Here is a 55,899-nt window from a genome sequence, read left to right on the forward strand (position 1 = left end):
CGACGAATTGCATTGGCTCGACCAATACCATGCGCGCGTGCTGGCCGAGATCGGACCGATGCTCGACGGCGAGACGCTCGCCTGGCTGGAAAAAGCAACCGCGCCGCTGCCGCACGACGCCAAGATCTGAAGTCTATCCGACGAACTGCCGCGCCAGGATCAACACCGCCGCGCCAGCCAAAAACATCACCATCAGGCCGCCGCGCAGCGAGACTAGGCCGGCAACGATGAGCGCCGCCCATTCGGCCGGCCCGGCGCCAAGCGCGGCTGGCGCCACCAGTGTGGTCAGCACCGCCGCCGGCACGGCGTTCAGCCCGGCCTCGACGCGTGGGTGGATGTTGTCGAAGCGCGAGATGACCAAGTGGCCGCCGATGCGGGTGAGATAGGTGGCGACCGCGCCGGCGATGATGATCCAGAAGGTCGCGCTCATGGCCGCGCCTCCACGCCACTATGGTGCGGCGGCAGGATGACGGCTAGCAGCACGCCGGCAATCGCACCGATGGAAACGTGCCATGGCGACCCCACCGTCTTGTAGGCGATGATCGAGGCGACGGCACTGGCGATGACCACCGGCAGCCACAGCGGCCGCTTGCGAAAGCCCATGACCAGGCCGAGGAAATAGATCGGCAGCAGGAAATCGATGCCCAGCGCATGGGTGTCTGGGATAAGCTTGCCGAACACCGCGCCGAGCGCGCTTTCGATCACCCAGAACACATAGACCGGCAAGCCGAGCCCCATATACCAGGCGAAGCCGACCGTCTCGCCGGATTGCGCCTTGGCCTCGGCCACCGCGAATTGCGGATCGGTGAGCACGAAAAAACCCATGGCCTGCTGGATGACAGGCCAATGCGCGATGCGCCGGCCGATGCCGGCGGAATAGAGCACGTGGCGGAAATTGACGGCGAAGATCGACAGCACGATCAGCCATGGCGCGACGTGTTGGCCGAACAGCTCAATGCCAACCATCTGGCTGGCGCCGCCGAAGATCAGGGCGCTCATCAGAAAAGCCTCGAGCACGGAAAATCCGTTGTCGACGGCAACCGCCCCGAACAGCAGCGCAAACGGCGCCGACGCGACGACGACCGGCATCGAGAGCCGCACACCGTTCCAGAAATCGCTGGCTGCGGAATTTTCGGTTAAGGTCTCTGCCGACATGTCACATTCCTGAGTCGCGCTGATATGTAGGTTCGGGCGGCTGAAAAGTCAGACGAATTCGTTTGAGCCAACAGATCAGCGAAACTGATGTCACGAGTCGCCAAAGCACTGAGGGATTGCGAGATGATCGTTTATGATTTCACCGGCAGGCATGCGGTCGTCACCGGGGCCGGCGGCGGCATGGGCGAGGCGATTGCGCTTGCGCTGCTCGAAGCCGGCGCATCGGTCACCGCCATCGACCTCAAGGCCTGTCCGGCCTCCCTGTCCTCCCACGGCGACAGACTGACCTTTGCCCAGGGCGACCTCACCGACGCTGCTTTTGTCGAACAGGTCGTGAGCACGGCGGGGCGTGAGCGCGGCGGCATCGACTATCTCGCCAATGTCGCCGGCGTGCTCTGGTTCGGCCGCGACAGATCTGCACTGGAGATGGATCTCGATATCTGGGACCAGGTTTTCGCCATCAACCTGAAATCCTTCGTGCACACAGCGCGCTCCGTCGTTCCCGTCATGCGCGCGGGCGGGCGCGGCGGCGCCATGGTCCATTTCTCGACCATCCAGTGGTATCGCGGCGATCCGAAACCGCAGGACGCCTACCAGGCATCGAAGGCCGGCGTCTGCGCGCTTTCGAAGTCGCTGGCCATGCAACTTGCCGGCGACGGCATCCGTTCGAACGCGATCTGCCCGGGTATGGCGCTCACCCCCTTGCAGGCGCGCTGGGATACCGAGGAGAAGCGTGCCGCCGTCGCTGATTACACACCGCTCGGCCGGATCGGCACACCACAGGATATGGCCAATGCAGCACTTTTCCTGCTCTCGGATGCAGCAAACTACATCACCGGAATTGAGCTCGCCGTCGACGGTGGGCTTTTGATGCGGATGTAGCCGGAATATCGGCTTCCTGACGCGCGGAAACTAACGGCCCGACACCTTGCCCTGGATCGCCCTGCCCCAGTCGAGCAACGGCTTGGCGCGCAGGGTGAAATCGACGAGTTCGTCGACCAGTGCCGGTCCATGGATTCCCGCCGGATCGATCGCGTGGCGGACGGCGAAATGGCGGTTGCGGATGGCAGCCACAAGGTCGGCCTCGGTGACATGCTCGAAACCGCGTGGCGTGCGCTTCATGCGGTCTTCGGTGTCGAGTTCGAGGCCGTTTTTCTTCAGTGCCGCAAGCAGGGCGCGGAATTCGGCGGGCCGGGTCGCGATGGCCTTGCGCATCGCCAGCAGCAGCTCCGGGCTTGGTTGCCACCAGGCAATGCCGGCAAAGCAGCGCTCAAGCCCGATATGCACGAAGAACACGCCCTGCTCCATCTTGGTGCCGTCAGGCGACAAGATCGCCGACAGATGCCGGTTGTAAGGCCGCTTGTCCTTGGCGAAACGCACATCGCGGTTGATGCGGAACAGCGACTTCTTGCGATCGCCGCGCAGGCCGAGCCCTGCCGCTGCGAAGCGCTCCGTCAGCGTCTCGACCAGATCGCCGAAGGGGTCGCGCAATTCGCGTTCGAAGAGGTCGCGGTTCTCCAGAAACCACTCCCGGCTTTGATGAAAATCCAGCGCCTTCAGAAAAGGGATGGCTTTTGGACCGAAGCCGTTGAACGTGCCAGCCATCACGCCTTGCCGACCCGTTGCAACCAAGTGTCCTCGTCGATGACTTCGACGCCGAGTTCACTGGCAAGTTTCAGTTTGGAGCCTGCACCAGGCCCGGCCACCAACAGATCGGTCTTCGCGGAAACCGAACCCGCCACCTTGGCGCCGAGCCGTTCGGCCATCGCCTTGGCTTCGGAACGTGTCATCTTTTCCAAGGAACCGGTGAAGACGATCGTCTTGCCGGCAACCTCACTGTCGACTGAGACGGTGACGATATACGGCTTCGGCTTGACCTGCGCGAGCAGCGCGTCAAGCACGTCGTCATTGCGTTCATTGCCGAAGAAATCGCGCAACGCATCGATGACCGTGTCGCCAATGCCGTTGACCGATGGGAAGACGCTGTGTGGATCGGCGGCCGCCGCCGTCTCCTTGCCGACGCGGATCAACTCCTCGATTGTCGAGAACGTCCGGGCAAGCACGGCGGCAGTCGTTTCGCCGATGTGACGAATGCCTAGCGCGAAGATGAAGCGGTCGAGTTCCGGCTCACGGCGCGAATCGATCGCAGCGAAGAGCTTGTCGAGGCCTTCGTAGTTGCGGTCCTCGACACTGCGCACATTCTTGCGCGTCTTGCCCGATGCGGCCTCGCGCTGCCTGGCCTGCTCCTCGCGCCGCTCGGCCAGCGCCTTGGTGACGGCCGGACGGCGGTCCCTGAGCGTGAAGATATCGGCGGCCGTCTTGATCAATCCGGCGTTGAAGAACGTATCGATGTTCTCGGCGCCCAGGCCCTCGATATCCATGGCGCCGCGTGACACGAAGTGGCGCAATTTTTCCACGGCCTGCGCGGCGCAGATCAGTTCGCCGGTGCAGCGTCGACGCGAATCTTCCTTACCGGTCTTCTCGTTGATCTCACGCGTCGCCGGCGAGCCGCAGACCGGACAAATGTGCGGGAATTCGTACGGCACGGCATCGGCCGGACGCTTGTCGATGACGACGCTGACGATCTGCGGAATGACGTCGCCTGCCCGCTGGATCACCACCGTGTCGCCGATGCGCACGTCGATGCCGTCTCGGATCGGTTGGCCGGTGCTGTCGAGGCCCTTGATGTAGTCCTCATTGTGCAGCGTCACGTTTTCAACCACGACGCCGCCAACCGTGACTGGCGCCAGCCGTGCAACCGGCGCCAGCGTGCCGGTGCGGCCGACCTGGATGTCGATCTTCTGCACGGTCGTCGACGCCTGTTCGGCCGGAAATTTGTGGGCGATGGCCCAGCGCGGTTCGCCGGTGACGAAACCCCATCTGCGCTGCAATTCCAGCTGGTCGACCTTGTAGACGACGCCGTCGATGTCATAGCCAAGCGATGAGCGCTGAGCCTCGATGAGGCGGTACTGCGCGACCAAATCCTCGACCGACCTCGCCCGCACCATCAGCGGGCTGATCTGGAATCCCCAATCCCTGAATTTCTGCACGGATTCGTACTGGGTCGGCGCCGGATCTTCTGTCGTGTAGCCCCAGGCATAGGCGAAGAACCTGAGATTGCGGCTGGCGGTGACCGAGGCATCCTTCTGGCGCAGCGAGCCGGCAGCCGTGTTGCGCGGATTGACATAGTCCTGGCCGCCAACCGCCGCCGAGCGCGCCTTCAGCGCCTCGAACTCCGCATAGGTCATGTAGACCTCGCCGCGTATCTCGATCGTCTCGGGCCAGCCCGAGCCTTTCAGCTTCGCCGGGATGTCGGCGATCGTCTTGAGGTTGGCGGTGATGTCTTCACCGACAGCGCCGTCGCCGCGGGTTGCGCCCTGCACGAACACGCCGCGTTCATAGCGCAGCGACGCCGACAGCCCGTCGATCTTCGGCTCAGCCGTGAAGGCGATGTCGAGATCCTTGTCGCGGTCGAAAAACCGCCGGCCGCGCTCGAGGAAATCGGTGACGTCCTCGTCGGTATAGGCCTTGGCGAGGCTGAGCATCGGCACCGCATGGCGCACCTTGGCAAAGCCTTCCGCCGGCGCAGCACCAACGCGGCGCGACGGCGAGTCCTCGCGCACCAGATCGGGGAAGCGCTCTTCGATGGCAAGGTTGCGCCGCCGCAGCGCGTCGTATTCGGCGTCGGTGATCGTCGGCGCATCCTCGGCATGATAGCGGCGATCATGGCCGGCGATTTCCTCGGCCAGCCGCTGGAGCTCATCCGCGGCTTCGCTTTCGCTCAACGATTCGACTGGTTTTTCAGACATGCGCTGCGATCCTCGAATTCTAGCGAGCCACTATAAATCAGGTTTTGCCGCGAGGGAGATAGCCTGTGGAAAAATCATTCCTGAACAGCAGGATGCAGCCATCTGCTGACTCAGATTCCACGCATGGAGAATCCAGCACCCAGGATGTGTCGAGATTCAGGTCAGGCTGAGTCGAGAATGGCGGCTTCCGAGAACCGGAGCGGAGCGTACTTGAAGTACGTGAGCACCGGAAGCGCAGGAAGCCGCCCTTCGCAGACCGGCCTCACCTGAATATCGGCACAGCCTAGGCTGCCGCAATGTTCTCGCGCAACAGCCGCTCGGCTGCCGCACGGGCCTCGTCGGTGATGGTGGCTCCGGCCAGCATGCGGGCGATCTCTTCCTGCCGCGCCGCGCGGTCCATCTCGGCAATGCCGGTGGCGACCCGGTCGCTGCCGCCGGATTTGGAGATCAGGAAATGCGTTGCCGCGCGCGCTGCGACTTGTGGTGCATGTGTGACCGAAAGCACCTGCACGCGCTTCGACAGCCGCGCCAGCCGCTGGCCGATCGCGTCGGCAACGGCGCCGCCCACCCCGGTGTCGATTTCGTCGAAGACCAGGGTTGGTGCCGAGCCGCGGTCGGCAAGCGCCACCTTCAGCGCCAGAAGGAAGCGCGAAAGCTCGCCGCCGGACGCCACCTTCATCATCGGCCCGGGCCGTGTGCCGGGATTGGTGCGCACCCAGAACTCGACCTGGTCGATGCCCTCTTCCATGCGGTTGTCGACGTCGCTCGTCATCTCGACAATGAATTCGGCCCGTTCGAGCTTCAACGCCGGCAGTTCGGCCATCACCGCCTTGGTCAGTCCGACCGCCGACGCATGGCGAAGCGACGACAATTGTGCGGCGGAAATATCGTAGGCCTCGCGCGCTGCAGCGGCCTGCTTTTCCAGCGCGTGCAGGCGCTCCTCGCCGGCGTCGAGATCGGCAAGGTCGGCGACCATCGTGTCGCGCAGTTGCGCCAGATCGTCGACCGCCACTGCGTGTTTGCGCGAGGCGGCGCGCAACGAAAACAGCCGCTCTTCGGCCTTCTCCAGCCGTTGCGGATCATATTCGGTGGCGCGAAGGGCTGCTTCAACGCCCGACTGCGCCCCATCGAGCGACAGCATCGCCTCGTCGAGCGATTTGACGACGTCCTCGAGCAAGCCGGGCGCCTCGGTCACCTTGCGCTGCAGCCTTCTCAATAGGCTGGCCAGTTGCGGCAAAGGCGAGGACGGCCCCGAGAGCACATCCTGCGCATCGTGGATTTCCGAGGCGACCTTTTCCACCCGCATCATCGAGGCGCGCAGTTCGGCAAGGTCGCTCTCTTCGCCGGGCTGCGGATCGAGTTTGGTCAATTCGGCGACCGCGGCGCGCAGATAGTCCGCCTCGCGCGCTGCCGCCTCGACCTTTGCCCGGTGACGCGTAAATTCCTGCTCGCAGCCGCGCCAGTAGCGCCACGCTTCGCCGGTCGCGCGCACGGCGCCGAGATGACCGCCAAAACTGTCCAAAAGTTCGCGATGCGCGCCTGGATCGACCAGCGCGCGCTCGTCATGCTGGCCGTGGATCTCGACCAGCGCACGGCCGACGTCGCGCATCAGCGTAACGCTGGACGGCTGGTCGTTGACGAAGACGCGCGTGCGGCCGTCCGCCGTCTGCACGCGGCGCAAAATGATGTCGCCATCGTCCTCTATGGCGTTGTCGACCAGCAGCATGCGGGCGGGATGGTTGCGCGGCACGTCGAAGACGGCGATAACCTGGCCCTGCGCCGCGCCATGGCGCACCAGCGAGGCGTCGCCACGCGCGCCAAGCGCCAACGACAAGGCATCAAGCAGGATGGATTTGCCGGCGCCGGTTTCGCCGGTCAGCACCGAAAGGCCGGGCTGGAAGTCGATATCCAGCTTCTCGATCAGGACGATATCGCGGATCGACAGTCTGGAAAGCATCAGAACCCGGACCTATTGCCTGTCGCCCAAAAGCGGACCCGGAGTTGGGACAACGACATGCACAAAAACAAAACGCGGCGCGCGATCCGTTGGAATCGCAGCGCCGCACTATCTTTTTGTTTTAGCATCGGATCAATCCGAAAAAGCGCTGAACACGCTTCGGACCAATCGTCTCCGGTCAAGCGCCGGTGATCAGCTTCCCAGCCTTGGATATCCACGATCCGGCATTCTCGCGCGGCGCAAGCCCATTGCTCTGCAGGAGCTTGTAGGAATCCTTGTACCATGGGCTGTCGGGATAGTTGGTGCCAAGCACTGCGGCGGCCGTCTGGGCTTCAGAGGTCAGGCCCATCGCATAATAGCTTTCGGTAAGACGCGCGAGCGCCTCCTCGACATGGCGCGTGTTGGAATAGTTTTCCACCACATTACGGAACCGCTTGACGGCGGCGATGTACTCGCGGCGTTCGAGATAATAGCGACCGATCTGCATCTCCTTGCCGGCCAGCTGGTCGGTGGCAAAACGGATCTTCTCCTTGGCGTCGTCGACATATTCCGACGTCGGCCAGCGTGTCACCAGATCCTGCATTGTCTGCACGGTCTGGCGCGCTTCCTTCTGGTCCTGGGTAACGTCCTTGATCTGCCGGTAGTAGCTCAACCCGATAATGTACTGGGCGTAAGCCGCATCATCGGTCGACGGATAAAGCGTCAGATAACGCTTGGCCGCGCTGATCGCCTCGTCATAGCTGCCCTGCCGATAGTCGGCAAAGGCGCCCATCACCATCGATTTGCGGGCGAATTCCGAATAGGGATGCTGGCGGTCGACCGCATCGAACTTGCGGCTCGCCTCTTGCAGACGCCCGGCGTTCAGATTGGCGAGACCCTGGTTGTAGAGAACGTCGGCCGGCTCCGTCTGGTCGACATAGGTCGACAGATCGACATCTTTCTCGGACGACATGCAGGCCGACAGGAAGAGCGATGGAACAACCACCGAAAGCGCCAGGAAAACAGCCCGATGCGGCGCTTTCAATTGACCAACTCGCTTGAAGAACATGATTGGATTCCGCCCTTTCGGCGTCATTTTTCAGTCGACGGCAGCAGCCATAAACCATAATCGCCTTGCCCGGCAACGCTATCTCCGGCCAATCGCACATTTTTGTGGCGGTTTGACGTTACCTCAAAAGCAATATGATTTCACCCATTGGTGATGCATTCATGCAACACCGATCGGTCGCAACAAAAGCCTGAAAATCGTTAAAAATCAGATCACCCAGGGCGCAAAGACAGGCCCGGTGACGGCGATCATCTCGGCGGTGCGGCCGCGCTCGCGGCGTGTCGTCTCGACGACCTCGAATGCCGAACGGTCGGACAGCAGGCGCCTGAGCGCCGCAGCGTTCATTCTGTGGCCGCCGCGATAGGAACGGAAGCAGCCGATGAAGCGGGCGCCGGCCAACGCCAAATCGCCCATGGCGTCCATCGTCTTGTGACGAGCGAACTCATTGGGATAGCGCAGGCCGCCAATGTTGATCACCCGGTTGTCGTCGCCGATCACCAGCGAGTTTTCCAGCGAGGAGCCGAGCGCATAGCCGGCCGCCCACAGGCGCTCGACGTCCTTCATGAAACCGAAGGTACGGGCCCGCGCAATATCGCGGCGGAAAATGTCGGGGTTGATGTCGGATGCAAAGAGCTGGCGGCCGATCGCCGGGCTTTCGAAATCGATCTCGATCTCGAAGCGCGTCCCGCTATAGGGCCTGAATTCCGCCCAGGAGGCGCCGTTCTCGATGCGAACCGGCTTGACCACCCTGATGTAGCGGCGCTTGACCGGCAGCGTCTCGATGCCGGCCTGGTCTATGGCCTCCACGAACGCCACGGCACTGCCGTCGAGGATCGGAACCTCGCGGCCATCGATCTCGATGATGATATTGTCGATGCCAAGCCCGAACAGCGTCGCCATCAGATGTTCGACGGTGGCGATATGCTCACCCGAGGGATCGCCGAGCATGGTGCACAGGTCAGTGGCGCCGACTTCGGAAACGAGTGCGCGAAACTCACGGCCCTCGCCGCCATTCGAAAGCTGGAAGACGACACCCGTATCGGGATCTGCCGGCAGAAAATTGACGGTAACGGGCTTGCCGCTGTGAACGCCGGTACCCGTCAGCGTCGCACGCGATTTAAGTGTCGTCTGATAGTCTTGCAAGACAAACCCCATAGCCCAAACTGCCTACGGCCGCTTCATCAGCCCCAAGGGCTCGCGGCTCTTGATCTACGGCAGGCTGGGCCAACTCCCCGAATCCCGGCACACCGAACCTAGTCGAGCGAAGATAGTGGTCCGGTAGAAAGTCTCCAAATCACGGTTTCTTACTCTCTGTAACCGCCACCAGAATGCCAGCGGTTCGGTAAGCCGCTGTTTTACAATCATTTTAAGCGTTAACAGGCAAACAGTGTCCTGCTTGCCTGTTAACAATTGTTACGGACCGTTAACAGGTCAATTGGCCTGACGGCGCAGAAATGCCGGGATCTCCAGCTGATCGTCTTCCTGCATTGTCCTGGTCTGCGGCGCAAGGCGGCCCTGATCGTCCAACTGACCGCGGCGCGGTGCGTAGAGCTGCGGGTCCTGACTGGCAAGGCGGCGCATTTCGGGTGCCGCCTGACGCAGTTTCGGTTCACGCGGCTGTGCCGGCTGCAACCGGGCAGGCTCCTCTTCGCGCCGCGTCAGGCCGTTGGTCAGCCGCTTGAGCAGCCCCATCGGTCCGCTGTTCTCGTGGTCGGCCGGACGGCTCTTAGCTTCCACCTCAGCCTTCACCACCGGCGGAAAATCCTCGACGCGCGGCATGCGCTGGGGTGCCGCGGCAACCGGCTGCGGCATTTCACGCTGCGGCGCCGGCTGCATGACCTGCTGGACCATTGGCTGCGGTTGGGCCGGCGGCGCCTGGAAGATCTTGCTCTGCGGCCGGAAGTCGTCGGCCTGGGCAACCGGCACTGGGCGAGCCTGCGCCATCGCCGCTGCATTGGCCTCGGCAAGCTGGATGGCCTCGGCGACCGGGTCGGCCGCGCGCGGCTCATAGATCGCCTGCTGGACGGGCGGACGGCTGTCCGTGACCGGCACAGCCGGGCGGGCGGCCGGCTTCTGCGGCGCCGTGCGAATGGAGATCGGCGCGGAAGCGATATCAGCCGCCGATTTGTCGATGCCGGTGGCGACCACCGAAACCCGGATCACGCCTTCGAGTTCTTCGTCGAACGTAGCGCCGAGAATGATGTTGGCGTCCTGATCGACCTCTTCGCGGATGCGCGTTGCGGCTTCGTCGACCTCGAACAGGGTCAGGTCGCGGCCACCGGTGATCGAGATCAGCAGGCCCTTGGCGCCCTTCATCGAGGTCTCGTCGAGCAGCGGGTTGGCGATCGCGGCCTCGGCGGCAGCCATCGCACGGCCCTCGCCCGAAGCTTCGCCGGTGCCCATCATCGCCTTGCCCATCTCGCGCATGACCGAACGGACGTCGGCGAAGTCGAGGTTGATCAGGCCTTCCTTGACCATCAGGTCGGTGATGCAGGCGACCCCGGAATAGAGCACCTGGTCGGCCATGGCGAAGGCATCGGCGAAGGTGGTCTTGTCATTGGCCAGCCGGAACAGGTTCTGGTTGGGGATGACGATCAGCGTATCGACGCATTTTTGCAGCTCCTCGATGCCGAGGTCTGCCGTCTTCATGCGGCGCTGGCCTTCGAAATGGAACGGCTTGGTGACGACGCCGACGGTGAGGATGCCCTTTTCGCGAGCAGCGCGGGCAACGACCGGAGCTGCACCCGTGCCGGTGCCGCCGCCCATGCCGGCGGTGACGAAGCACATATGGGTGTTGGAGAGATGATCGATGATCTCGTCGATGCATTCCTCGGCCGCCGCGCGCCCGACTTCAGGCTGCGACCCGGCGCCGAGGCCCTCGGTGACATGCGCGCCGAGCTGGATCAGCCGATCGGCCTTCGACATGGTCAGTGCCTGCGCGTCGGTGTTGGCGACGACGAACTCGACACCGCGCAAGCCGGCGGTGATCATGTTGTTGACGGCGTTGCCGCCACCGCCGCCGACACCGAACACGGTGATGCGTGGCTTGAGCTCGGTGATGTCCGGCTTTTGCAGATTGATGGTCATTGTCTCCGTCCTTTGCCTTTCCCGCCGCTTCGCCGCCGCGGCCGCCTATGGGGCTGTCCCCGTCAATTTTAGAAACTGTCTCTCAACCACTGACTCATTCGATGCAGTTTTCCGCCCGTACCAGTCATCCTGAGGCCGGAAATTCCTTTCGCAGGGCGGCTCTCGAAGCTCGCCATCTGCGGATAGATCAGAAGCCCGACCGGGGTCGAGAAAGCCGGCCCTTTGGCGGCTTCGGGCAGGCCTGCCACGCCGAGCGGGCGGCCGATGCGTACATTGCGTCCCAGAATGCGGCGCGCCGCCTCCGGCAGGCCGGCAAGCTGGCTGGCGCCGCCAGTGAGCACGACGCGCTTGCCGACGGCATTGCCATAGCCCGACTTGTTCAGCCGGTCGCGCAACAGTTCCAGCGTCTCGTCGATGCGGGCGCGGATGATGCGCGTCATCACCGAACGCGGTATTTGCAACGGCACGTCGCCATCCTCGCCGATCGGCTGGATCGAAACCAGGTCGCGGTCATCGGCACTGCCGGGCAGCGCCGAGCCGTGCATCACTTTCAGCCGCTCGGCGGCATCGAGAGAGGTCGACAGGCCCTTGGCCATGTCCAGCGTCACGTGATTGCCGCCGATGGCAATGGCGTCGGCATGAACGAACTTGCCTTCCGAAAACACCGAGATCGTCGTGGTGCCGCCACCCATGTCGATGCAGGCCGCGCCCATTTCGAGTTCGTCGTCGACCAGTGCTGCAAGCCCGCTGGCATAGGGCGTCGCCACCATGCGCTCGACCGACAGATGCGAGCGGTTGATGCAGAGCTCCAGATTGCGCAAGGGGGCCGCGTCACCGGTCAGCACATGCATGTCGACGCCAAGCTGGTCGCCGACCATGCCGCGCGGATCGCGCACGCCGCGCTCGGCATCCAGCGAAAAACCGACGGGAAGCGAATGGATCACCTCGCGCTCGGTCCTCAGCGCCTGCTTGGCGCCGGCGGCGAGCACGCGCTTGATGTCGGCCTCGTCGGCCTCGTGGCCGCCAAGGTTGATGGTGGCCGAAAAGGTTTCGCTCTTCAGCCGGCCGGCCGTCATGTTGACGATGAGGGAATCGACCGTCAGCCCCGCCATGCGCTCGGCAGCGTCGACGGCAAGGCGGATGGCGTGCTCGGCCCGGTCGAGATCGACGACGACCCCCGATTTCACGCCTTGCGATTTCTGGTGGCCGATGCCGATCACCTGGACGCGGTGCGAACGCCCGCGCAACAGATTGCCGTCATCGCGCGGCTTGAGCTTCGCCACCATGCAGCAAACCTTGCTCGAGCCGACGTCCAGCACCGTTAGCGTGCCGGACCGGCGCGAGGAGGCATCGCTGTTGCCGCCAAGCCAGCTCATATCTTCGTCTCCGGCTTGCGCTTCAGGCTTTGCGGCTTTTCATTCAGCGCGGCTTCACGCTGCGTCGCCGCTTCCGGCGTCAACTCGACGACCAGGCGGTCGGACAGGCGCATGTCGACGGCGGCGATGTCGCGCGTCAGAAGCCCGTTGTCGTGGTCCATCCTGACGAGATCGGCGATCGCCTGATCTTCGTCATCCTCGGGAAGCTTGACCGTGATGCCGTTTTCCAGCTTCAGGTCCCAACGCCGTTCGCCGATGCGGATGTAGCCTTTGACCCGCGCCGCAAGCTCGGGATATTTTTTGATCTTGGCCAGAAAGTCCGGCGCCTTCGCCGGCGCGCCGGTGCCGATGATCAGCGGCAGCAATGCCTGCTTGCCACCCGAGAACGGCGCAATCACGGCGCCGGACCGTTCGATGACGGAGAGATCACTGCCTTGCTGCCAGAGCGCGAACGGCTCGCGCTCCTCGACGCGCACCTCCAGCGTGTGCGGATAGACTTTGCGCACCGCCGCAACCTCGACCCAGGGCAGCGTGCCAATGCGCTCGCGCGCGGCCTCTGCGTCGAAACCGATCAGCGACGTCCAGCCGTCAAGTTCCAGCCTGTCCAGAATGTCGATCTCGGATGTTTCGCGATTGCCGACCACCTTGATCTGGTCGACGGCAAAACCGGTGCGGGCAGTGATGCTCTGGACGATCTCGTCAGTATCGCCCGAGAGATAGGCGCCGTAAGCGCAGCTGGAGGCGATGAGCACGGCCGACATGACGGTGGCACAGAAACGCGGCGCCTGAACTTCACCGCCACCCAGGCGCGCCAGCACCCGCACCGGCCGGCGAAGCAGGCGCGGCAGCACGAAATGGTCGAACGACAACGGCATGCCGAACAGCGCCGGCCCGGCCGCGCCTGTCTTGCCCTGTCCCCACTTCAACGCAGACACGAAGCGTCCTCCACCATCCAACTCAACAAATCGCCGAACGAGTGTCCCGCTTGCGCGGCGATTTCCGGCACCAAAGACGTCGGCGTCATACCTGGCTGGGTGTTGACCTCGAGCCAGACAACCTCGCCGTTTTCGGAGTGACGGTCATCGTAACGGAAGTCCGACCGGGAAACGCCCCGGCAGCCGATAGCTAGGTGAGCCTTGAGCGCCAGTGTCTGTATTTTTTGGTAAATATTCGGTGAAATTTTTGCCGGGCATTCGTGTTTTGATCCGCCCGCGACGTATTTTGAATCATAGTCGTAGAAGGAATGACCGGTCGGGATGATTTCGCAGACGCCAAGCGCCACATCGCCCATCACCGCGCAGGTCAGCTCGCGTCCGTGGATGTAGCGCTCGACCATGACCGTGTCGCCATACTTCCATTCGGACGAGCCGATGACCTGCGGCGGATGCGACTGACCTTCATGCACGATAACGACGCCGAAGCTCGACCCCTCATTGACCGGCTTGACCACATAGGGCGGCTTCATCGGATGCTTGTTCTGGATGGCGAAGCGATTGGCCACCTTCGATTCCGCTATCGGAACGCCGGCAGCCTTGGCGATCTTCTTGGCCTGCTCCTTGTTCATGGCAAGCGCCGAAGCGAGCACGCCGGAATGGGTGTAGGGAATGGCGAGATATTCGAGAATGCCCTGAATGGTGCCATCCTCGCCGAAAGGACCGTGCAGCGCGTTGAAAACAGCATCGGGCTTGAGTTCGGCAAGCACAGATCCGACGTCGCGCGAAACATCGACGCGGGTGACCTGGTAGCCTTCAGTCTCGAGCGCATCGGCACACGCATTCCCCGAGGACAGAGACACGGGCCGCTCGGACGAGAATCCTCCCAGCAGAACAGCCACATGCTTACTTTTCATTTCCCGTCATCCCCTAATACGGCGGGCCCGCAACACTGTTTTCGCGACATTGAGTCCGAGTCTTCCGGCAGGTTGCCCCCCAGACGGAAAACGCGAGTAACGCGTCGCAACGACTCAAATCAGGAAACGCTTGAGGGCAGAGAATCAGAGAGTTGATTCGCTGGCAAGTGCTTACGATTCCGAGAGATTCACTTTCCGTGAAAACGACCGCGAAAAGCGCGTTGTTGAGTCTTCGCTGCAACGGTCGCGCGGGTATTTCAGGGGGCTTGAAGTTAAAGCATTACGCGAACTTCAGCTCGGGCTAAGGTGCATTGAGATTCAGGTCAGGCCGAGCCGAAAGCGATGGCTTTCGAGAACCGGAGCGGAGCGGACGTTCGGGTCCGTGAGCACCGGAAGCACCGAAAGCCGTCGTTTGCAGGCCGGCATCACCTGAATATCAATGCGGCTTAAAGCAACTGTCCGAGAAACTCCTGCACCTCATGGCCAGGCCGGAAGTTGCCGATGCGCTTGATCTCCCACTGCAGCCGGATGCCGGATTTTTCGAGCACCCGGGCGCGCACCGTCTCCCCCAGATATTCGAGGTCGTAGCCGGTCGCGGTTCCAGTGTTGATCATGAAGTTGCAATGCATCGGCGACATCTGCGCGCCGCCGATCATCAGCCCGCGGCAGCCGGCCTTGTCGATCTCTTTCCAGGCCGACGTGCCGTCCGGATTCTTGAAGGTCGAGCCGCCGGTCTTCTCGCGGATCGGCTGCACGGTTTCGCGGTGGTTCTGCACGGCATCCATCGCCGCCTTGATCGCCGCCTTGTCTTCCAGCGCCCCTTCGAACACGGCTGACGTGAAGATCAGCCCGGACGGCGCGGAGGAGTGACGGTAGGCGTAGCCCATGTCGGCATTGCTCAGCGTATGAAAACTGCCCTTGCGGTCGAGCGCCCGCACCTCGACGACGCGCTCGCGCGTCTCGACGCCGTTGGCGCCGGCGTTCATCCGCAGCGCGCCACCGATGGCGCCGGGAATGCCGTGGTAGAAATGAAAGCCGCCAATGCCCGCCTCATAGGCAAGTGCGGCGACGCGCTTGTCGGGTGTTGCAGCGCCAGCCCTGATCGTCGTCGGTCCGATGATCTCGGCTTCGCCAAAGCCCTTGGCCGAAAGCCGGATGACAAAACCCGGAATGCCACCGTCGCGCACCAGAAGGTTCGAGCCGACGCCGACGATGGTCAGTGGAATGTCTTCGGGAACCGCTTTCAGGAACGCGGCGAGATCGTCCTCGTCGGCGGGCTGGAAAAGAGCCTCGGCAAGTCCGCCGGCGCGGAACCAGGTGATCTTGTCCATCTCGGCATTGGGCGTGATGCGGCCGCGCAGGCCGGCCAGCCGGTCGCCAAGTCCGTCGATCAAGGCCTGGCCGCGCATCATGAGACGGTTCCGCCAAGGTCCTTGGGCAGCGCATAGGCCCATTGGGTGATGTTGCCGGCGCCAAGGAAGACGACGAAATCGCCGGGCTTGGCCAGCTCGCGGATCACGGGCGCAATCGCAGCGGGACCTTCGATGTAGCGCGCGTCGCGATGGCCGCCGGAGCGGATGCGCGACACCAGCGCCTCGGAGGTCACCCCGTCGATCGGCTCTTCGCCGGCCGCATAGACCGGCGCCACCATCACCGTGTCGGCATCATTGAAGCAGACGGAAAACTCGTCGAACAGATCATGCAGCCGGGTGAAGCGGTGCGGCTGGGCAATGGCGATGACGCGGCCGTCAGTGGCGCTGCGCGCCGCCTTCAGCACCGCCGTGATCTCGACCGGATGATGACCATAATCGTCGAACACCTCGACGCCGTTCCATGAACCTGTGTGTGTAAAGCGCCGCTTGACGCCGGCAAAGGACGACAGGCCCTTCTTGATCGCCTCGGGCGACAGGCCGAGTTCATGCGCGACCGCGATCGCCGCCGTCGCGTTGGAGACGTTGTGGTGGCCGGGCATCGGCAGGCGCAGGCCGGCAATCGTAATCTGGCCGCGGCCCTTGCGGTCGCGGATCACCACGTCGAATTCCGAGATGGCACCCGCCATGCGGTGGTTGGTGAAGCGCACATCGGCCTGCGCGTTCTCGCCATAGGTGATGACGCGGCGATCCTCGATGCGGCTGACCAGCGCCTGTACCTCCGGGTGGTCGGTGCACATTACGCCGAAGCCGTAGAACGGCACGTTCTCGACGAACTGGCGAAACGCCTCTCGCACCTTGTCGAAACTGCCATAGTGATCGAGATGCTCGGGGTCGATGTTGGTGACGACCGCAATCTCGGCCGGCAGCTTCAGGAAAGTGCCGTCGCTCTCATCGGCCTCGACCACCATCCATTCGCCGTCGCCCATGCGGGCATTGGTGCCGTAGGCATTGATGATGCCGCCATTGATCACCGTCGGGTCGAGCCCGCCGGCTTCCAGCAGCGTCGCCACCATTGAGGTCGTCGTCGTCTTGCCATGCGTGCCGCCGATGGCGACAGCCTGACGGAAGCGCATCAATTCGGCCAGCATTTCGGCGCGGCGCACGATCGGCAGCAGCTTTTCACGCGCTGCCTTCAGTTCCGGATTGGATTTCTTGATCGCGGTCGACACGACCACCACTTCGGCTTCACCGATGTTCTCGGCCTTGTGGCCGACGAAGCACTCGATGCCCTTGTCGCGCAGCCGCTGCACATTGGCGCTGTCGGCCTGGTCGGAGCCTTGCACCTTGTAGCCGAGATTGTGCAGCACCTCGGCGATGCCGCTCATGCCGATGCCGCCAATGCCTATGAAATGCACAAGGCCGATCGTCTGCGGCATCTTCATGCGTGCGTCCCCTTCCTGAATTCCGAAACGGTTTTCCTGGACGCAATAGCCTCTGTCAGATCGGCGAGCAACCGCGCCGCGTCCGGTTTTCCAGCCGATCTGGCTGCCGCCGCCATGGCAGTCAGCCGGTCCGGATCCTGCATCAACCCGCCGATCAAGGCAGCGATGCGCTCGGGCGACAACGTCGACTGCGGGTGCACTTCGGCCCCGCCTGCCGCGGCAAGCGCCGCGGCATTCGCCGCTTGGTCATGATCGAGCGCATGCGGGTACGGCACCAGCAGCGCCGGCCGGCCAATGACGGCGATTTCCGACACGGTGGACGCACCCGAGCGCGACATCACCAGCTGCGCTGCCGCCATGCGCGCCGCCATGTCGGTGAAGAACGGCGACACTTGCACGTCGACGCCAAGCGCCGCATAGGCCGTCTTCACCCGCCCCACATCGTCGGCGCGGGCCTGTTGGGTAATCACCAGCCGCTTGCGCAGCGCTTCCGGCAGCAGCGCAATAGCCGCCGGCACTGCGTCGGAAAAGAACTGCGCGCCCTGGCTGCCGCCGAACACCAGCAGCCGGAACGGCTCTTCTCCGGCCGATGCCGCGTAGGGCATCTTTGCCGCTTCCATGACTTGCGGCCGGACCGGATTGCCCGTCGTCACCGTCTTGGCGCCTGCCGCACTTGCATCTTCCGGCAGGAAGCCGCCGGCGATCGCATCGACACGACCCGCCAGTGCCCGGTTGGCCCGGCCCATCACCGCGTTCTGCTCGTGGATCAGCGTCGGCACTTTGCGCCTTGTCGCCGCATAGAGCGGCGGCAGCGTCGGATAGCCGCCGAAACCGACAACGGCGTCGGGCTTGATCCTGCCGATGATGGCTGAGGCCTGCCGCACCCCACGCCAGATCTTCCAGAAGGCGGCGAGCACCGCCACCGGGTTCTTCGAACCCATAGTCGCCGACTGGATCGGATGGACGGCTGCCGCCGGGAAATGGCCGGCAAAGCGCTCGGCGCGGTCATCGGTGGCCAGATGTACCTTCCAGCCGCGCTCGTTCAGCTCGTGTGCCAGCGCCTCGGCCGGGAAGAGATGCCCGCCCGTGCCGCCAGCCGCCAGAAGGATCACACCCCTCGACATCTCACTCCGCCGGCATGGCGCGTTGCGACAGGGCAAAGCCCATCTGCTTGCGCTTTTCCGGCCGCCTGCGCGTCAGCGCCAGCACCATGCCCATCGAGATGGCGATGGCGATCTGCGACGAGCCGCCATAGGAGATGAACGGCAGCGTCATGCCCTTGGCCGGCATCAGCTGTAAATTGACGGCCATGTTGATGACCGACTGCAGGCCGAAGACGGTGACCAGGCCGCCGACGGCATAGCGGGTGAAATCGTCCTGCTCCTTCAGTGCGGTGCTCAGGCCGCGCAGCACGATGAAGGCGAAGATCGACATGATGAAGAAGCACATGATCAGTCCGAATTCCTCGCCGGCGACCGAAAAGACGAAGTCGGCGTGGCTGTCCGGGATGACCCGCTTGACCGTGCCCTCGCCCGGTCCGACGCCGAACCAGCCGCCATTGATCAGCGCCTCGCGGCCCATGTCGACCTGGAACGTGTCGCCTTCGCCGGTGACGAACTTGTCGATGCGGGCGGCGACGTGCGGAAACACCGAATAGGCGGCGAACACGCCGCCTAGGCCGGCAGCACCGAGCGCGATGATCCACATCCATGGCAGACCGGCCATGAAGAACATCACACCCCATGTGCCGAGCACCAGCATAGTCTGGCCGAGATCGGGCTGCGCCACCAAGAGCGAGATGACCAACGCCAACAGCAGCATGGCGAACAGATTGCCCGGAATGTCGGGCTGGCGCTTATGTTCGGCGAACAGCCAGGCGCACATGATGACGAAGGCAGGCTTGAGGAATTCGGAGGGCTGAATCGACAGGCCGGCCAACGACACCCAGCGCCGCGCGCCTTTCACCTCGACGCCGACATAGAGAACCACCACCATCAGCACCAGCATGATGCACAGCATGACCAGCGCCATGCGCCGGATCTGCCGTGACTCGAGGAAGGAGACGGCCAGCATCACTCCCAGTGCCGGCACGGTGAAGATGATCTGCCTGGTGGCGAAGTGGAAGCTGTCGAGGCCGATGCGTTCGGCCACCGCCGGGCTCGCCGCGAAGGACAGCACGATGCCGAGCCCCATCAGCGACAGGAACGCCGCCAGGAACCAGCGATCGATCGTCCACCACCAGGTCGCTACCGGACTTTTGTCGAGACGGCTTTGCATTATCGTGCCCCTCCGATGGGTTTCACGCCCTCGATAGCATTCGCAGCTTGCCTGAAGGCTTCGCCGCGCACTTCGAAATTCTTGAACTGGTCGAAACTGGCGCAGGCAGGCGACAGCAGCACCACCACCTCGCCGCTGTCGTCATTTGCCGCATCGCGCGCCGCGTGCTCGACCGCGGCGGCAAGCGTACCCGATATTTCATAGGGCACCGCTTCGCCCAGGGTCGCCGAGAAAGCAGGCGCCGCCTCGCCGATCAGATAGGCCCTGGCAATACGCGGGAAGAAGCCGCGCAAGGGCTCGATGCCGCCCTCCTTGGGCAGGCCGCCGGCAATCCAGTAGATGCGCGGAAAGCTCGACAAGGCCGGTGCCGCCGCATCGGCATTGGTCGCCTTGGAATCGTTGACGAACAGCACATGGTCCTTGCGGCCGACCTGCTCCATCCGGTGCGCCAGTCCGGGAAAGCTCTCCAGCCCGGCCTGGATCTCACCGAGATCCAGCCCGACCTTGAGACAGGCAGCGACGGCGGCCAGCGCGTTCTGCGCATTGTGCTGGCCGCGCAGCGAGCCGATGCCTTCGAGAAAGGCAACGCGGCTGTAGCGGCCGTGCACGGCCTCCATCAGATTGGAGCCGTCGGCGAAGTAGCCGTCGGTCAGCGGCAGACGCTTGGAAATGCGGATCACCTGCTTGCCCGCCCGCTCCAGCCGGTCGGCGATCTGGGCGCACCAGGAATCGTCGATGCCGACGATGGCCGTTTCGCTGCCGGCCACCAGCCGCTCCTTGATCGCGGCGTAGTGCTGCATGGTGCCGTGCCGGTCGAGATGGTCGGGCGTCAGATTGAGCAGGATGCCGGCCGTCGGGTTGATCGAGGGCGCGAGATCGATCTGGTAGGAGGAGCACTCCACCACATAGTGCCGATCAGGCTGCGGCGGATCGAGCGTCATGATGGCACGGCCGATATTGCCGCCCATCTGCGTGTCGCGCCCGGCCGATTTGAGAATATGCGAGGTCAGCGCCGTCGTCGTCGACTTGCCGTTGGTGCCGGTGATGGCGATGAAGGGTGCTGTCGGCGCACGGGCTATGCGCTCGCGGCAGAACAGCTCGATGTCGCCGATCACCTCGACGCCGGCGCCACGCGCCAACTCGACCGTCCAGTGCGGCTTCGGATGCGTCAGCGGCACGCCCGGCGACAGCACAAAGGCCGAGAACCCCGCCCAGTCGGCGCCGCGCAGGTCGGCGGTCGCAATGCCGAGCGCCGCCGCCTTGCCGACGCTGTCGGGATTGTCGTCCCAGGCAAGAACGTCGGCCCCGCCCTCGATCAGCGCGCGCGCGGTGGCGATCCCCGAGCCGCCAAGCCCGAAGAGCGAAACACGCTTGCCTGCGAAGGATGCGGCGGGGATCAAGCGGGCTCCTATCTCAATTTGAGGGTCGACAGGCCGACCAGTGCCAGGATCACGGCGATGATCCAGAAGCGGATCACCACCTGGCTTTCGGTCCAGCCGAGCTTTTCGAAATGATGGTGGATCGGCGCCATCAGGAACACGCGCTTGCCGGTCATCTTGAAGTAGCCGACCTGGATGATGACCGACAGGATTTCGACGACAAACAATCCGCCGACGATGACCAGAACGATCTCGTGCTTGGTCGCCACCGCAACCGTGCCGATCAGCCCGCCCATCGCCAGCGAACCGGTGTCGCCCATGAAGATCGCCGCAGGCGGTGCATTGAACCACAGGAAGCCGAGGCCGGCGCCGATCACCGCGCCAAGCACCACCGCCAGTTCGCCGGTGCCGGGGACGAAATGAATCTGCAGATATTCGGCGAACACCGCATTGCCGGAGAGGTAGGCGATGACGCCGAAGGATGCCGCGGCAATCATGATCGGCACGATCGCCAGCCCGTCGAGACCATCGGTCAGGTTCACCGCATTGCCGGCGCCGACGATGACGAAGCACGAGAACGGAACGAAGAACCAGCCGAGATTGACGATGAATTCCTTGGCGAAGGGAAAGGTCAGCGACGACGAGAACGGCGCCTGGCCATTGTGCATGATCACCCAGGCGGCAATGCCGGCGATGACGAATTCCAGCGCCAGCCGTGCCTTGCCGGAAAAGCCGAGATGCGACTGCTTCGTCACCTTGAGATAGTCGTCGTAGAAACCGATCGAGCCGAAACCCAACGTCACCAGCAGCACCACCCAGACATAGATGCTGGAAAGGTTCGCCCACAACAGCGACGAGCCGACGATGCCGCACAGGATCATCAGCCCGCCCATGGTCGGCGTACCGGCCTTCTTGAAGTGGGTTTGCGGCCCGTCGGCACGGATCGGCTGGCCCTTGCCTTGCCGCAGCCTGAGCGAATTGATGATGGTCGGTCCAAAAATGAAGACGATCAGCGCAGAGGTGATGAGCGCCCCGCCGGTGCGGAAGGTGATGTAGCGGAAGACGTTGAAGACAGAGACCTTGTCCGCAAAATCAACGAGCAATGTAAACATGCTATTCCGTCCCCCGGACCCGACCCCTAGGTCTGTTTGCTGGTTGTGGCTTCCGCCGGAAATTTGCCGAGCAGCGCGTCGACCAGCTTTGAAAAACCGATGCCCTTCGACGATTTGATCATGACCACGTCGCCAGCTTTCAATGCCGACAGCAGCACCGGCTTCAGATCCTCGGCGCCGGCGCGATACTCCGTCTTGATGTCGTCGGGCAAGATGTCGGCCAGCGCCTGCATTTCCGGCCCGCCGAGAAAGACCGTCCGCGTCTCGGTGCCGACGATCAGGTCGGCAAGCGCTGCATGCAGCTTTGCTGAGTGGTCGCCGAGCTCCAGCATATCGCCGAGCACGGCGATGCGCCGGCCCTCGCCCGATACCGGCGTCGCATTGAGCAGCGCCATCGCCGCATCCATCGACGCCGGATTGGCATTGTAGCTCTCGTCGATCAGCGTGATCGGCCCCTTGGGGTGGCGCAGCACATGCCGCTTGCCGCGGCCGCGTTCCGCCGACAAGTCTGCGAGCGCCAGGGCCACCTTGGCAAGGTCGGCGCCAACCAGATGCGCCGCACCGAGCACCGCCAGCACATTCTGTACCATGTGGCGGCCGGGCGCGCCGATGCTGGCGGCAACCTCGTGGCCATCGATCCTGACGATGATGTCGGAATGGTCGGCATGCAGCACGCATTTGGTGAGCTTGAAGGTCGAGCGGGCGTTTTCGCCAAAGCCGAAGACGTGCTCGACGCCGGCGGCATGCGCCATCTTGTCCATCAGCTTCCAGCGCGCATCGTCACGATTGAGCAATGCTGCGCCGCCGGGCTCGATGCCTTCGAAAATCTCGGCCTTGGCCTTGGCGATCTCGTCCAGATTTTTGAAGAAACCGAGATGGGCGGCCGCGATCAGCGTGACGATGGCGACATGCGGCCGGACCATCTTGACGAGCGGCCGGATTTCGCCCGGATGGTTCATGCCGATCTCGAACACGGCATAGCCGCAATCCTCGGGCATCCGCGCCAGCGTCAGCGGCACGCCCCAGTGGTTGTTGAACGACTGCGCCGACGCATGGACCTTGCCAACGGCGGACAGCACATGGCGGAGCGCTTCCTTGGTGGTGGTTTTGCCGGCGGAGCCGGTCACGGCGATAATTTTGGCGTTCGAACGCGCGCGGGCCGCAACGCCGAGCTTTTCCAGCGCCGCCAGCACATCCTCCACGACGATCATCGGCGCCGTCAGCCGCCCGAGCGACGGCAATTTGCCTTCGGCCACGACCAGCACGCCGGCGCCGGCCTTGATCGCCGAGGTCGCGAAATCATGGCCATCCATCGCTTCGCCCTTGATGGCGAAGAAGGCATCACCCGGCTGCAGGCTGCGGCTGTCGATCGAAATGCCCGATATGCCTTCCGGCATCGGGCCGAGCGGCCGTCCGTCCATGGCGGCGACCAGCGCATCGGCGGTCCACAGGAAACTCATGCGGCGCGCTCCCGCAGTGCGGCGCGCACTTCCTCATGATCGGAGAAATGAAACGTCTCGGCGCCGATGGTCTGGCCTTCCTCATGGCCCTTGCCGGCAACGATCAGCGTGTCGCCAGCGTGCAGCATGGCCACTGCGTCGTGGATGGCCTTGCGCCGGTCGCCGATCTCGATGGCGCCGGGCGCGGCGGCGAGGATCGCGGCGCGGATCGTTTCCGGCACTTCCGAACGCGGATTGTCATCGGTGACGATGACGACATCGGCTAGCCTTGTGGCGATCTCGCCCATGATTGGCCTTTTGCCGCGGTCGCGGTCGCCGCCGCAGCCGAACACGACGATGACGCGGCCGGTGGTGAACGGCCGCACCGAGGCGAGTACGTTTTCCAGCGCATCCGGCTTGTGCGCATAGTCGACATAGACCGGCGCGCCGTTGGCGGTCGTGCCGACAAGGTCGAGCCGGCCCGGCGCACCCTTCAGTTTTTCCAATGCCATCAAGGCTTTGGCGGCAGGCGTTCCAGTCGAAATGGCGAGGCCGGCCGAAACCAGCGCATTGGAAATCTGGAAATCGCCGGCCAGCGGCAGATCGACCTCATACAAAACGCCATCGGCTTCGACCTCGGCACGCTGACGGTGCCGCTCGTGCTCGACCCGCTTCAGCCGCAGGAAATCGCCGTGCCGGCCGACCGTCAGCACGGTCAGGCCCGCCGCGCGTGCCGCACGCACCGTCGGCTCCGACCACGGGTCGTCGGCGAAGATCACGGCCGGCGCCCCTTTGGGCAGCAGCGTATCGAACAGCCGCAGTTTGGCGCGATGATAGTCCTCGACCGTCGGATGATAGTCCATGTGGTCACGGCCGAGATTGGTGAACCCGCCGGCGGCGAGCCTCACCCCGTCGAGGCGGCGCTGGTCGAGACCATGGCTGGAGGCTTCCATCGAGGCGTGGGTGACGCCGGCATCGGCCAATTCGCTCAGCAACCGGTGTAAGGCTATCGGGTCGGGCGTGGTCAGCGAGCCATATTCGTTGCGGCCCGGCGCCACCACGCCGGTGGTGCCGATCGAAGCCGCGGCAAAGCCGGCCTGCTCCCATATCTGCCTGGTGAAGGCGGCGACCGAGGTCTTGCCGCTGGTACCGGTCACCGCGACCATGGTTTGCGGTTGCCGACCAAAGAAGCGGGCAGCGCTCAATGCCAGTGCAAGGCGTGGATCATCGACCGAAAGAACCGGAACCGGCAGGCCGGCAACGGCACTGCCCGTGCCCGCCACAATGGCCACAGCACCCCGTCTGGCGGCATCGGCCGCGTAGGCCACCCCATCCGCCTTGGTTCCCGCGAGCGCGAAAAAGACCACGCCCGGTCTTGCCTGGCGCGAATCCGACGTAATCCCGGTAACCTCCATGTCGGGGGAAGCTGTTCCCTCGATAGGCAGGATACCGGCTAGATCTTTCAGCTGCATCGAGTTCCGTTCATTGCAACAAAATAGCGCGCAGTTGCCGGCGCGCCCCAAGAATCACTGATAGGACACCAGCGTTGCACCATTTTCATGGCTGAAATCTGGCTTCACGCCAAGCATCGAAGCCGAACGGCGGATGATGTTCGCAACAATTGGTGCTGCATTCGAGCCGGCGGTGGCGCCCATGCCGGGTTTTTCCGGCTTCGGCTCGTCGATAATCGACAAAACGATGTATTGCGGATCGTCCATCGGGAAGGAAGCGACGAAGGCGTTGAAACGCACCGTCGACGAGTAGCGGCCGTTGATGACCTTCTCGGCCGTACCGGTCTTGCCGCCGACGCGATAGCCCGGAACCCTGGCGTTCTTGCCCGAACCCTTCTCGGCGTTGAGCGAGTAGAGATAGCGCATGCCTTCAACGGTCTTTTCGTTGACCACTTTCTTGGCCACCGTCATCGCCTGCTCTTGCGTGCGCGGCAGGAATGTCGGCTCGATCAGATAGCCGCCATTCATCAGCGCGGCGCAACCGACCGCCGTCTGCAGCGGCGTCGTCGACACGCCGTGACCAAAGGCGATGGTGATCGAGTTGACCTTCTTCCACACCTTGGGTTCGGTGGGGCGGGCGACTTCCGGCAGTTCGGTCTGCATCTTCTCGAGGATGCCCATGCGATGCAGGAATTCGCGGTGGCCCTCGATGCCCACCACGTCGGCTTCCCGGGCCGAGCCGATGTTGGAGGAATAGATGAACACCTCCGGCACACTCAGCACCCGGTTCTTGCCGTGGAAGTCATGGATGGTCTGGTGGCCGATCTGGATCGGATGCGAGGCATCGAACCGGCTCTCCATCGTCACCTTGCCGGAATCGAGCGCCATGGCGGTGGTGAAACTCTTGAACGTCGAGCCCATTTCGTAGAGGCCGGCCGACATGCGGTTCAGCCGGTCCTTGTCCTGCGCATTGTAGGGATTGTTGGGGTCGAAATCCGGCACTGAGGCCATCGCCACCACTTCGCCGGTCTTGACGTTGAGCACCACGGCGCCGGCGGCGATGGCATGATATTTTTCCATGCCGTTGGCGATCTCGTCGCGCACGATGTGCTGAACACGCAGGTCGACCGAAAGCTGCACCGGCTTCAAATCCTTGGCTATCGCCAGGCCCGACGCCTGAAGGTCGCTCAGGCCCTGCTCGTCAATGTACTTCTCCATGCCGGAGATGCCCTGATTGTCGATGTTGGTGAGGCCGACAATGTAGGACGAGGTTTCGCCGGCCGGATAGAACCGGCGCTTTTCGGTGCGGAAGCCAAAGCCGGGAATGCCGAGCTGCATGATGTCGGCCTGCTGCTTGGGCGTCAGCTGCCGCTGCAGCCAGACGAAGCCGGCGCCGCTCTTCAGCTTGTGGTAGGTCTGCTCGTAGTCGATCTCGGGAAGCACCGTCGACAACTTCTCGATAGCTTCGTCGGCATCGACGATGCGGCGCGGCTCGGCAAACAGCGACGCCGTCTTGATGTCCGTCGCCAGCACTTCGCCGTTGCGGTCGACGATGTCGGGCCGCGACGCCGTCACCCGGCTCTGCGGACCGCCGGACATGTCGGGGTTCTGGAAGCCGAGATAGACCAGCCGCCCGGCGATGGTCGAATAGATGCCGAAGAACACTGCCATCGTCATCACGATGCGGGTCTTGGCCTTGCCGCCGGTCGCCTTGCGGGCGCCGTCGACGACGATCGAGCCGTCTTCGCCCGATTTTGCGCGACGCTTCAGCAATCTGCCCATCGTTGGCAATTTGACGATCATTGGACGATGCCTCCGGTCACCACCGGGTCCTTGCCCAAAGGCCCCTTGCCGGAATTGTCGGCCATGCCGCCCAGCCGCTGGGACGAAAGGTCCTCGATGTTGACCGGTTTCGCCGGCAGATCGTCGAGCCCGACGATCTGGCGTGCATTGACCGGCTCGAGCGCGAGCTGCGATTTGTAGAGTTCAGCGAGTTTCTGCAGGCGCGACGGCTGGGTGAGCAGGCTCCAGTCGGCCTTCAAGAGGTCGATCGTATCCTCCTCGTAGCGGATCTGCGCCTCGATCTTCTGCACCGACGCCAATTGTTCCTCGGCCTCGCGCTTGGTCTTGTAGGTCAGGGCCGCGGCCGAAACCATGACGGCGATAAGGACTATGTCGCTGGTACGAAACACGTGCTCACCTCTCTCTCGGCCGATCGATGCCGGGAAGCTTTGGAAGGCCGAAAATCGAAAAATCACCGGCGCGCGCCGGCGCCTCGGTGCGGATCGCAGCGCGCAGTCTTGCCGAGCGCGCCCGCGGATTGGCTGCTGTCTCGGTGTCGCCAGGCGTCACGCCGCCGCCGGCCTTGCCGAAGGTCGCCAGGCGCGTATGCGCTTCGGGCATGTGCCGCGAGCCGGTCGCGGCATCGGCGCGGTCGGCAATGAAGCGCTTGACGATGCGATCTTCCAGTGAATGGAACGTCACCACGACAAGCCGCCCGCCCGGCTTCAGCACGCGCTCGGCCGCAAACAGGGCCTTGGCCAATTCGCCGAGTTCATCATTGACGAAAATGCGCAACGCCTGGAAGACGCGGGTTGCCGGATGGATCTTGTCCTTGGGCGCACGGCCAATATGCGTTTCGATGGCGTCGGCGAGGTCGAGCGTGCGCTCGAACGGATGTTTTTCGCGGCGGCTCTCGATCATGCGGGCGATGCGGCCGGCATGGCGCTCTTCGCCGAGGAAGCCGAAGATGCGGGCAAGGTCGCCCATCTTGAAGGAGTTGACGACATCGGCCGCACTGAGGCCCGCCTGCGCCATGCGCATGTCGAGCGGCCCGTCGGTGCGGAATGAAAAGCCGCGCTCCGCCTGGTCGATCTGCATCGAGGAGACGCCGATGTCGAGCACCACGCCGTCGGCGCTTTCGACCTGCTCGTCCAGCGTCGAGAACGGCGCCTGGACAAGCTTGAGCCTGCCGCCCGACTGCTGTTCGAGGGCGCGTCCTGCCGCAATGGCATCCGGATCGCGATCGATGGCGACGACCGAAGCGCCGGTTGCGAGGATCGCCCTGGTGTAGCCGCCGGCGCCGAACGTGCCGTCGACGATCAAATCGCCGGTTTTTGGCGCGAGCGCCTCCAGCACTTCGGCAAGGAGGACCGGAATGTGACGGGTCGGTCCGCCAACGGCGCTGATATCATCGCCGTGACCCGCCATCATTCCGGCCGCTCCCCAGGCTTCGTCCCCTGCCGAAGCTGCAAAAGCCGCGCGCGTGCCTGCGCCCCATAGGCGGCAAGCTGTTTCGGTTCCCAGATCTGAAAGAAATTGCCGCGGCCGACAAAGGCCACTTCCGCCGAAATGCCGGTGTGCTCGCGGATGAAATCGCTCATCGTGATGCGGCCGTCCTGGTCGAGCTTCAGGAACGTTCCGTCGCCATGGCAGAAGAACGACATGTCGTCCGCCGTCTGCAAAAAAGGGTCTTCCAGCGCGATGCGCTGCTCGTAGCGGTCGAGCAGGTCGAGACCGCCGACATCCATCGCCGGAACATCCAGACAGCGCAGCGCATAGAGCTCCGAATAGCCGCGTTTCTGCACGACCGCGCGGAAATGCGCCGGAACGGAGACCCGCCCCTTCGCATCGATCCTGTTCACTGCGCTTGACAGAAACCGGTCCATTACGCGTTACAGCCGCTTCCGCCGCCGCACCCCTTTCCATCTTGTCGTCCGCGCCGCCGCTGCGCGTCCCCTGCCGAACATTCGCTTCATTCCCAAAGGCGAAACCCCGCAAACGCACAGCCGCCGCGGCTGCCCGATTGGCGTACGCTTCACCCTGACGCGGAACGAAGGCTTTGGTATCGAAATGGGATATCATGGGGCACTATGGGCGTCAACGGGAACAGGCTTCACAAACGCACGCGCCACAACCGGTGAGAGCAGCTTTGACGGCACTCCCTTCTTTATCGTCCATTAAGCCTAACGAAGGGTTTAGAGCCGTCTGGCCCAACCGGAGGCGGCTTGCCGCAAGCCGTAGCCTGACGCTAGGGTCGGCCGCATTTCTCGACCAAGAAACAAGGTTTGAAAATCGATGTCCGAAACCGCCAGGTCACGCGCTGCGGCCCTTCCTCATCTGCGTCGCGACAGACTGGCAAAGGGCGACCCGATTCCGCTGCCCTTGACCATGGCCGCGATTTTTCACGCTCCCGGTGACGCCACCGGCTTTGATCAGTATGGCCGCTTCTCGAACCCGACCTGGGATGCGGTCGAGCACATGCTGGCGCATCTGGAAGATGCGCCATGCGTTGCCTTCCCCTCGGGGATGGCTGCGATCTCGGCGGTGTTTTTTGGGCTGCTCAAGGCCGGCGACCGCATCCTTCTGCCTTCGGATGGTTATCACACCACCAGGGCGCTGGCGGAGCGCTTCCTTAAATCGTTCGGTGTCAGCTACGACGTCAGGCCGACATCGAACTTCCTGGACGGTGGTTTCGATGGCTATCGCCTCGCCTTCGTCGAAACCCCCGCCAATCCCGGCCTGGACATCTGCGACATCGCGGCTGTCACCCAGGCCGCTCATAGCGCAGGCGCGCTGCTCGTCGTCGACAACACGACGATGACGCCGTTCGGCCAGCGCCCGCTCGATCTCGGCGCCGATATCGTCATTGCCGCCGACACCAAGGCGCCCAACGGCCATTCCGACGTGCTGTTCGGCCATGTCGCCAGCCGCAATGCCGATATCATCGCTGCCGTGACCGACTGGCGGGAGACTTCCGGCGCCATTCCCGGACCGTTCGAAGCGTGGCTGGTGCATCGCGGCCTCGAAACGCTGGATGTGCGTTTCGACCGCATGTGTTCTTCCGCCGAAGTGATTGCGCGGCGGCTGAAAGACCATCCTGGGGTCAGCGGCCTGCGCTACCCCGGCCTCGAAGGCGATCCTTCGCACAACCTTGCCCGTGCCCAGATGGAACGCTTCGGCTTTCTCATCTCCTTCGTGCTGGCTTCGGAGAACAAGGCTGAGGATTTCATCAACAATTGCGCGCTGATGCAGGCCGCCACATCCTTTGGCGGCGTCCACACCTCGGCTGAACGGCGATCGAAAAGAGGCGATGCCGTCGCGCCCGGCTTCGTGCGCCTGTCGGTCGGCTGCGAGCCGGTGGAGGAACTGTGGCAGGCAATCGAGGCATCGCTCGACAAGCTCGGCGTCTGAGTGGAGCCGTCACGAATTCAGGTCGTCAGCCTCGATCTTGCGCCGGCCATGCAGGACGCGCAGGATTTCAATGGCGCCGTCAGCGATGCGGTAGAACGTAAGATATTCCCCCAGGACCAGGTGGCGGATACCTGGAGCAATGTCTTCGCGCGGCGCACCGGAGAACGGATGCAAAGCCAACAAGCGCCATCGCGCTTCAAAAGCATCCACCAGGCGAACCGCAGCAAATGGATTGTCGGCCGCGACATAGTCGCCAATAGCTTCAAGGTCGACTTCCGCCTGAGGAAGCAGGCGGTATTTCACTCATGGAAGCCTTTAGCCTCGGCCATTCTTAGATATTTCGCGCGCAACCGCTTCATGATTGGTTGCCCGTCCAGCGCCGGCCCGCCGTCGATTCCCTCCTGCACCAGCTTGCGCAATTCTTCCAGCGTGTAGCCATGCAGGTCGCGCCGGTCCTTCCATTGCCGCAAAGCGTCGCGGATCACTTCGCTTGCCGAGGCATATTCCCCCGCAGCCACCACATCGTCGACCGCCGCCGCCAGTTCCGGCGACAGCGTGATGCTGCGCTTGTCGACATGGCCCATGACGGCCCTCCTGATGCTATCTATTCGAGCAAGGTACGATTTAATCGCACCAATTTCAACAAAAGCTGCCACCTCTGTCCCAAGTTGATTCAGTTTCTGAGGCGGCTGAATCAACAGTCGCGCCCGAAGACGCAACCTGCTGATATCAGCCGATTTCACTGCAATATCGTGGAAAGAATTGCCAGCTGGCCTGTAAGCCGGGTTCTGTATGGCCCTCGCCCCTTGCGGTGCGAGAACGTGGCGGCCATTCATCTTGGGCGCATGTTGCCATGCGCCTCACGCAACCTACCCGAACGGTGAGCCGGAAACAGCCCTCGAGGGTCTCCCCTCGCACCGTCCCTATTCGGTCTTGCTCCCGGTGGGGTTTACCGTGCCGCTCCTGTTGCCAGTCGCGCGGTGGGCTCTTACCCCACCCTTTCACCCTTGCCCCGATAAATCGTGGCGGTTTGCTTTCTGTGGCACTTTCCCTGGGGTCGCCCCCGCCGGCCATTAACCGGCACCGTGTCTCCATGGAGCCCGGACTTTCCTCACCCGCAGCCTTTCGACTTCGCGGGTGCGGCCGCCCGGCCAGCTGGCAAGGCGTATAAAGAGGTTCAGGCTCGAAAACGCAAACGAAAAAGCCGGCGGTCAGCGCCGGCTCTCGTTTGCCGGGCAATCAGAGCGCGGCCATCTGCACCTTGACCTTGCCGCAATAGGCGGCCGACACCGGGTTCATCCGCTTGGCGGCATGGCCGGCATTGTATTTCAGGATGGTGCCGCAGGTCGTGCCGCCACCAAGATCCTGCGCCATGGCGAGGTACTTCATGCCGTATTTGATGTTGGTGTCCGGATCGAACAGGCCCTTGACCGAGCCGTTGTACCCCATCATCCGCGCCGTTGCCGGCTTGATCTGCATCAGGCCGATCTCGCCGGCGCTGCCGACCAGATTCGGGCGATAATTGCTTTCGACGGTGATGACCGCCTTGGCGAGCGACACCGGCACACCATAGCTGGCGGCATACCGGGCGACGATCGCCGAGTATTGCCCACCGCCGGCCATCTGCGAAATCGACATCGACATCGCTGCGTTCTGCGGCCCGATCGACGCCGTTGTCGTCATATCGACGGCCTTCCTGTTGCGCTTCATATGCCGCCTGGAGCCTGACTTCTTGGTTTTTACGGCGGCCTTTTCCACTTTTGCTGTAGCGGTTCTCTTCACCTTTTCACCATGGCCCGCTTTCGGCGTGACGGTTTTGCCGGATGCTACAATGAAACCCTGGTCTGCCCTCTGGCTCAATGGCGCGCCATTGGCAGCACCGATGGCAAAAGTCATTACGCCGGCAGCAACAGCTGCCGTTAAAACGGTCAATTTCTGCATGTGGTCCTGTTCTGTCTGAACCGCGCGAAGATCTTCACGCAGCAACGCCTAATCAATATCGAAACATCCGGGGGGATAGATGTCCAATAACTTGCACAAGCTGCCTTTGACGGTCGAATTGGCGCCAAACAAGGCGGGGCAAGTCACTTTGAGTGACAGGTTGTAATTTAACGGTCTGGAACAGACTATGTGGACAAAATTGTCCTTGCGGAAGCCAGCAGCCTTTCCAGCGTGCGGATTGTCGAGCCGTCGGCCACACCATCGACCAAGCGCGGTCGGAAATGGCGTTGAAAAGCCTCGACGACGATTTCGGTCTGCCGGTCGAAAGCGCCTGTTATCTCCACGCCATAGCCGTAGAGCGCCAGCATCGATTGCAACGCTTCGACCTCGGCGCCCGCATCGCCGGCCGTCAGCACGGCCCCGCGCCTGATCGGCGCCGCCGTGACCATATGGCCGACACCAGCGGCGAAGAGGACCTGCCACGGGAATTTCTCGCCCGGATCGATCTTGCGGCCCGGCGCCACGTCGGAATGGGCCAGTACCCGTTGGGCCGGGATGGCATGGCGCCGGATGATCCCCTTGCACAGGCCGATCACCGCTTTGACTTGCCTCCGGGGAAAACCGGGATAGCCAAGCGTATGCCCTGGATTGACGATCTCGATGCCGACCGAACAGGAGTTGATGTCGGCGCGTCCGAACCACGAACCCTTGCCGGCATGCCAGGCACGATCGCTCTCGCGCACCATCTGCACGATGCGGCCATCCTCGTGGACGAGATAGTGCGAGGAGACCTCGCTGGCCGGATCGCACAGCCATGCTTCGGCGCCAGCGCCTGTCGCCATGCCGGTGTAGTGCAGCACGATCATGTCGGGCCTGAGCGTCTCGCGCCGCGGGCCGAAATTCGGCGATACCCTTACCTCGGCGCTCGGCTCGTCGGGCAGGAAGCCGCTCATGCGTGCCTGAGGCCCCGCTCGATCATCTCATAGGCCGTGTTGATCGCCGCCAGCCTGGTCGTGGCGATCTTGATGAACTCCTGCGGCAGGCCGCGCGCGATCAACCGGTCCGGATGATTGTCGGAAACCAGCTTGCGATAGCGCTTCCTGACTTCCTCGAACGTCTTTCCCCGCTCGATGCCGAGCACCACATAGGGATCGGCGGCGCCAAGATTGACGTGCCGCGCCAGGATGCTTTCGTAATGCGCCTCGTCGATTTTGAAAATCTCCGCGATCCGGTGCAGGAACAGGCCTTCGTGCTCGTGGATCAGGCCGTCGGCCTTGGCGATGTGGAACAACCCGTCGAGTATGTCCTCCAGCATCATGCAGTTCGCATGGCCCGAGCCACACAGCTGCGCCATGCGCTCGGCATAGGTCTCGAACCCGGCGACATCGCGCTTGGCCAGATCGTAGAGCCGCGCCACGTTGCGCGTCTGCTCTCTCGGCACCTCGAATATTTCCTGGAAGGCGCGCACCTCGTCCTGGGTGACGATGCCATCGGCCTTGGCCATCTTGGCCGACAGCGCAATCATCGCCACCGAGAAGGCAACGCGCCGGCGCAGATCCGCATCGCCGGAGAAAACCGTGCGCACGGCTTCGACCACTTCGGCGACGCCCGAAGTGGCTGAAGAGGAAACGCGGGTGATGAACTCGCCGAGACGATCCCAAATCGACATGAAGGCTTATTAGGGCCGCCGGCCACCGCTATCAAGCGAAGACAGTGCCGCAGGCGCCGCCAACCGGTTCACGAAGAGGTCACCAACTCGGCAGCAGCCGCGCTGCGCCGCCAGGCATCACAAGGAAAGGCCGGCATAAAGCCGGCCTCCCTACTCGTCAGAACTCAACTCGTCACGCTACTACTGCGCAGGGGCAGCAGGAGCCGGTGTTGCCGGAGCCGGTTCAGCAGGCTTCGTTGCATCCGGAGCAGCTGGCTGCAGCGGCTGGTCGGCGGCCGGCGGGTTGGTGCTCTGGGTGGTGGTGTTGTCCGTGCCGCTATCGCTGCATGCGGCTACGCCGAGCAGCGCAAGGGCGGAAATCGACGCGAGAATGAGCTTTTTCATAACATCTCTCCTTCAGTACACGCTCACATTGCCGTGAGCGGTCGTAGGGAAAATGCGCCAGTACGCCATGAGTTTCGTAACGTTGCGTGTCCGCATGTAACATCCAGCGCTTGACCGTTGCCGCCCAAGCCATTGCGAACTAACAGATGGCATCGATGAAAATGCCGGGGGCTACCGTATGAGCGCACAATGGGATTTCTGGATCGACCGCGGCGGCACCTTCACCGATGTCATTGGCCGCGATCCGCAAGGCGGCCTGCATCCCAAAAAACTTCTGTCGGAAAATCCCGAAGCCTATGCCGACGCCGCCATCCAGGGCATTCGTGACCTGCTCGGGCTGAAATCCGGCGCTCCCATCCCCCCGGGCCTGATCGGCGACGTCAAGATGGGCACCACGGTGGCCACTAATGCGCTGCTGGAGCGCAAGGGCGACCGCGTGCTGCTGCTCATCACCAAGGGATTTCGCGATGCGCTGAAGATCGCCTATCAGGCGCGGCCCGACATCTTCGCCAAGGAGATCATCCTCCCCGAGCAGCTCTATGAGCGCGTCATCGAGATCAACGAGCGGGTGCGCGCCGACGGCTGCGTCGAACAGTTGCTCGACATCGCCGCCTGTCGACCGGCGATCGAGCAGGCCAAGGCCGACGGCATCGATGCGGTGGCCATCGTCTTCATGCATGCATGGAAATATCCCGACCACGAAAAGGCGGTGGCAAGGGTCTGCCGAAAACTTGGGTTCGGCCAGATCTCGGTCAGCCACGAGGTCTCGCCATTGATCAAACTGGTCGGCCGCGGCGACACCACCGTGGTCGACGCCTATCTGTCGCCGATCCTGTCGCGTTATGTGCAAAGGGTGGCGGGGGAAATCGGTCCGTCCCCTCACCTGATGTTCATGATGTCGTCAGGCGGTCTCACCGCCGCCGATATGTTCCAGGGCAAGGACGCGTTGCTGTCCGGACCGGCCGGCGGCGTCGTCGGCATGGTCGAGACGGCAAAACGCGCCGGCTTCGAAAAAGTCATCGGCTTCGACATGGGCGGCACCTCGACCGACGTCGCGCATTACGACGGCGACTATGAACGCGCCTTCGACACCGAGGTCGCCGGCGTGCGCATCCGCGCGCCGATGATGCGCATTCACACCGTCGCCGCCGGCGGCGGTTCGATCCTGCACTACGAGGCCGGGCGTTTCCGCGCCGGCCCGGACTCGGCCGGCGCCAATCCCGGCCCCGCCGCCTACCGACGCGGCGGCCCGCTGGCTGTCACCGACGCCAATGTCATGCTCGGCAAGCTGCAGCCGGATTTCTTCCCGGCCATTTTCGGACCCGGACAGAACGAAGCTCTCGACGTCGAGACGGTGCGTGCAAAGTTCACGGCGCTTGCCACCGAGATCGGCGATGGCCGAACACCCGAGGCCGTCGCCGAGGGCTTCATCACCATCGCCGTCGAGAACATGGCCAACGCCATCAAGAAGATTTCCGTGCAGCGCGGCTATGACGTAACCGAATATCTGCTGAACTGTTTTGGTGGCGCGGGCGGCCAGCATGCTTGCCTGGTTGCCGATGCGCTCGGCATGGAAGCCGTGTTGATCCACCCCTTCTCCGGCCTGCTTTCGGCCTATGGCATCGGCCTGTCATCGGTGTTTGCCTCGCGCCAGCAGGCGCTACTGAAGCCCCTTGCCGAAGAGTCCAGAACCGAAATCGGCAGCCTCATTGCCACCTTGAGGAAAGCGGTCATCGCCGAGCTCGCGGCGCAAGGCATCGCCGAGGATGCGGTTGCCGCGAAACCGGTGCTGCACATCCGCTATGACGGCACCGACACGACACTGCCGGTGAATTTCGAGGAAGCCTCGATTTTCCAGGCCAGGCGCGATTTCGAAACCGCCCACAAGGCGCAGTTCGGCTTCATCTATGACGACAAGCCGATGATCATCGAGACCGTCGGCGTCGAAGGCACCGACACCGGCGGCACCGGCCGCGACGAAAGCGATTCAGTTCTTGAGGACATCGTCGCAAGTCCTTCCAAGAGTCGGAAAATCTTTGCCGATGGCATCTGGCACGATGCCGGCATCTTCCTCCGTGAAGCGCTCAAGCCGGGCAACAAGATCGCCGGCCCTGCCCTGATCATCGAGCCAAACCAGACCATCGTCGTCGAGCCCGGCTGGCAGGCCGAGATCACCGCCAAGAACCATGTGCTCCTGCGCCGCATCGAAGAGAAGCAGCGCCAGGCGGCACTCGGCACCAAGGCCGATCCGGTAATGCTGGAAGTCTTCAACAACCTCTTCATGTCGATCGCCGAGCAGATGGGCGTGACGCTGCAGAACACCGCCTATTCGGTGAACATCAAGGAACGGCTGGATTTCTCCTGCGCCGTCTTTGACCGGACCGGTGCGCTGGTTGCCAATGCGCCGCATATGCCGGTGCATCTCGGCTCGATGGACCGCTCGGTCGAGACCATCATCCGGTTGAACTCGGGCGACATCCACCCCGGCGACGTCTTTGCCCTCAACGCACCCTACAATGGCGGCACGCATCTGCCCGACATTACCGCGGTGACGCCTGTATTTTCCCTCCCCCTCGAGGGGAGGGTGGCCGCGAAGCGGCCGGGTGGGGTCCTCTCAGAAGGAACCACAGGAACGTCTAGCACTGCCGCAGCGACTCCCTCCGCCGCCTTCGGCGGCACCTCCCCCTCAAGGGGGGAGGAGATACTCTTCTACGTTGCCTCACGCGGCCACCATGCCGATATCGGCGGCACCGCGCCCGGCTCGATGACGCCGCTGGCCACCACGGTCGACGAAGAAGGCGTGTTGTTCGACAATTTCCGCATCGTCGATCGCGGAAAATTCCGCGAGGCGGAACTGCACACGCTGCTCACCGATCATCGCTGGCCGGCGCGCAATCCGCACCAGAACATCGCCGACCTCAAGGCGCAGATCGCCGCCAATGAAAAAGGCGTCGCCGAATTGCGCAAGATGGTCGCGCATTTCGGTCTCGGCGTGGTCGAAGCCTATATGGGCCATGTCCAGGACAATGCCGCCGAAAGCGTGCGCCGCGTGCTGGAGCGGTTGCCGGATTCGTCGCAATACGAATACCCGACCGACACCGGCCAGGTCATCAAGGTGAAGATGTCAGTCGACCGGCAAAAGCGCGAGGCAACGGTCGACTTCACCGGCACATCGCCGGTGATGAAGAACAATTTCAACGCGCCGGAGCCGGTTGCCCGCGCAGCCGTGCTCTATGTCTTCCGCGTCATGGTCGAGGACATGATCCCGATGAATGCCGGCTGTTTGCGGCCCATCAACATCATCATCCCAGACGGTTGCATGCTGAAGCCGGCCTATCCAGCCGCGGTCGTCGCCGGCAATGTCGAGACTTCACAGCATGTCACCAACGCGCTGTTCGGCGCCATGGGCGCGATGGCCAACGCGCAAGGCACGATGAACAACCTCACCTTCGGCAACAAGCAGTACCAGTATTACGAGACGATCTGCTCAGGCTCGCCGGCCGGACAGATGAACTCCGGCCGTGGTTTTGCCGGCACCTCCGGCGTCCACACCCATATGACCAACTCACGTCTCACCGATCCGGAAGTGCTGGAACTGCGTTTTCCCGTCCTGCTTGAGGATTTCCACATCCGCGAGGGCTCCGGCGGAAAGGGTAGATGGAGCGCCGGTGACGGCACCAAACGCACCATCCGCTTCCTCGAAAAGATGGAATGCGCCATCCTGTCCTCGCATCGCAACCGCCCGCCGCAAGGCATGGACGGCGGCGGTGATGGCGAGGTTGGCTCGACCAAGGTCCGCCGCAAGAATGGTCAGGTCGACATGCTGAAGGCCTGTGACCAAACGGTGCTTGAGGCTGGCGATGCCATCATCCTGACGACACCGACGCCTGGCGGTTTTGGTCGGCCATGACGGGTGCTTGCTAGACGCCTGTCGGCGGGGCAATGGTGCGGCAGGTCAGGAGGCGGGTCGATGAGCGAAAGCGAACACGAAGAGGCGACGCATGTCGCATCGATCGAACTGTTCTTCGACCTTGTCTTCGTTTTCGTCATCACCCAGTTCACGCAGCTTGTCGAAGAAGCCCACTCGCTGGGCGATATTCTTCTGGTATTGTTGGTGCTGGTGCCGGTTTGGTGGATGTACGCGGCCTTCAGCTGGCTGACCAACAATGCCGGTGAGAGTACGCTGCTGCGCCTGATCCTGATCGCCGCGATGGCAGGGTTTCTGGTGATGGCAATCGCCATCCCCGATGTCTTCGGCGACGGCGCTCTTGTTTTCGGCTTCTCCTACCTCTTTGTCGTCATCCTGCATCTGTTTGGCTTTGCCTGGCGCGGTCGCCATGGCGCGGCGCGCGCCATCCTGGCCACCATGCCGATCAACCTCGGCGCATCCGCGCTGCTGATCGGCGTTGCCCTGGTGGACAAGCCCTGGAAGTGGCCGTTGCTTGTCGCCACGACGCTCATCTTTGTCGTCCAGATCGTCCGCATGATCACCACGCACGAGCAGCGTTTTGCTCTCAGTGGCGGCCATTTCGCCGAGCGGCACCGCCTGATCGTCATCATCGCGCTTGGCGAGTCGATCGTGGCCGTCGCGGTGGGCACCGGCGGCAACGCCCACCTCACCGAAATCAGTGGGCTTTCAGGTCTGGCGCTGGCCCTGGCGCTGGTCGCGGCACTGTGGTGGAGCTATTTCGACCGCGAAGACCAGCGCGCGGAAGACCATTTCGTCAATGCCGCGCCCGACATGCGCACCCGCATGGCGCTTCTCGGCTACTGGGGCGGCCACCTCGTCTTGCTGTTCGGCATCATTCTGGTTTCGGCCGGCATCAGGGAATTGCTCGACACAGGCCATGACGCCTCGTCGCATGCTCCGTGGCTGCTCAGTGCCGGCATCTCGGTGTTCATGTTTGGCGAGATGCTCTTTCGGGCAATGCTCGGCATTCGCCCCCTGCTGAACAAGCTTGTCGCCGCGGTGGTTGCGCTAGCGCTTGGCCTGATCGGCTCGGCATGGCCGCCAATGGTCTTTCTTGCCATTGCCACCGCGCTCGTCATCGGTGTCGCAGCGGCCGAACGGCGATTCCAGGTGCGATAGCACCTATCGCATTTGCATTGCCGCTGCCATTGTCATGCACCTGTCATCAGCCGGCGCTACCCGCTTGCGCCAAAGCAAATGGGGAATCAGCGGCATGACGGACGTTTCCGGAGAACTGGTTTTTCGCCGCGGCAAGGAAGTTGGAAAAGCCGTCTACCAGAACCGCCCGCTGTCGAAGGCCGGCCTCTCCGAACGGCTTTTTGCCTTGCTGTTTTCCGGCCTCGTCTATCCGCAGATCTGGGAAGATCCCGATGTCGACATGGACGCCATGCAGCTTGGCAAGGGGCACCGCGTCGTCACCATCGCCTCCGGCGGCTGCAACATCCTCGCCTATCTCACGCGGTCACCGGAACGGATCGATGCCGTCGATCTCAACGCCGCCCACATCGCGTTGAACCGCATGAAGCTCGAGGCGGTGCGTCATCTGCCGTCGCAATGCGACCTGTTCCGTTTCTTCGGCGCCGCTGACACCCGTCACAATTCGGAAGCCTACGACCGCTTCATCGCCCCGCATCTCGACCCGGTCAGTCGTCACTATTGGGAACACCGCAGCTGGCGCGGCCGTCGCCGCATCGCCGTCTTCGACCGCAATTTCTACCAGACTGGCCTGCTCGGCCTGTTCATCGCCATGGGCCACCGCACGGCCAAATTCTTCGGCGCCGACCCCGCCGGCATCATGGAAGCCAAAAGCATCGCCGACCAGCGCCGCTTCTTCAACGAGGAACTGGCCCCGGTCTTCGAAAAGCCGCTGCTGAAATGGGCGACGTCCCGCAAGGCCTCGCTGTTCGGCCTCGGCATTCCGCCGGCGCAATATGATTCACTGATCACCTCGGGCGACGGCACCATGGCCAGCGTGTTGAAGGCCCGCCTCGAAAAGCTTGCTTGCGACTTTCCGCTGGAGAAAAACTATTTCGCCTGGCAGGCTTTTGCCCGCCGCTATCCGAACCCCGGGGAAGCCGCCCTGCCCGCCTACCTCGAAGAGCGCAACTACAAGACGATCCGCAACAACATCGATGGCGTTGCCATCCACCACGCCAATCTGATCGAGTTCCTGGCCGGCAAGGACGCTGGTTCCGTCGACCGCTTCGTCCTGCTCGACGCGCAGGACTGGATGACCGACGACCAGCTCAATGCGCTGTGGGCAGAAATCACCCGCACCGCGTCCACCGGAGCGCGTGTCATCTTCCGTACCGCCGCCGAACCCAGCCTGTTGCCCGGCCGCGTCTCGAATTCGCTGCTTGATCAGTGGCGCTATGAAGACGAGGCCTCGCGTGAGTTCTCGGCCCGCGACCGCTCGGCCATCTATGGCGGCTTCCATCTCTATGTGAAGCAGACCGCATGAGCACGACCGAGCTGCCGGCCAGCCATGCCGAGCTGATGGACGGCGTCTACCGCTGGCAGCGCCATATCTACGACCTGACCCGCAAATACTATCTGCTCGGCCGCGACCAGATGATATCAGAGCTGGATGTGCCGGCCGGTGGCACGGTGCTGGAACTCGGCTGCGGCACCGGCCGCAACATCATCCTCGCCGCCCGCCGCTACCCCGACGCCCGCTTCTTCGGCCTCGATATTTCGGCCGAGATGCTGGAGACAGCCGGTGCTGCCATTGCCCGCGATGGCCTGTCCGGTGACGTTGTGCTGGCACGCGGCGACGCCACCGATTTCAGTGCGAAGGCTCTGTTCGGCATCGAGCGTTTCGACCGTATTTTCGTGTCGTATTCGCTGTCGATGATACCCGGCTGGGAGAAGACGGTGGCGGCAGCACTCGCCGCGCTTGCGCCCGAGGGGTCATTGCATGTCGTCGACTTCGGCCAGCAGGAAGGCCTGCCGCGCTGGTTCCGCACCCTGCTGCGCGGCTGGCTCAGGAAATTCCATGTCGCGCCGCGTGAATCGTTGCGCGAGGTTCTCGAATCGGAAGCTGCGAGAATCGGGGCAAGCCTCCGATTCCAAAGGCTTTATTGTGGCTATACGTGGCTCGCTGTCATTAGGCGCGCAAGCAACCAGGGCAGCGCCGGTTGAGGCCTTGGCGGCTGTCCAGGACAGTTCGACGCAACACATGAAAAGTGGTATATCGGCGCGTCTCTATTTCCCTCAAGGAGGAGAACATGAGTGCGCGGGGACTCTTTTCGTTAGCTGCTTGCATGATTTTTCTGAGCTCGTCTGCAATGAGCAACTCGAGCCTGAATGTGCCAACCAAGTTGAATATTTCATACCCTGGCAATACCGAACAACAAAGCCGGCCGACAAACCAATTTCTTCAGACTGCGCAGCAGGATGTCTGCTGTCCTGGCGGTTATCCCTGGTATCGCAATTCGACAAATACGTGCTACGGCAGCTATGAAGACTGCCACGATACTGATGGCGGAGGTTGGTCCTGTAGACAGGTGAACGCCTGCTAGGATCATGACCGACTAGATCGTGTGCTAGTGCAGCGCTTTGACCAGCGCTGCCGCCATCGTCTGCGGCCTATAGCCGAGCTTGGCTGGCGTCAGCCCCAGCCGCACCACCACCAATTCCTCGGACGGGATGATGGCGACCGTCTGCCCATCATGGCCCTCCATCCAGTAAGTATCCTTGGGCAGGCCTGAGGCAATGCCGGCGCCGGGGCTTCCCTCGTCGCCCGGGCCCTCGATCCAGAGCTGGCCCTTGCCGTAGACCTTTGAGGCAGGTGCCGGCTCCCGCATCCAGTCGACGAAGCCGGCCGGCAGCACCTGGTTGCCGTTCCAGACACCACCCTGCAGCAGGAATTGACCGAAGCGCGCCCAGTCATGCGCCGTGGCGTAGAGGTAGGATGAACCGACGAAGGTGCCCTGCTCGTCGGTCTCAAGCACGGCGCTGTGCATGCCGAGCGGCTCGAACAGCGCCGTCCTTGGCCAGGCCAGCGCCTTGTCCTTGTCGCCGATCGCGTCCTGCCACAGCCGCGACAGCATCACCGCCGTGCCACTCGAATAGGAAAACACCTTGCCGACTTCGCCGGTCAGCGGCTTGGCAGCGGCAAAGCCGGCCATGTCAGGTTCGAGATAGAGCATGCGCGTGACGTCGGCGACGTCGCCATAATCCTCGTTGAACTCCAGCCCGCTCGACATCGCCATCATGTCGGCAAGACTGATGGCGGCGCGACCGTCGGCTTTCCAGGGCGCGAACAGCCCTTTGTCGGTGACAGTCATCTTGCCATCCTTGACCAGCGTGCCAAGGATCGCGGCATTCACCGTCTTGGTCATCGACCAGCCGAGCAGCGGCGTCTTTGGCGAAAAACCGTCGCCATAGCGCTCGGCAACGATATGGCCGTTTTTCACCACCAACACGGCGCGCATGCCGGTGCCTGTCTCGCCCGGGTCGTCGAGAATTTTGGCGAGCTCGGGATCCTGTGAGCTGTCGACCCGCTCGCCCTCCGGCCACAACACGTCCTGCCTTGTGGCGGCCGGTTCGACATGGATCGATGTCTGCCGCGCTTTGGTAACGTTTCCGTCGGGAACCGACGCACAGCCGAGACCATCGCGGGAAACCGCAATGCCCTTGCCGAGCACGCCGAACAGGCCCGCCGAGACCGTTCCCCTGTTCTTGTCGACCGATACCCGCATCAGCCTGAGCAGCGGGTGGCCAGGCGCCTGGACATCGACGGCCAGAACATCGTTGGCATCGCGTCCGGCGATGAAGACATTCGAGCAGACGATCTTGGCCGAATAGCCCGAACCGACGCGGATTAGTTCCGGCGGCGCGATATAGAGCCAGGCAACCAGCGCCGCGATCGCCAGCACGACCAGCCCCAGGAACCATCTGACGATCTTCACAACGATCCGCATTTTTCCGCCCTTAGGGTTCGCGTTCGGACCTTATGTCATCGATTTGCCGCCATTGCTTCCGCAAAATCGGCGTTCTTGTCGAGCGCCATCAACCTGTTATCAACCATGATCGGCGATCACTGGAGAATCAGGCGATGCTGTGGGGCGATCGCCTGAGGGGCGCCTGCAACAACAACCCAACAGCGACCGGCTGATTCCGGCTCGGGAAATGCGATGCGCCGTTTCGCGGCCCTCATCACGTTGACGCTGCTGGCTGCATGCTCGACCGTCGGCGACCTCGTGCCGGTCATGCCCTCGTCCAGCAGCCCGACGGTTGCGGTGCGTGCCCCGCGCTTCGAGGACTCCAAGCCGCATGAATGGGACAGCGGCGCGCCGTGGAACTATGCCGTTCACGGCACCGACGTTTCCAAGTATCAGACCTCGGTCGACTGGCCGGCGGCCAAGGCCAGCGGCATTTCCTTCGCCTTCATCAAGGCGACCGAAGGCGGCGACCGCTTCGACGAGTATTTCAACGAGCATTGGGCGCGCACGAAAGCCAACGGGATTCCGCGCGCGGCCTATCATTTCTTCTATTTCTGCACGCCTGCCGCCACGCAGGCGCGCTGGTTCATCGAGAACGTGCCCGTTGACCGTTCGGCGATGCCGCCGGTTCTCGACATGGAATGGAACCCGAAATCGCCGACCTGTCGGTTGCGCCCGGACCCGGCCACGGTGCGCGCAGAGATGACCACCTTCCTCGAAATGGTCGAACGGCACTATGGCAAGAAGCCGATCATCTACACTTCGGTCGATTTCTTCGACGACAACAACCTGTCGACCTTCCGCGGCTATCCCTATTGGCTGCGCTCCGTCGCCGGCCATCCCCGCCAGAAATACGGCAGCCATCCCTTCACCTTCTGGCAATATACCGGAACCGGCATCGTTCCGGGCATGACCGGCAAGAGCGACATCAACGTTTTCAACGGCACGGAAGCTGCCTGGAACAAGTGGTTGCGGCAGAACACCCGATAACACCGGGTTCAATGGCAGCACCGCCTTCAAAAAGGGGCTGCGGCAGAAGAACCGTTGACACCGGCGCTCCCGCCTGCTTTTCGACAGCCAACAACCCACGTCTACAACTGCTGGTGATCTTGTCTCGAAAGGATGGCGATGCGACTGCGCTTTGAAATTCTCGCGGCGCTGTTGCTGACGGCCACGGCCCTGCCGGCGCAGGCGCAGCAATGCGGCGGCGATTTCGAGGCGTGGAAGCAAGGCGTGGCGGTGGAGGCCAAGGCGGCTGGCGTCGGGCCCGCTGGTCTCGATGCCCTGGAAGCCGCCACCATCGACGACAAGGTGCTGGCGCGCGACCGTGCTCAGGGCGTCTTTTCCCAGACCTTCATCGAATTCTCCAACCGCATGATTGCGCCTTACCGGCTGAAGCAGGGCGCGGCCAATCTGAAGAAATACGCCGATGTCTTTGCCCGTGCCGACCAGCAGTTCGGCGTCCAGGCGCCAATCATTGCCGCCTTCTGGGCGCTGGAAACCGACTTTGGTGCCGTGCAGGGCGATTTCCACACGCTGAATGCGCTCGTTACGCTGTCGCATGACTGCCGCCGCCCGGAACTGTTCCGGCCGCAGATCGTGCCGCTGTTGACGCTGATCGATCGCGGCGTCGTGCCGGCAGACGTCGAGGGCGCCTGGGCCGGTGAGATCGGCCAGACGCAGATGCTGCCGTCCGACTATCTCGCGCGTGGCGTCGACGGCGACAGCGACGGGATCGTCGACCTGCGCGGCAGCGCACCCGATGTCATCATGACCACAGCCAGCAAGATCCTGTCGCGCGGCTGGAAACGCGACCAGCCCTGGATCGAGGAAGTGCGCGTTCCCGAAGACATGCCGTGGGACCAGACCGGCCGCACCAACAAGCTGCCGCTGGCTCAGTGGGCGCAGTGGGGCGTCACCAATCCCGACGGCACGCCGCTCATCGACAACGGTCTCAAGGCCGGCCTGGCCCTGCCGATGGGCCGCAGGGGCCCGGCCTTCCTCGCCTATGACAATTTCGACGTCTATCTCGAGTGGAACCAGTCCTTCACCTACGCGCTGACCGCAGCCAACCTTGCGGCACGGCTGGCAGGGGCAAAGCAGTTCGACCCGCGCAATCCGGAACCCGGCCTCAACGGCGACCAGATGAAGGAATTGCAGACCAAGCTCGAAGCCAAAGGCTACGACGTCGGCACGGTCGACGGCATTCTGGGCACCAACACCCGCGAAGCCATCCGCAAGGAGCAGATGCGCCTCGGCTTGCCGGTCGACGGCTGGCCAACGCCGGAGCTGCTGGCGAAGCTTTAGCGAGTAGCGAGTAGCGAGTAGCGAGTAGCGAGTAGCGAGTAGCGAGTAGCGAGTAGCGAGTAGCGAGTAGCGAGTAGCGAGTAGCGAGTAGCGAGTAGCGAGTAGCGAGTAAGATAATTCCCCTATTCGCTACTGCCTATTCCCTATTCCCTAATCCGCCATCGTCTCCAAACTCGCAAACCCTTGCGGCGCGTCGCCCTCGTCGAAGGGTGTCGTCACCTCGACAAAGGTGTCGGGGTAAAAGCCGTTGAAGCGGGTCCGCAGCGACAGCGAGTAGGCGCCGATATGGCCGATCTCGATCCAGTCGCCGGTGTCGACGGTTTCCGGCAGCCAGAATGGCCTGGACAGGATGTCGACGGAATCGCAGGTCGCGCCGCAGACCTTGAACGGCACGATGTTCTTTTCCTCGCCGTTGCGCGAGCGGATCGCGGGATCGGGAATGAAGCGCGCCGGCAGCGTGATCTTGCCGGTCCATGAATCCGACAGCGACGCCCAGATGCCGTCATTGATGTAGAGCCGCTTGCCCTTGCGCAGCAGCACGCGCACGATCAGCGACAGGCAGCGCGCCACGATCACCCGGCCAGGCTCCGCCACCAGCGGCATCTGGTCGAACTGATACTCCTTCAGGTCGCCCGACAGCCGCGACATGATCTGCCCGAGCGACGGCATTTCCGGCTTGCGGCTGTTGGGGTCATGGCCGTATTCGGCGGGAAAGCCGCCACCGACGTCGAGCCCGGCAATGTCGAAACTGACGCGGTTGCGCACCCAGTCGGCCGAGGCCAGCGCCCGTTCATAGGTGTCGGGATCCTCGATCTGGCTGCCGACATGAAAACACAGCCCCACCTTGTAGCCGGTGCGGTTCAGCCGCTCGGCGAGTTCCACCCCATAGGCCGGGCCGGCGCCGAACTTCTTCGACAATTCGTAGGCGGCTGACCCCTTGGTCTGGATGCGCACGAACACTGTGATGGCGCCGGGATCGATGTCGAGCGCCCGCACCACGCGGGTCAGCTTGGTGATCTCGTCCTCATGGTCGAGCGAAATGACGCGGATGGCGTATTTCTCCAGCGCCAACTTGATGTCCGACTGCGCCTTGACCGGATGCATGTAGAGCATCTCGGCATCGGGCGAGACCGCGCGCACGGCGGCGAATTCGCCGGGCGACGCGACATCGAAAGCATTGACGCCGGCTTCGACCAGCGCCTTCAGCACGATCGGCTCGCCATTGGTCTTCACTGCATAGGCGGTCTTGCCCGGGAACATGCCCATGAATTGTTTGGCGTCCGCCTTCAGCACCTGTGGGCGAAAGCAATAGATCGGATCGTCGGGACGAAGCGCCAGTGCCGCCTCGCGGGCATTTTCGAATCGCTGCATCGACGAATCCTCAATCAGGGCTGCGCACAATTAATCCAAGCTAGCGGCTAATGAAAACAATTCTGTGTCTCGCGCTCCTGACGCAGCGGCGCTACGGCAATTCCAGGAGTGCTACGCCATCGATCAGGTTTCGGGTGGCCCTTGTCATCGATCCGGGTATGGCTTGAACAGATGCCTGACTGGCTGGCATTCGGACCCGTCTGGGAGGACCACATGGCTGTAGCTGCTACCCCCGCAACGGCACGCGGACCGATGGTGCTCAAGGATTGGGCGCAGCTTCTGCTGCTCGGCGCCATCTGGGGCGGCTCGTTCTTCTTTGCCCGCATCGCGGTGGCCGAGCTTCATCCGCTGGTGCTGGTGCTGTTTCGCGTCGCCATCGCGGCGATCGCACTTCAGCTTTATCTCGGCTTGCGCGGGCCATCCTTCCGTCTTGCGTTGCCACATGCCGGCCTGTTCTTCCTGCTGGCGCTGACCAACAATATCATCCCGTTCTCGCTGATCTTTGCCGGCCAGACTGAGCTTGGCGCCGGCATCGCCTCGGTGCTCAATGCGACGACACCGTTCTGGACGCTGATCCTCGCCAATGCGCTGACATCAGATGAAAAACTGTCCTGGAACAAGCTGGCCGGCATCGCGCTCGGCATTGCCGGCACCGCGGTGATGATCGGCCCCAGCCTGCTTGCGGGACTGGGCGGCCCGGTCTGGGCCAAATTCGCGCTGATCGGCGCCTCGCTGTCCTATGCCGTCGCGCTGATGGTCGCCCGCCGCTTCAAGGGCGTGCCCTCGCCGGTCATCGCCACCGGACAACTAACGGCGTCGACCATCATCATGATCCCGGTCGTGCTCTTCACCTATGGTCCGGCCGGCCTGTTCTCCGCCTCGCCGCCGGTCTGGGCGGCGGTGTTGGCGCTGGCGCTGCTGTCCACCGCCTTCGCCTACATCCTCTATTTCAACCTCGTTGCCTCGGCCGGCGCCACCAACGCCTCGCTGGTCACGCTCATCGTGCCGGCGAGTGCCATCCTGCTCGGTTTCCTGTTCCTCGGTGAACGGCTCGAACTGTTCGAACTCGGCGGCATGGCACTGATCGCGTTTGGTCTCGTCACCATCGACGGCCGCCTGTTCGGCCGACGGTAGCGCTGTCATGCCTCCGTCCGGCCCCGGCTTTGCCACATTTTATTCACAGGTCTGAAGCCGGCTTTTGCCGAAGAGTTTCAATGCCTAACAGCAAATGGCAGGTCGCAAATTCCACAATCTTGTCGCAATGCAGCACATTTTCCGCTTGCCTGTTGCACAAATGACCCTAGACTCGTGTCAATAGCTCTTTAAGAGGAGGCTATGACATGGGACTGACGAGGCCAATCAACGCATTGATGATTTGTGCTGCGTTCGCATTCATCGGAGCCCTCATTATGGGCTTTCTTCCATAGGACCGCTGGAGCGGAGGAAGACCAGCACTAAATAGTCCAAATCATTGAAAAGGCCGGGTTTTTACCCGGCCTTTTTGCATTGGCCTTTTTGCATTCGTGAGTGCGGCGGAGCCTTAAGCAGCCGCCGATCCCGCCACCTCTGCCTCGTGCGAGCGGATGCCGATCATGTGGCAGATGGCGAACACCAGATCCGCCCGATTCATGGTGTAGAAATGGAAATCGCCGACGCCGCGCTCGACCAGGTCGAGCACCTGCTCGGCCGCCACCGCGGAGGCGACCAGCGCATGCGTCTGCGGGTCCTTCTGCAACCCTTCGAAGCGCTCGGCCAGCCATGCCGGCACCAGCGCGCCGCAGCGCGCCGAGAAGTTGGCGACCTGGGTGAAATTGTGCACCGGTAATATGCCCGGCACGATCGGGATGTAGATGCCAGCCCGGCGCGCCCGCTCGACATAGCGTTCATAGAGATCGTTGTCGAAGAAGAACTGGGTGATCGCGCGCGTCGCGCCATTGTCGACCTTGCGCTTCAGCATATCGATGTCAGTGGCGAAGTCAGGGCTTTCAGGATGCTTTTCCGGATAGGCGGAGACCGAAATGTCGAAATCGCCGGCGCTCTTCAGCGCCCCCACCAATTCTGCGCCATTGGCATAGCCGTCCGCATGCGGCCGGTAGGCGGCGCCGACGCCTTCTGCCGGATCGCCGCGCAAGGCGACGAAGCGCTTCACGCCCATATCGGCGAACTCCTGGATGACGGCGTCGACCTCATGACGCGCCGCATCGACGCAAGTCATATGCGCTGCCGGCGTCAGGCTGGTCTCCTTCAGGATGCGGCTGATCGTGCGGGCCGTGCGCTCGCGCGTCGAACCGCCGGCGCCATAGGTCACCGAGACGAATCTCGGCTTCAGCGGCTCCAGCCGGGTGACGGTGTCCCACAGCCTGGCTTCCATCTCGTCGTTCTTCGGCGGGAAGAACTCGAACGACACCCTGACCTTGTCGCCAATGTCAGGACGACGGGAAAAGCGAAACTGGTTCATCAGGCGATTTCCCCCATCGGGTAAGCTTGGGCGGGTTGGCTGTCGTTGGAGGGCTCGGCGATCAGCATGCGGCGGTCGCGGCCGAGCCACAGCTTGACGGTCAGCTTGGCCTCGTTGCCGCCGCGCGGTTCGAACTCTTGGGCATCCTCGAGGTCGAGCCCAGCCTCGGAAAACCACTCTGCGATCTGCCGGTCGGAAAAGCCGAGCCGCATATGCGCGTGCTGGTCACGCAGGAATTCCAGCGCATGCGGCGCGAAATCGACGATCACCAGCCGGCCGGCCGGCCGCAGCAGCCTTGCTGCCTCGCGGATGGCGCGGGCGGGGTCATCGAGATAGTGCAGCACCTGATGGATGGTGACGAGATCGAAGGCGTCGCGCTCGACCGGCGGTGCGAAAATATCGCCCTGCCGCACCTGCGCGTTCGACACGCCGGCCTTGTCGAGATTGGCGCGCGCCACCGTCAGCATCTCTCGCGACATGTCGATGCCGACGCCGCGCCGGTAGAGTGGTGAAAAGATCTCGAGCAGGCGCCCGGTGCCGGTGCCGAGATCGAGCATCGACTGGAATGGCCGCTTGCCGACGAGCTTGATGAGGGCCGCTTCGACGGCACGGTCCGCCACATGCAGCGAGCGGATTTGGTCCCAGCTGGCGGCGTTTTCGGAGAAATATTCGGCGGCGCGGTCCTGCCGCTTGCGCTTGACCGAAGCCAGCCGCTCGAGATCGCGTTCGACCTGCGGATCGGCACCCCTTATTCCGGAAACGAGCCGCAGCACGAAATCACGCGCCGAATCGGTATCCGACAGCCGGAAGAAGGCCCACGACCCCTCCTGGTAGCGGCCGATCAGCCCGGCTTCGAGCAGCAGCTTCAGGTGGCGCGACACGCGCGGCTGCGACTGGCCGAGGATTTCGGTGAGATCGGAAACGGTGAGGTCGCCGCGCGACAAAAGCGCCAATATGCGCAGCCGGCTGGATTCGGCCGCGGCCTTCAACGTATCCACCATCGTATCGAGCGCGACATGCATCAGCGTATTCTCTTTGAAAAAGATATAAACATATGTTTATGTCGATTTTCACAACCTTGCAAGGCCTATGTCGCTGTTGGACAAGAAAATGCCGCTGGCGTGATCCCGACGCTTTTCGGTCACGATCGGTGGGGAACATGTGGTAGAGGCGAAAACCATGTTCGAGACCCGCGATGGCGAAAAGCTTCTGGAGACCGATCCGGCCGATATGGCGCCGGACGGTCATGTCATCTTCATCGGCCGCATCACCTCGCCATGGACCTCGCGCGAGACCTGCCCGAAGAACATGAACGCGGCGCGAGAGACGGGACAGGCCGCAGTCCTCACAATCGAGGCGCCCTATCGTCCCGGCCTGCTTGCCCTGGAACGCGCCAGCCACATCATCATCCTGTCGTGGTTGCACCACGCGCCGCGGACTCTGATTGTGCAAAACCCCCGCCATGCGGCTGAACCGAAAGGGGTTTTCTCGCTGCGCTCCCCTGCCCGGCCGAACCCTGTCGGGCTGCATATCGCCAGGCTGATCGCCGTCGACATCGACAGCGGCCGCATCGATATCGACGCCATCGATGTGCTCGACGGCACGCCGGTGATCGACATCAAGCCCTACTTCGCCTCGACCGACGCCTTCGCCGAGGCGACGATTGCCGGGCGCGACGAACGATGAACGCGCCGACCGGACGCCGCCGCGCCATCGCCAAAGCGCTGACCGCACTTCTCCCACTGGCGCCCTATGCCGACATGGAAAAGATCCGCACCGATGCCGGTTCGGTGCATATGAAGACCCTGCCGCCGACGATTGCCGTGTGGCTGGCAACCATCGCCCATATCCGCCATGTGCACACCGACTACGAAAAGCTGCTCGCCGAGGGTTATGACCGCGACTCCGCGCGCTTCTTCGTCATCGAACAGACCAACATCGTGCTCACCCGCTGGCGCGCCACGCGTCTGCTCGACCCCGATGACGAGGAAGAATAGCGCGACGCGCCGCTATTTCCGCGTCAGCACGGCGACCGCGTTATAGGGCTGGCCGTCCGCCTGGCCGACCCAGGCCCAGGACAGATTGCCCCTGAAAAACCTGACGGTGATCGCGCCGCCATCGATGCACTTGTCCTGGCCATAGGTAATGCTCTCACGGTACTCGGCAGACGTGTCGTCCCTGGAAATCTGCGCCAGCGATCCGCCGCAGCCGAGCGACGGATAGTCGATCGACGCACCGCTGTCGTTGATCGTCATGGCAATCGACCAGTCGGCGCCGGCGGCGCCGGCAGGGCTCTGATGGCCACTGCCGACCCAGGTGCCGGTCAGCGACGGCACATTGACCGCGCAAGGCACGTTCTGGAAGATCGGCGTCAGCTCGCTGCCCGTTTTCTCGCAACGGTATGTCTGGCCGCTCTGGCACAGTTCCTCGCCCTCGCGTTTGCACTGTGCAAAGGCTTCGCCAGTGGCAAGGAAGACCCCCATTGCCAGGATGATGGCTCGAAATCCAGTTTGCATGCCCTTGTCCCCCAACCGGCTACATTCGCCCGAGAATTGTAAGTCAACCCTGATGCATCAGCCAGATCGCCATTGCCAGATCGCCATTGAAGGACAACCAGCGCAATGTGGGTGGCTCTATGCCTTCCGCCAGATGCGAATGGCGTGATCGGGGCGCATCGAGCGACGGCAAGGAGATCGTGATGAGCCAAAACATTGCAGTGCCTGTAGCAGGCCAGCTGCCGCCCCTTTCCGACCGCCACATCGATCCGCATGCCTATCCCGATGGCGTTGCTTTCCTAGACGGTCAGTACCTGCCGATGTCGCAAGCGAAAATCTCGGTGCTGGACTGGGGCTTCCTGCATTCCGACGCCACCTACGACACGGTGCATGCCTGGGACGGCCGTTTCTTCCGTCTCGACCTGCATCTCGAGCGCTTCTTCGGCGGCTTGGAAAAGCTGTGGATGACGATCCCGTTCGACCGCGATGGCGTAAGCGAAATCCTGCACAATTGCGTGGCGCTGTCCGGCCATCGCGCCGCCTATGTCGAGATGCTGTGCACGCGCGGCGCCTCGCCGACCTTCAGCCGCGACCCGCGCCAGGCGATCAACCGCTTCATGGCCTTTGCCGTCCCCTTCGGCTCGGTCGCCAATGCCGAGCAGTTGCAGCGCGGCCTGCATGTTGCCATCAGCGACAAGGTGCGCATTCCTCCAGCCTCGATCGATCCGGCGATCAAGAACTATCACTGGCTCGATCTGGTGCGCGGTCTCTACGACGCCTACGACCACGGCGCCGAGACGGCGCTGCTCCTCGATTTCAACGGCAATGTCGCCGAAGGCCCAGGCTTCAACGTCTTTTGCGTCAAGGACGGCAGACTGTCTACGCCAGCCGTCGGTGTGCTGCCCGGCATCACCAGGCGCACTGTCTTCGACCTCTGCGCCGAGGCCGGACTTGCCGCCACCGCGGCCGACGTCAGCGTCGCCGCGCTGCGTGCCGCCGATGAGGTCTTCATCACCTCGACCGCAGGCGGCATCATGCCGGTCACTGTCATCGACGACGCCCCGGTGGCGGATGGCAAGGTCGGCGCGATCACCAGCCGGCTGATGGCACTCTATTGGCAAAAGCACGACGACCCGGCCTGGTCGAGCCAGGTACACTACCCCTGACCAATCCCTTGCCAGACGCTTTGCGCGCCCCACATCAACAAAATGTGCTTCGACCTTGGATGCTCCAGGGTCGCTTCATATATGAACGAAACGGAGAAGCCTCCGTTTAGACCATGATCCCAAAAAGTGGAATCCGGTTTTCGGAAAAGATCATGGTCAAGCAAGAACTCTAAATCATTGAGAACTGGTGGATCATGACAAACAAGGTTTGGTTTATTACCGGATCGTCGAAAGGTTTTGGCCGCGTCTGGGCGGAAGCCGCACTCGCCCGTGGCGACCGGGTCGCGGCGACGGCCCGTGACGTCGGCACGCTTTCCGACCTGGTCGAAAAGTATGGCGACAAGATCGCCGCGATCAGGCTCGACGTCACCGACAAGGCAGCTGTCGATGCCGCGATTGCCGAGGCGCACAAGCGCTTTGGCCGGCTCGACGTCGTCATCAACAATGCCGGCTACGGCCATTTCGGCGCCATCGAAGAAGTCAGCGAACAAGAAGCCCGCGACCAGATCGAAACCAATGTGTTCGGCGCGCTTTGGGTGACACAGGCCGCTTTGCCGATCATGCGGGCGCAACACTCCGGCCACATCATCCAGATCTCGTCGATCGGCGGCGTCAACGCCTTTGCCTCGCTTGGCCTCTACCATGCCTCGAAATGGGCGCTGGAAGCCTTCAGCCAGTCGCTGAACATCGAAGTCGCGGAATTCGGCATCCACGTCACGCTGGTCGAGCCCGGCGGCTTCTCCACCGACTGGTCCGGCGCCTCGGCGAAGGTGTCCAAGCCGATCGAGGCCTATGCGCCCGCCCGCGCCAAGATGGCAGAGCGCCGCGCCAATTCGGTCGCCGGCGATCCCGAGGCAACCGGTCCGGCGATGCTGGCCATCGTCGATGCCGCCGAGCCGCCGCTGAGAGTGTTCTTCGGCGATGGCGGCCTGCCGATGATCAAGCAGGAATATGCCAATCGCATCGCCACCTGGGAAAAGTGGGATCATGTCTCCGACATCGCGCAAGGCGCGAAGAAGAACCGCAAGGCCGCCTGAGGCACTATCGCTACGCCGCCCAGGCGGCGTAGCCCTGCCCTGCTAGCTCTGATAGATCCACTGCTCCGGCACGTGCACCGAAATCTCCTCACCGGCCTTGATCGTGCCAGGCTTCTCGACCCAGGCGACGAGACCGCGGAGCCGCTTGGCGGATTTGGGAAAAAGCAGCGCACCAGCTTCGACGTCTGCCATCCCGGCATTTTCGGCGATCGATCGGCCGGCGATGCGGCACGGTCCATTCTGCGCATCGACCTTGATGGTGACGCCGCCCTTAAAGAACAGCAGCGTGCCTGAAGGCAGCATGGAGAGGTTCGGCACACCTTCGATCACGAGATTGGCGCCGATCCATTCCGGCTTGATCTCGGCCAGACCCATGCGGTCGGCGACGATCGCCAACTCGTCGGCCGCCGCGATCGACAGCTGCCGCTCATTGCGCATTTCGGTGCCGCGTGGATACCAGGGCTCGCGCCCGCCCGAGCGCCGCGTCGCGCCGGCGTGGAAATCGCCTGATATGCCGTCGAAGCCAAGCTGCAACTCCTCCACCGGGCGCGTCGCGAAGTGATCCGAAGGCGCGACGTAGAGGCCGGAGACTATTGCGGCGAGCTTTCGCCCCGGGATGATTTCGACCGGCTTTTCAGCTTCCGGGAAGAGATCCATCATGGCTTCATTCCTTGGATGATGTGCCTTGGTTTTGCCCCTCCGCCGGCCACGCTGCAAGAGCGGTTTGGGCCAAACTGCGTAACTCTTCGGTCGAAGCGCCGTCTCGCGCCTGGATCGACATGCCATTCATGACCCCGGCCAGATATTTGGCGAATCCCTCGACCGAGAGGTTTTCCGGCAGATCGCCCTTTGCCCGCCCCATCGCCAGCCGCTCCGCAATCGCCGCTTCGCTCGCCTTGCGGAAGCCTCTCAGTTCATCGGCAATGTTCTGTGCCTGCGGCGAGGCGGCAAGCGCGCCCCTGACGAACAGGCAGCCGCCGGGCTTGCCCGGCCTGGAATAGGCCGCCGCCGCGCCGAGCAGCAAGCGCCGGACCGCCTCCCCTGTCGAGACCGGCGCACTCAGCGCCTCCAGCGCAAACCCTATCTCTGTCTCGTGGTAGCGCGCGAGCGCCTTGCGGAACAAAGTCTCCTTGTCGGTGAAGGCGCTGTAGATCTGCGGCGGCGTCAGCCCCATCGCCTCGCGCAACATGGCCAGCGACGTCGCCTCATAGCCGTGTTGCCAGAACAGATGCATCGCCGCATCGAGCGCCTGGTCGGGGTCGAAGGCGCGTGGACGGCCGCCACGCGATTTTTCAGGATTATTCATAGCGATCGATACGAAACCTGTTGACTACCTTCTGATCATAACGTATCGATTGATATGGAACATGGCAAGAGAGCTTCACCAAGGCCATGTCGTTGAAATGGAGGAGAGACCCCAATGCCAATCACCGTCACCGCKCCGGAAGGCGTACTGACGCCAGCGGGCGAACGCGAAATCCTGCCGCGCTTGAGCGCTGCGCTTATCGAAGCCTCCGGCGCCACCGGCAATTCATTCTTCACCGCGATCGTCGGCGGCACCGTCCACGTCCTGCCGCCTCACCACATCTACGCCGGTGGCGGCAATCGGCTCGTCGTCATGGTCGAGTTGAAACTGCCGAACATCGGCCTCGGCTCATTCGAAGCCCGAAGCGCCTTCATCACCGCTGCCGCAGGGATTGTCGCCGAACTCTGCGTGCCGGATCACAAGCCCGAAAACACCTGGATCAACATCGTCAACGCTCCCGACGGCGGCTGGGGCATCGGCGACAGGCAATATACAGGCGATACGCTGATCGCCGCTGCGACCGCCGCAGCGATCTGATGCGGCTCTCCCCTTCGCTGTTCTTCACCACCGACTGCGAGCCGGCGCTGGCCTTCTACGAACAGTGCGGCCTCGGCCGGGCAACGATCCTGCTGCGCTGGGGCGACAACAATATGCCGGTGCGCACCGAACCCATGCGCGGAAAAGTCCTGCACGCGCGGTTCGAAGGCCCAGGCGTGCTGTTCCATGCCTCCGACAATGACGATGCCGAACCGATGAAAGGCTCCGCCATGATGCTGGAGTTCGACGACCTGGCCACAATGCGGGAGCTTTTCGGCCGCATGGCCGCAGGCGGCCGGATCACCGTGCCCCTGGCGCGACAATATTGGGGAACCAGCTTCGGCATGCTGGTCGACGCCTTTGGC

The 55,899-nt window shown here is 63.1% G+C and carries 53 protein-coding genes and 1 other RNA gene (2 of these 54 cut by a window edge); 17 read left to right on the forward strand and 37 right to left on the reverse strand.

The genetic code is table 11. From position 1 onward, the window contains the following. Window positions 1-130: the final stretch of an aminopeptidase P family protein gene (locus tag AC1DVW_RS12665; RefSeq protein WP_477323475.1), read on the forward strand. Its footprint begins 1,715 nt before the window's first position; only the last 130 of its 1,845 coding nucleotides appear in the window; its start codon lies beyond the left edge, outside the window; the stop codon is at window positions 128-130. A 3-nt stretch (window positions 131-133) separates the two neighbouring features. On the opposite strand, the gene AC1DVW_RS12670 is transcribed toward AC1DVW_RS12665, so the two are convergent. Both AC1DVW_RS12670 and AC1DVW_RS12675 read right to left on the reverse strand, forming a co-directional pair. After that, window positions 134-430 (reverse strand): AzlD family protein, encoded by a 297-nt coding sequence (locus AC1DVW_RS12670; protein ID WP_477277246.1) that lies wholly within the window; start codon window positions 428-430, stop codon window positions 134-136. Further along, a complete protein-coding gene (locus tag AC1DVW_RS12675) occupies window positions 427-1,155 on the reverse strand; it encodes an AzlC family ABC transporter permease (RefSeq protein WP_477323477.1) in 729 nt (242 codons plus the stop codon). The genes AC1DVW_RS12670 and AC1DVW_RS12675 overlap by 4 nt, the downstream gene beginning before the upstream one ends. 123 nt (window positions 1,156-1,278) lie before the next feature. Here AC1DVW_RS12675 and AC1DVW_RS12680 point away from each other — a divergent pair, with 123 nt between their 5' ends. Next, complete coding sequence (locus AC1DVW_RS12680) at window positions 1,279-2,037, forward strand: SDR family NAD(P)-dependent oxidoreductase (RefSeq protein WP_477323478.1); 759 nt, start codon at window positions 1,279-1,281, stop codon at window positions 2,035-2,037. Window positions 2,038-2,067: 30 nt separating this feature from the next. Here the strand turns inward: AC1DVW_RS12680 and AC1DVW_RS12685 are convergent, their stop codons facing one another. The 21 genes from AC1DVW_RS12685 to mraZ form a co-directional block, all read right to left on the reverse strand. Then, on the reverse strand, window positions 2,068-2,760 hold the full coding sequence (locus tag AC1DVW_RS12685) for a DUF2461 domain-containing protein (RefSeq protein WP_477323480.1): 693 nt from the start codon (window positions 2,758-2,760) through the stop codon (window positions 2,068-2,070). Further along, the gene (ligA, locus tag AC1DVW_RS12690) at window positions 2,760-4,964 is read right to left on the reverse strand and encodes an NAD-dependent DNA ligase LigA (protein ID WP_477323481.1); all 2,205 of its coding nucleotides are present in this window, start codon (window positions 4,962-4,964) and stop codon (window positions 2,760-2,762) included. The genes AC1DVW_RS12685 and ligA overlap by 1 nt, the downstream gene beginning before the upstream one ends. A gap of 283 nt (window positions 4,965-5,247) precedes the next feature. After that, entirely contained in the window at window positions 5,248-6,921 is a 1,674-nt protein-coding gene (gene recN, locus AC1DVW_RS12695; RefSeq protein WP_477323483.1) for a DNA repair protein RecN, read from the reverse strand. 178 nt (window positions 6,922-7,099) lie between these two features. After that, window positions 7,100-7,969, reverse strand: a complete 870-nt coding sequence (locus tag AC1DVW_RS12700; protein WP_477244636.1) for an outer membrane protein assembly factor BamD — start codon at window positions 7,967-7,969, stop codon at window positions 7,100-7,102. A 207-nt stretch (window positions 7,970-8,176) separates the two neighbouring features. Continuing rightward, window positions 8,177-9,124, reverse strand: a complete 948-nt coding sequence (lpxC, locus tag AC1DVW_RS12705) for a UDP-3-O-acyl-N-acetylglucosamine deacetylase (RefSeq protein ID WP_477274964.1) — start codon at window positions 9,122-9,124, stop codon at window positions 8,177-8,179. A gap of 276 nt (window positions 9,125-9,400) precedes the next feature. Continuing rightward, entirely contained in the window at window positions 9,401-11,056 is a 1,656-nt protein-coding gene (gene ftsZ, locus AC1DVW_RS12710) for a cell division protein FtsZ (protein WP_477244632.1), read from the reverse strand. Between the two features lie 68 nt (window positions 11,057-11,124). Continuing rightward, the gene (gene ftsA, locus AC1DVW_RS12715) at window positions 11,125-12,432 is read right to left on the reverse strand and encodes a cell division protein FtsA (protein ID WP_477244631.1); all 1,308 of its coding nucleotides are present in this window, start codon (window positions 12,430-12,432) and stop codon (window positions 11,125-11,127) included. Then, window positions 12,429-13,367, reverse strand: a complete 939-nt coding sequence (locus AC1DVW_RS12720; protein ID WP_477323484.1) for a cell division protein FtsQ/DivIB — start codon at window positions 13,365-13,367, stop codon at window positions 12,429-12,431. The genes ftsA and AC1DVW_RS12720 overlap by 4 nt, the downstream gene beginning before the upstream one ends. Next, the gene (locus AC1DVW_RS12725; RefSeq protein ID WP_477323486.1) at window positions 13,355-14,281 is read right to left on the reverse strand and encodes a D-alanine--D-alanine ligase; all 927 of its coding nucleotides are present in this window, start codon (window positions 14,279-14,281) and stop codon (window positions 13,355-13,357) included. The genes AC1DVW_RS12720 and AC1DVW_RS12725 overlap by 13 nt, the downstream gene beginning before the upstream one ends. Before the next feature lie 446 nt (window positions 14,282-14,727). Then, window positions 14,728-15,693, reverse strand: a complete 966-nt coding sequence (murB, locus tag AC1DVW_RS12730) for a UDP-N-acetylmuramate dehydrogenase (RefSeq protein ID WP_477323488.1) — start codon at window positions 15,691-15,693, stop codon at window positions 14,728-14,730. After that, window positions 15,690-17,096, reverse strand: coding sequence for a UDP-N-acetylmuramate--L-alanine ligase (gene murC, locus AC1DVW_RS12735; RefSeq protein ID WP_477323490.1), 1,407 nt, complete (start codon window positions 17,094-17,096; stop codon window positions 15,690-15,692). Before murC ends, murB begins: the two co-directional genes overlap by 4 nt. After that, the gene (murG, locus tag AC1DVW_RS12740) at window positions 17,093-18,220 is read right to left on the reverse strand and encodes an undecaprenyldiphospho-muramoylpentapeptide beta-N-acetylglucosaminyltransferase (protein WP_477323492.1); all 1,128 of its coding nucleotides are present in this window, start codon (window positions 18,218-18,220) and stop codon (window positions 17,093-17,095) included. Before murG ends, murC begins: the two co-directional genes overlap by 4 nt. A 1-nt stretch (window position 18,221) precedes the next feature. Next, window positions 18,222-19,373, reverse strand: a complete 1,152-nt coding sequence (ftsW, locus tag AC1DVW_RS12745) for a putative lipid II flippase FtsW (protein ID WP_477244620.1) — start codon at window positions 19,371-19,373, stop codon at window positions 18,222-18,224. After that, window positions 19,373-20,773, reverse strand: a complete 1,401-nt coding sequence (gene murD, locus AC1DVW_RS12750) for a UDP-N-acetylmuramoyl-L-alanine--D-glutamate ligase (RefSeq protein WP_477323493.1) — start codon at window positions 20,771-20,773, stop codon at window positions 19,373-19,375. The genes ftsW and murD overlap by 1 nt, the downstream gene beginning before the upstream one ends. A gap of 8 nt (window positions 20,774-20,781) precedes the next feature. Continuing rightward, complete coding sequence (gene mraY / locus AC1DVW_RS12755; protein WP_477244616.1) at window positions 20,782-21,864, reverse strand: phospho-N-acetylmuramoyl-pentapeptide-transferase; 1,083 nt, start codon at window positions 21,862-21,864, stop codon at window positions 20,782-20,784. Between the two features lie 26 nt (window positions 21,865-21,890). Then, a complete protein-coding gene (locus AC1DVW_RS12760; protein WP_477323495.1) occupies window positions 21,891-23,324 on the reverse strand; it encodes a UDP-N-acetylmuramoylalanyl-D-glutamyl-2,6-diaminopimelate--D-alanyl-D-alanine ligase in 1,434 nt (477 codons plus the stop codon). Then, on the reverse strand, window positions 23,321-24,775 hold the full coding sequence (locus tag AC1DVW_RS12765) for a UDP-N-acetylmuramoyl-L-alanyl-D-glutamate--2,6-diaminopimelate ligase (RefSeq protein WP_477323497.1): 1,455 nt from the start codon (window positions 24,773-24,775) through the stop codon (window positions 23,321-23,323). The genes AC1DVW_RS12760 and AC1DVW_RS12765 overlap by 4 nt, the downstream gene beginning before the upstream one ends. 54 nt (window positions 24,776-24,829) lie before the next feature. Then, a complete protein-coding gene (locus AC1DVW_RS12770) occupies window positions 24,830-26,557 on the reverse strand; it encodes a peptidoglycan D,D-transpeptidase FtsI family protein (RefSeq protein WP_477244611.1) in 1,728 nt (575 codons plus the stop codon). Beyond that, window positions 26,554-26,946, reverse strand: coding sequence for a cell division protein FtsL (gene ftsL, locus AC1DVW_RS12775; protein ID WP_477244609.1), 393 nt, complete (start codon window positions 26,944-26,946; stop codon window positions 26,554-26,556). Before ftsL ends, AC1DVW_RS12770 begins: the two co-directional genes overlap by 4 nt. Before the next feature lie 4 nt (window positions 26,947-26,950). Beyond that, window positions 26,951-27,967, reverse strand: coding sequence for a 16S rRNA (cytosine(1402)-N(4))-methyltransferase RsmH (rsmH, locus tag AC1DVW_RS12780; protein WP_477244607.1), 1,017 nt, complete (start codon window positions 27,965-27,967; stop codon window positions 26,951-26,953). Beyond that, entirely contained in the window at window positions 27,964-28,422 is a 459-nt protein-coding gene (gene mraZ, locus AC1DVW_RS12785) for a division/cell wall cluster transcriptional repressor MraZ (protein ID WP_477244605.1), read from the reverse strand. Before mraZ ends, rsmH begins: the two co-directional genes overlap by 4 nt. A 409-nt stretch (window positions 28,423-28,831) precedes the next feature. Here mraZ and AC1DVW_RS12790 point away from each other — a divergent pair, with 409 nt between their 5' ends. Further along, on the forward strand, window positions 28,832-29,947 hold the full coding sequence (locus AC1DVW_RS12790) for a cystathionine gamma-lyase (protein WP_477323499.1): 1,116 nt from the start codon (window positions 28,832-28,834) through the stop codon (window positions 29,945-29,947). Window positions 29,948-29,956: 9 nt separating this feature from the next. On the opposite strand, the gene AC1DVW_RS12795 is transcribed toward AC1DVW_RS12790, so the two are convergent. The 4 genes from AC1DVW_RS12795 to AC1DVW_RS12810 all read right to left on the reverse strand — a co-directional run bounded on the left by AC1DVW_RS12795 (window position 29,957) and on the right by AC1DVW_RS12810 (window position 31,780). Continuing rightward, window positions 29,957-30,250 (reverse strand): type II toxin-antitoxin system RelE/ParE family toxin, encoded by a 294-nt coding sequence (locus AC1DVW_RS12795; protein WP_477244601.1) that lies wholly within the window; start codon window positions 30,248-30,250, stop codon window positions 29,957-29,959. Beyond that, entirely contained in the window at window positions 30,247-30,531 is a 285-nt protein-coding gene (locus AC1DVW_RS12800) for a type II toxin-antitoxin system ParD family antitoxin (RefSeq protein WP_477323791.1), read from the reverse strand. Before AC1DVW_RS12800 ends, AC1DVW_RS12795 begins: the two co-directional genes overlap by 4 nt. Window positions 30,532-30,708: 177 nt before the next feature. Next, window positions 30,709-31,106: RNase P RNA component class A (gene rnpB / locus AC1DVW_RS12805), an RNA gene on the reverse strand. 80 nt (window positions 31,107-31,186) lie between these two features. Beyond that, on the reverse strand, window positions 31,187-31,780 hold the full coding sequence (locus AC1DVW_RS12810) for a lytic transglycosylase domain-containing protein (RefSeq protein WP_477323793.1): 594 nt from the start codon (window positions 31,778-31,780) through the stop codon (window positions 31,187-31,189). Between AC1DVW_RS12810 and AC1DVW_RS12815 the strand changes: the two genes are divergently transcribed. Further along, complete coding sequence (locus tag AC1DVW_RS12815; protein ID WP_477323817.1) at window positions 31,680-31,907, forward strand: hypothetical protein; 228 nt, start codon at window positions 31,680-31,682, stop codon at window positions 31,905-31,907. The genes AC1DVW_RS12810 and AC1DVW_RS12815 overlap by 101 nt on opposite strands. Before the next feature lie 166 nt (window positions 31,908-32,073). Here the strand turns inward: AC1DVW_RS12815 and AC1DVW_RS12820 are convergent, their stop codons facing one another. The 3 genes from AC1DVW_RS12820 to AC1DVW_RS12830 form a co-directional block, all read right to left on the reverse strand. Then, the gene (locus tag AC1DVW_RS12820) at window positions 32,074-32,841 is read right to left on the reverse strand and encodes an N-acetylmuramoyl-L-alanine amidase (RefSeq protein ID WP_477323501.1); all 768 of its coding nucleotides are present in this window, start codon (window positions 32,839-32,841) and stop codon (window positions 32,074-32,076) included. Next, on the reverse strand, window positions 32,838-33,557 hold the full coding sequence (locus tag AC1DVW_RS12825; protein WP_477244598.1) for a TerB family tellurite resistance protein: 720 nt from the start codon (window positions 33,555-33,557) through the stop codon (window positions 32,838-32,840). The genes AC1DVW_RS12820 and AC1DVW_RS12825 overlap by 4 nt, the downstream gene beginning before the upstream one ends. Before the next feature lie 180 nt (window positions 33,558-33,737). Continuing rightward, on the reverse strand, window positions 33,738-33,941 hold the full coding sequence (locus tag AC1DVW_RS12830; protein ID WP_477244596.1) for a hypothetical protein: 204 nt from the start codon (window positions 33,939-33,941) through the stop codon (window positions 33,738-33,740). Between the two features lie 178 nt (window positions 33,942-34,119). On the opposite strand from AC1DVW_RS12830, the gene AC1DVW_RS12835 reads away from it, so the two are divergent. From AC1DVW_RS12835 to AC1DVW_RS12850, 4 genes are all read left to right on the forward strand, one after another. Beyond that, window positions 34,120-37,851 (forward strand): hydantoinase B/oxoprolinase family protein, encoded by a 3,732-nt coding sequence (locus AC1DVW_RS12835; protein WP_477323503.1) that lies wholly within the window; start codon window positions 34,120-34,122, stop codon window positions 37,849-37,851. 60 nt (window positions 37,852-37,911) lie between these two features. Then, window positions 37,912-39,030: a low temperature requirement protein A gene (locus AC1DVW_RS12840; protein ID WP_477323504.1), complete on the forward strand. Its 1,119-nt coding sequence runs from the start codon at window positions 37,912-37,914 to the stop codon at window positions 39,028-39,030. A 94-nt stretch (window positions 39,031-39,124) separates the two neighbouring features. Continuing rightward, window positions 39,125-40,372 (forward strand): BtaA family protein, encoded by a 1,248-nt coding sequence (locus AC1DVW_RS12845; RefSeq protein ID WP_477323506.1) that lies wholly within the window; start codon window positions 39,125-39,127, stop codon window positions 40,370-40,372. Beyond that, window positions 40,369-41,052: a class I SAM-dependent methyltransferase gene (locus AC1DVW_RS12850; RefSeq protein WP_477323507.1), complete on the forward strand. Its 684-nt coding sequence runs from the start codon at window positions 40,369-40,371 to the stop codon at window positions 41,050-41,052. Before AC1DVW_RS12845 ends, AC1DVW_RS12850 begins: the two co-directional genes overlap by 4 nt. Window positions 41,053-41,456: 404 nt before the next feature. Here AC1DVW_RS12850 and AC1DVW_RS12855 read toward each other — a convergent pair whose 3' ends face one another. Next, window positions 41,457-42,836, reverse strand: a complete 1,380-nt coding sequence (locus tag AC1DVW_RS12855; RefSeq protein ID WP_477323509.1) for a serine hydrolase domain-containing protein — start codon at window positions 42,834-42,836, stop codon at window positions 41,457-41,459. Between the two features lie 213 nt (window positions 42,837-43,049). Between AC1DVW_RS12855 and AC1DVW_RS12860 the strand changes: the two genes are divergently transcribed. Further along, window positions 43,050-43,847, forward strand: a complete 798-nt coding sequence (locus AC1DVW_RS12860; protein ID WP_477323511.1) for a glycoside hydrolase family 25 protein — start codon at window positions 43,050-43,052, stop codon at window positions 43,845-43,847. A gap of 138 nt (window positions 43,848-43,985) precedes the next feature. Next, on the forward strand, window positions 43,986-45,164 hold the full coding sequence (locus tag AC1DVW_RS12865; protein WP_477323513.1) for a lytic murein transglycosylase: 1,179 nt from the start codon (window positions 43,986-43,988) through the stop codon (window positions 45,162-45,164). A gap of 150 nt (window positions 45,165-45,314) precedes the next feature. On the opposite strand, the gene AC1DVW_RS12870 is transcribed toward AC1DVW_RS12865, so the two are convergent. After that, complete coding sequence (locus AC1DVW_RS12870; protein WP_477275000.1) at window positions 45,315-46,535, reverse strand: type III PLP-dependent enzyme domain-containing protein; 1,221 nt, start codon at window positions 46,533-46,535, stop codon at window positions 45,315-45,317. Between the two features lie 213 nt (window positions 46,536-46,748). On the opposite strand from AC1DVW_RS12870, the gene AC1DVW_RS12875 reads away from it, so the two are divergent. Continuing rightward, window positions 46,749-47,669 carry a DMT family transporter gene (locus AC1DVW_RS12875; protein ID WP_477323515.1) on the forward strand — a complete coding sequence of 307 codons (921 nt, stop codon included), beginning with the start codon at window positions 46,749-46,751 and terminating at the stop codon, window positions 47,667-47,669. 406 nt (window positions 47,670-48,075) lie between these two features. On the opposite strand, the gene metF is transcribed toward AC1DVW_RS12875, so the two are convergent. Together metF and AC1DVW_RS12885 are read right to left on the reverse strand one after the other, a co-directional pair. After that, complete coding sequence (gene metF / locus AC1DVW_RS12880; protein WP_477244577.1) at window positions 48,076-48,993, reverse strand: methylenetetrahydrofolate reductase [NAD(P)H]; 918 nt, start codon at window positions 48,991-48,993, stop codon at window positions 48,076-48,078. Next, complete coding sequence (locus tag AC1DVW_RS12885) at window positions 48,993-50,015, reverse strand: ArsR/SmtB family transcription factor (RefSeq protein ID WP_477275004.1); 1,023 nt, start codon at window positions 50,013-50,015, stop codon at window positions 48,993-48,995. The genes metF and AC1DVW_RS12885 overlap by 1 nt, the downstream gene beginning before the upstream one ends. Window positions 50,016-50,172: 157 nt before the next feature. Here AC1DVW_RS12885 and tsaA point away from each other — a divergent pair, with 157 nt between their 5' ends. Both tsaA and AC1DVW_RS12895 read left to right on the forward strand, forming a co-directional pair. Beyond that, entirely contained in the window at window positions 50,173-50,679 is a 507-nt protein-coding gene (gene tsaA, locus AC1DVW_RS12890) for a tRNA (N6-threonylcarbamoyladenosine(37)-N6)-methyltransferase TrmO (protein ID WP_477323517.1), read from the forward strand. After that, the gene (locus AC1DVW_RS12895) at window positions 50,676-50,990 is read left to right on the forward strand and encodes a DUF2293 domain-containing protein (RefSeq protein ID WP_477323519.1); all 315 of its coding nucleotides are present in this window, start codon (window positions 50,676-50,678) and stop codon (window positions 50,988-50,990) included. The genes tsaA and AC1DVW_RS12895 overlap by 4 nt, the downstream gene beginning before the upstream one ends. Before the next feature lie 12 nt (window positions 50,991-51,002). Here AC1DVW_RS12895 and AC1DVW_RS12900 read toward each other — a convergent pair whose 3' ends face one another. Then, window positions 51,003-51,509 carry a hypothetical protein gene (locus tag AC1DVW_RS12900; protein WP_477323521.1) on the reverse strand — a complete coding sequence of 169 codons (507 nt, stop codon included), beginning with the start codon at window positions 51,507-51,509 and terminating at the stop codon, window positions 51,003-51,005. Between the two features lie 182 nt (window positions 51,510-51,691). On the opposite strand from AC1DVW_RS12900, the gene AC1DVW_RS12905 reads away from it, so the two are divergent. Next, window positions 51,692-52,654, forward strand: coding sequence for an aminotransferase class IV (locus tag AC1DVW_RS12905; protein ID WP_477323523.1), 963 nt, complete (start codon window positions 51,692-51,694; stop codon window positions 52,652-52,654). A 194-nt stretch (window positions 52,655-52,848) separates the two neighbouring features. Further along, window positions 52,849-53,691 carry an SDR family oxidoreductase gene (locus tag AC1DVW_RS12910; protein ID WP_477323525.1) on the forward strand — a complete coding sequence of 281 codons (843 nt, stop codon included), beginning with the start codon at window positions 52,849-52,851 and terminating at the stop codon, window positions 53,689-53,691. 42 nt (window positions 53,692-53,733) lie between these two features. Here AC1DVW_RS12910 and AC1DVW_RS12915 read toward each other — a convergent pair whose 3' ends face one another. Both AC1DVW_RS12915 and AC1DVW_RS12920 read right to left on the reverse strand, forming a co-directional pair. Further along, a complete protein-coding gene (locus tag AC1DVW_RS12915; protein ID WP_477323527.1) occupies window positions 53,734-54,351 on the reverse strand; it encodes an MOSC domain-containing protein in 618 nt (205 codons plus the stop codon). A gap of 4 nt (window positions 54,352-54,355) precedes the next feature. Further along, the gene (locus tag AC1DVW_RS12920) at window positions 54,356-54,997 is read right to left on the reverse strand and encodes a TetR/AcrR family transcriptional regulator (RefSeq protein ID WP_477323529.1); all 642 of its coding nucleotides are present in this window, start codon (window positions 54,995-54,997) and stop codon (window positions 54,356-54,358) included. A gap of 114 nt (window positions 54,998-55,111) precedes the next feature. On the opposite strand from AC1DVW_RS12920, the gene AC1DVW_RS12925 reads away from it, so the two are divergent. Together AC1DVW_RS12925 and AC1DVW_RS12930 are read left to right on the forward strand one after the other, a co-directional pair. Next, a complete protein-coding gene (locus AC1DVW_RS12925) occupies window positions 55,112-55,534 on the forward strand; it encodes a hypothetical protein (protein ID WP_477323531.1) in 423 nt (140 codons plus the stop codon). Further along, window positions 55,534-55,899, forward strand: partial view of a VOC family protein gene (locus AC1DVW_RS12930; protein ID WP_477275021.1) — the 5' portion only. It continues 27 nt past the right edge of the window; only the first 366 of its 393 coding nucleotides appear in the window; the start codon lies at window positions 55,534-55,536; its stop codon lies off the right edge, out of view. Before AC1DVW_RS12925 ends, AC1DVW_RS12930 begins: the two co-directional genes overlap by 1 nt.

The organism is Mesorhizobium sp. P3_B5 (assembly GCF_056402815.1).

Excerpts from the sequence above, each read along its gene's own strand:
- AC1DVW_RS12915 (WP_477323527.1), bottom strand. The coding sequence starts at position 54,351 with ATGATGGATCTCTTCCCGGAAGCTGAAAAGCCGGTCGAAATCATCCCG.
- AC1DVW_RS12875 (WP_477323515.1), top strand. The coding sequence starts at position 46,749 with ATGGCTGTAGCTGCTACCCCCGCAACGGCACGCGGACCGATGGTGCTC.
- lpxC (WP_477274964.1), bottom strand. The coding sequence starts at position 9,124 with ATGGGGTTTGTCTTGCAAGACTATCAGACGACACTTAAATCGCGTGCG.
- ftsZ (WP_477244632.1), bottom strand. The coding sequence starts at position 11,056 with ATGACCATCAATCTGCAAAAGCCGGACATCACCGAGCTCAAGCCACGC.
- AC1DVW_RS12790 (WP_477323499.1), top strand. The coding sequence starts at position 28,832 with ATGTCCGAAACCGCCAGGTCACGCGCTGCGGCCCTTCCTCATCTGCGT.
- AC1DVW_RS12860 (WP_477323511.1), top strand. The coding sequence starts at position 43,050 with ATGCGCCGTTTCGCGGCCCTCATCACGTTGACGCTGCTGGCTGCATGC.
- AC1DVW_RS12910 (WP_477323525.1), top strand. The coding sequence starts at position 52,849 with ATGACAAACAAGGTTTGGTTTATTACCGGATCGTCGAAAGGTTTTGGC.
- AC1DVW_RS12865 (WP_477323513.1), top strand. The coding sequence starts at position 43,986 with ATGCGACTGCGCTTTGAAATTCTCGCGGCGCTGTTGCTGACGGCCACG.
- AC1DVW_RS12855 (WP_477323509.1), bottom strand. The coding sequence starts at position 42,836 with ATGCGGATCGTTGTGAAGATCGTCAGATGGTTCCTGGGGCTGGTCGTG.
- AC1DVW_RS12825 (WP_477244598.1), bottom strand. The coding sequence starts at position 33,557 with ATGTCGATTTGGGATCGTCTCGGCGAGTTCATCACCCGCGTTTCCTCT.
- ftsW (WP_477244620.1), bottom strand. The coding sequence starts at position 19,373 with ATGCAAAGCCGTCTCGACAAAAGTCCGGTAGCGACCTGGTGGTGGACG.
- mraY (WP_477244616.1), bottom strand. The coding sequence starts at position 21,864 with ATGTTTACATTGCTCGTTGATTTTGCGGACAAGGTCTCTGTCTTCAAC.
- ftsA (WP_477244631.1), bottom strand. The coding sequence starts at position 12,432 with ATGAGCTGGCTTGGCGGCAACAGCGATGCCTCCTCGCGCCGGTCCGGC.
- murB (WP_477323488.1), bottom strand. The coding sequence starts at position 15,693 with ATGATGCGCGGCCAGGCCTTGATCGACGGACTTGGCGACCGGCTGGCC.
- AC1DVW_RS12920 (WP_477323529.1), bottom strand. The coding sequence starts at position 54,997 with ATGAATAATCCTGAAAAATCGCGTGGCGGCCGTCCACGCGCCTTCGAC.
- AC1DVW_RS12760 (WP_477323495.1), bottom strand. The coding sequence starts at position 23,324 with ATGAGTTTCCTGTGGACCGCCGATGCGCTGGTCGCCGCCATGGACGGA.
- murG (WP_477323492.1), bottom strand. The coding sequence starts at position 18,220 with ATGTCGAGGGGTGTGATCCTTCTGGCGGCTGGCGGCACGGGCGGGCAT.
- AC1DVW_RS12685 (WP_477323480.1), bottom strand. The coding sequence starts at position 2,760 with ATGGCTGGCACGTTCAACGGCTTCGGTCCAAAAGCCATCCCTTTTCTG.
- AC1DVW_RS12870 (WP_477275000.1), bottom strand. The coding sequence starts at position 46,535 with ATGCAGCGATTCGAAAATGCCCGCGAGGCGGCACTGGCGCTTCGTCCC.
- AC1DVW_RS12770 (WP_477244611.1), bottom strand. The coding sequence starts at position 26,557 with ATGATCGTCAAATTGCCAACGATGGGCAGATTGCTGAAGCGTCGCGCA.
- AC1DVW_RS12680 (WP_477323478.1), top strand. The coding sequence starts at position 1,279 with ATGATCGTTTATGATTTCACCGGCAGGCATGCGGTCGTCACCGGGGCC.
- AC1DVW_RS12905 (WP_477323523.1), top strand. The coding sequence starts at position 51,692 with ATGAGCCAAAACATTGCAGTGCCTGTAGCAGGCCAGCTGCCGCCCCTT.
- AC1DVW_RS12800 (WP_477323791.1), bottom strand. The coding sequence starts at position 30,531 with ATGGGCCATGTCGACAAGCGCAGCATCACGCTGTCGCCGGAACTGGCG.
- recN (WP_477323483.1), bottom strand. The coding sequence starts at position 6,921 with ATGCTTTCCAGACTGTCGATCCGCGATATCGTCCTGATCGAGAAGCTG.
- ligA (WP_477323481.1), bottom strand. The coding sequence starts at position 4,964 with ATGTCTGAAAAACCAGTCGAATCGTTGAGCGAAAGCGAAGCCGCGGAT.
- AC1DVW_RS12900 (WP_477323521.1), bottom strand. The coding sequence starts at position 51,509 with ATGCAAACTGGATTTCGAGCCATCATCCTGGCAATGGGGGTCTTCCTT.
- AC1DVW_RS12820 (WP_477323501.1), bottom strand. The coding sequence starts at position 32,841 with ATGAGCGGCTTCCTGCCCGACGAGCCGAGCGCCGAGGTAAGGGTATCG.
- metF (WP_477244577.1), bottom strand. The coding sequence starts at position 48,993 with ATGAACCAGTTTCGCTTTTCCCGTCGTCCTGACATTGGCGACAAGGTC.
- AC1DVW_RS12840 (WP_477323504.1), top strand. The coding sequence starts at position 37,912 with ATGAGCGAAAGCGAACACGAAGAGGCGACGCATGTCGCATCGATCGAA.
- AC1DVW_RS12700 (WP_477244636.1), bottom strand. The coding sequence starts at position 7,969 with ATGTTCTTCAAGCGAGTTGGTCAATTGAAAGCGCCGCATCGGGCTGTT.
- mraZ (WP_477244605.1), bottom strand. The coding sequence starts at position 28,422 with ATGGACCGGTTTCTGTCAAGCGCAGTGAACAGGATCGATGCGAAGGGG.
- AC1DVW_RS12835 (WP_477323503.1), top strand. The coding sequence starts at position 34,120 with ATGAGCGCACAATGGGATTTCTGGATCGACCGCGGCGGCACCTTCACC.
- AC1DVW_RS12885 (WP_477275004.1), bottom strand. The coding sequence starts at position 50,015 with ATGCATGTCGCGCTCGATACGATGGTGGATACGTTGAAGGCCGCGGCC.
- AC1DVW_RS12895 (WP_477323519.1), top strand. The coding sequence starts at position 50,676 with ATGAACGCGCCGACCGGACGCCGCCGCGCCATCGCCAAAGCGCTGACC.
- AC1DVW_RS12725 (WP_477323486.1), bottom strand. The coding sequence starts at position 14,281 with ATGAAAAGTAAGCATGTGGCTGTTCTGCTGGGAGGATTCTCGTCCGAG.
- rsmH (WP_477244607.1), bottom strand. The coding sequence starts at position 27,967 with ATGATGGCGGGTCACGGCGATGATATCAGCGCCGTTGGCGGACCGACC.
- AC1DVW_RS12850 (WP_477323507.1), top strand. The coding sequence starts at position 40,369 with ATGAGCACGACCGAGCTGCCGGCCAGCCATGCCGAGCTGATGGACGGC.
- AC1DVW_RS12765 (WP_477323497.1), bottom strand. The coding sequence starts at position 24,775 with ATGCAGCTGAAAGATCTAGCCGGTATCCTGCCTATCGAGGGAACAGCT.
- AC1DVW_RS12675 (WP_477323477.1), bottom strand. The coding sequence starts at position 1,155 with ATGTCGGCAGAGACCTTAACCGAAAATTCCGCAGCCAGCGATTTCTGG.
- AC1DVW_RS12670 (WP_477277246.1), bottom strand. The coding sequence starts at position 430 with ATGAGCGCGACCTTCTGGATCATCATCGCCGGCGCGGTCGCCACCTAT.
- murC (WP_477323490.1), bottom strand. The coding sequence starts at position 17,096 with ATGAAGATGCCGCAGACGATCGGCCTTGTGCATTTCATAGGCATTGGC.
- AC1DVW_RS12830 (WP_477244596.1), bottom strand. The coding sequence starts at position 33,941 with ATGAAAAAGCTCATTCTCGCGTCGATTTCCGCCCTTGCGCTGCTCGGC.
- tsaA (WP_477323517.1), top strand. The coding sequence starts at position 50,173 with ATGTTCGAGACCCGCGATGGCGAAAAGCTTCTGGAGACCGATCCGGCC.
- AC1DVW_RS12845 (WP_477323506.1), top strand. The coding sequence starts at position 39,125 with ATGACGGACGTTTCCGGAGAACTGGTTTTTCGCCGCGGCAAGGAAGTT.